We start from the raw sequence: 56296 nt of genomic DNA, 5'->3' as shown, positions 1-56296 counted from the left end.
CAGAATTCTGGCTTTCGAAGTTTGATGCGAACGTGGCGCGGGATCGGGCAACTCAGTTGACTCTTCGAAACGAAGGTTGGCGCGTTGCAGTGGTGTGGGAGTGTGCGTTGAAGGTGGATGCTGCAGGAGCTGCGGCGACGTTGATAGACTGGCTCACCGCCGAACCAGCACTTGACCGTATCGAGATTGAGGGTCTAGGGGATAGTCGTCGCTGACTTGGAAAATTGCTCACGCTTCAGCGGTATCGTGAACCCCGCGAACGAAACCGTCGGCGACCCGCGCTACCCCTTCGACCTACTGTGCCGCGTGATCACCGTAAGCCTGGAGACGATGAAGATCGTCCGAGGGTTGCCGCCGCTGGAGATATAAGATGTCTATCTTTGACGACGCACTTAGGGCGCCAACGGCGGAAAGTCTCATGGCGCGCTCCCAAGCAGTTCAGGCGGTCCATTTGGGAGAAGTGGTCGAAACATCCTTCTCGCCAAGTCAAATTCGCGAAGGTGTGTGCGAGGCCGGTATCAAAACTTGGCTGTCCGAGAAGATCTGGCCCTATCAGAAGAAGCAGCCCGCACTATACGATATCACGGCAAATGATGATCATACAGCCTCGCTGATTGTGGGCGCATTCCCAAGCAACTCAGATCGCGGTTTCGATGGCCCGAAGGTCAACAAAGGCACCGAGGGCTCGACCACGCTCTATGTGGGCAGTTCTGAGGATATTCAGAAGCGGCTACGAGAGCACCTTTGGACTACGCGGTCTGGGTGCACCTATGCGATGCACCTTTCTCGATGGTGTCCTTCAGGCGAAGGATCGGTCCGAGTTCGAGTGCAGGCGATATTGCACAACGAATCTCGTGACCTAAGGCAGGATCTTGAGGACGCTGTTTGGCGTCAGTTCAAGCCCAGGCTAGGCAAACCTGGTGGGCGCTGATCGCAAGGACCGAGGTTTTTTTTGGCAGCCTCAACCAGCAAGATGGTCCAGCTTCAGCTCCGGATATGAACTCGCGTTCACCAGCTCGACTCGTTGCTGAAGCATTGCCTGTGGCATGATCCCGTAGCGACTGGTCATCGAACTCTTGGCATGTCCGAGAATGAATCCGAACTGATCGTCGAGATTTCCCGCGCGGCGCAGTGCGTCAGCAGCACCGTGACGGAAAGAGTATAGGGACAGGCCGCGGCCCACCTTGATTCCGATCCGCGTAAGATACTTCCCGAACTCGCGCGAGAAATCCGACATCATCTGCCCACGCTCATTCCGTTCCGCACCCGGAAAGAGCCGCTTGCCTCCAGCTTGCACGCGATCGGCGTGGTATTTCAGAAAGCCCAACCGCAGAAGTTCTGGATGAACCGGGACTACACGCATGGAGCCCGCAGTCTTGACCGACTTCCCTTCGCCGTGAGTTTCTCCTTCGGTCGTAATGTGCATTGTCCAGTGGCCATGTTCCTGTCGCACATCACTGACAGCGAGCTGCCCGATTTCTCCCGGACGAGCTCCAGAGAAGAGCATGATCAGCGGCACCCAGAAACGGTGATCACGGATCAGCATGTTGCCAGGCCGAGAGATGTATCTCCACTCCGTGTCACTTTGCGTGCCGGCAAATAGAGGTGACTTGAAGAGCGTGTTCATTTGCTCTTCCGTGAAGGGCAACGTCTTGGTTCGCCGCTCCTTCGCCAAGGACATTCCAGAGCAGGGGTTGTCGTTGATGAAGCCGTTGGATACCGCCCAAGAGAAGAAGGCCGACAGACTGGATAGATATCGATTCACGGTTCGGTCAGACAGAACAGACTTTTTGTGAACGGCATTTGCCTCAACGATCTGGCTGATGTTCATGCCACGAAACTTGACGATCTCGGTCGCGCGCACTGGATACTTCATGAGCAAAGCTTTCCAGTCGCGGACCTGCTTCTTGTTCACCTTGGAAATCGGAAAGCCTGGACCGATGGTCTCGATGAAGATGCCGATAGCGCGACAGGATTCGTTCATGCGGCTGGCCGAGACGTTGCGTGGGTTTTCCCGTTTGAACACCTCCATCGTCTCGAAGATGCTTTCTCCCGGAATCTCCGCTTCGGTGTGATGGCGTCGGTCTAGCTTTGGTGCTTTGACGATCGGGTCTCTCGGCTGGCCGGAGAAGTCACCGCGATCGCGTTCATCAGCGCGCTGCATGGCCTCGATCTCAGCTCTCATCATGAGGCGCGCCACAGATATCCAGTCGACTGTCGAGCGATCGATGTGCAAACCCTTCTCGCGCAGGTATTCATCAACGGCAGCCGCGACCAGTGCAGTCTCACCTTTCGCCAAGTGCGCTCGCATATGCTCGAGCTTCACCTTACGTGAGCGGGCGAAGAAGCCGCTGGCATCCTGCGCTACCTGCAACTCCAAAGTTGCATCCAGTAGAGCCAGCGGGTCGATGCCGGTAATCTCGCCTAGCTCGACGCGCAGATAGACCTCGGCCTTTGCGACCTCGATCTCGGCCTCGCCCGGTATTTGGGACCGCTGTGCATCATCCCGCTCTAGCGATGCCGTGTAGTGATCCCAGACTACATGCTCCCGATCAGACGCAATGAGGTTGCGTCGTCCGCGCAGGTCATCGAACTCTTTTTGCCATGCGGCGATGACCGGCCAGAGGCGGCGCTTCGCTTCAGCTTCGTCCTTCGTCTTCAACGAGCGCTTACGCGTCTGGGTCTTCAAGATTTGCACCAAGTCGGTCGGCACATCCATCCGCGCGTAGTATACCGAAGCACGCTTGGACAGGTGAGAAATATGGCTCACGTAGGTCTCCAGAAAATACCTCCGGAGCACCTGGCCGGAACAGTCAGGTCACATAAACATGTGTAGTGTCAATCATCTAAGTCGCATCAAAGGCTTGACCAAAACCGGGTTATGTTCCTCTCGCTCCGACCAAATTCAGGCAATCCCGATCCCTGAAATCATCCTTTGATCTGACGACAGATGGCGACCGGGGCGCAAAGCGCCTCAGGTCCGGTCGGCCCATGCCTTGGCGATATAGGTCGCGGTCATCAGGTCCAGATGTGCGCCGCCGCCGTTCTTGGCGATGGTGATGTCATCCGCGGAACGGCGGGTGAAAAGGGCGGGATCGTCGTAGAAATCCGCCAGAACATCAGCCTCGGTGATGGCGCCCGACGCGAGGGGGGCCATCAAGTCGCCGATGTGGTGGATCGTGGTCGCGCGTGCATCGACAAAGACGCGGGCGCGGGACATCGCGGTGTCGTCCACCTCACGCATCGCAGGGGTGTAGGCACCGATCAGGTCAAGATGCTGGCCGGGTTGCAGCCAGTCCCCCTTGATGATCGGGTCTGCGGCCATGGTGGCCGTGCAGATCACGTCGGCTGCTTTCACCGCGGCCTCCAGATCCTCGGCCACGGGCAGGCCCATGGCTTCGGCGGTGGCGCGGGACCGGCTCCAGACCGTGAAACGCGCGTCGGGCCAGATGGAACGATAGGCCTCGACCATGGACCGCGCGACTGTGCCCGCGCCGACCAGCAGGAACTGGCGGCTGTCCTTGCGGGCAAGGCGGCTGGCGGACAGCAGGCTGTCACCGGCGGTTTTCCATTTGGTCACAAGGTGAAAGTCGACCAAGGCCGTCAACTCTCCGGTCGTGTCGTCAAACAGGTTGACGATCCCGTTCACCGTCGGTTTGCCCCGCGCCGCATTGCCCGGTACGATGGTACCGACCTTGACCAGCGATCCCAGACCATCAATCCATGCGGCCCGGTCCAGCAGCGTGTCCGTGCCGCGATACAGCAACAGGTCCGCGATTTCGGCCCGGGGCAATCTGTGTCCCGCCTCCAGCGCGGCCAACAGGCCTGCCCAGGTCAGCAGGCCCTCAGCCTCCTTGCCGATGGTGTCCACGTTCATATCCCTGCCTCCGCCTTGCCAAGAAGCCCCGCTGCCACCAGCCGCTTGGCCCAGCCTTCCCATGTTTCGAAGTGATGCACCTGCCAGCCGCGTTCCGCCGCCGCTGCCACATTCTTCGCGCTGTCATCGGCAAACAGCAGGGCGCCGGGCGTGATCCCGCAATCCGCCTCGACCGCCGCATAGATGCGCGGGTCGGGCTTCATCAGCCCCAACCGGCCCGAGACATATTCGCGGTCGAACTCGTTCAGAAACTCCAGCGGGCCCCGCGCCAGTTCAAACGTGTCGCGACCGAAGTTCGTCAGCGCAAAGACCGGCACACCCGCCCGGCGCAGCGCGCGCAACAGGGCGACAGACCCCTCGATTCGGGGAAACAGCATTTCGATCCAGCGATCGTGCCACAGGCGGATTTCCTTGGCCCAGTCGGGGTGCCGGTCGGCGCAGGCGTAGACCGAGGTCCGCAACGAAGCGCCGGCATCCACCGCCTTGTTCATTTCCGCCAGGTCCACCTCGGCGAACAGGCGCTTTCGCCGGTCCACGCCGATCACGCTGTCGTAGAACGCCTCGGGCTGCCAGCCGACCAGAACATTGCCGATGTCGAACACCACGGCTTCAACCTGCATGCTCACGCCTTATGATCGTTTCGCGCCAAAGCGTATAAAGGCCCGATCCGCAGATCAGCGCAATCCCCACCCAGGCGACAGCATCCGGGAATGTGCCAAACACGATGACGCCCCACAGGATCGCCATCGGCATCCCGACATATTCGAACGGCGCGATCAGGCCTGCCTCGGCCGTCCGGTAGGCTTGGGTGACCATCAGCCCACCGATCCCCACCGACAGCCCGGTGGCCAGGAAAATCGGCCAGTCGGCCAGTGGCGGCCAGATCCATGGCCGGAACAGGAAGCCCCACAGCGGATCATCCGTCGCCAGATGCCCGTCACCCGCCCACAACCCCATGGCCAGGCTGATGACGATGAAACCCGATTGCACATAGAACGACAGCGTCATCGCGCTTTCCGTGCCGCCCATCTTACGCGCCAGAAGGTTGCCGGATGCGTAAAGCACGGCCGAGATCAGCACGAGAATCGCCGCCGGTTGAATGACCCCCGCGCCGGGCCGCAGCATGACGATCACGCCGACCATCCCCAGCGTCACCGCCGCCCACCGCCGCGGCCCGACCTTTTCCCCCAGCACGACGATGGACAACAGCGTCACGACCAGCGGGCTGACGTAAGCCACTGCCACCGCATCGGCCAAGGGCATGGCGGCGAGGCCGACAAAGAAGGTGACGTTTGACACCATGACGATCAGCACCCGCAACAGATGCGTGCCGGGGCGGCTTGTCGCCACCTGCGACCAGCCGCGTTCGGACAGGTGGATGACTGCAAGGATGAAGGCCATCGCCACAAAGGCGCGAATCAGGATCACCTGATGCAGCGCATAGCCCGCCGACAGGAACTTGATCGCCACATCGTTGACCGAAAAGATCAGTGTGCCGCCGGTGGCGAAAAGGATGCCCGTCAGGGCCTGTGACCGTGCCATGCCGGCAGATGATCCGGGCTGGGCCGGACCGTCTGTCCTGCCTGCGACATCGGTACGGCGCGGGCGGGCCTCCCCTACGTCGTTCTGCACAATTTTACATCATCTGGCAGAGGGACCGTCCGCTCTCTGGCTATCGCGCCAAACGATGACTCAGCGCAGCACCCGGTCCAGCACGTCCAGAAACCGGCTGCGGTCAGCCTTGGAGAACATCTTGCCGCCGCCCTGACGGAACGGGTCTGCCGACCGCAGGTCTGCCATCAGATCCCGTGTCGCCAGCGCCATGCCGACGTTGGCCGCCGTCAATTCCTCGCCGTTGTGCTTGACGACCCGGGCCCCCGCCGCCACGCATTTCGCGGCCAGCGGGATGTCCCCGGTCACCACCACGTCGCCGGGACCGCAGGCGTCTGCGATCCACTTGTCGGCTTCATCGGGGCCAGCGGCGACAAACACGCTTTCGACAAGCGGGTTCTGCGACGGCCGGATCCCGCCATTGGACACCAGCACCATCTTCACGCCATGCCGGGTCGCGACCCTTTCCGCCTCGGCCTTTACAGGGCAGGCGTCGGCATCGATGAAGATTCGCCGCGTCATGGAGAGGCGAAAACCTGCACCCAATAGTAGTAGAACGGCTTGCTGTTGCCCATGATCGGCTTGTCATTGGCCTGATAAGCCACCGCCACCCCGGTTTCCTTGAGCTTGCAGTTCAGGATATTGCGGCGGTGCCCAGCGCTGCTCAGCCACGCATTGGCGGCCTGTCTGGCGCTGGCTTGCCCGGCCGCGATATTCTCGGCGACCATGCGGTACTTGTAGCCCTGCCGCTTGACACGCTTGGAAAACTTGCTGCCGTCGCGGTTCGCATGGCCGAAGAAATCCTTCTGCGCCATGTTGGTCGCATGCGTCTTCGCCGCGGCCATCAGCTTGTTGTTGATCTTGAGCGGCCCGCACCCTGCCTTTGACCGCGCCGCGTTCAGGATTCCAAGGACTTCCTTGGCCGTAGCCATGGACGACGCGCTCGCCACGGATGACGAGCTTGCATCGATTACCACATCGGTGGAGTTGGCCATGGCGGGGGCCGCCGGAAACTGGCCGATCGTCAGCGCCAGCGTGACCGCAAGCGCGTTAAGCCATGAAGGCTTCGGCATGGAATGACACATGGTCTTCCATGAAGGTCGAGACAAAGAAATAGCTGTGATCATAGCCCTTCTGCATCCTGAATGTGCCCCCCTGACGCGCGGCAGCCATCGCCTCGGCCAGAGCCTCGGGTCGCAGCTTGTCCAGAAACTGGTCCGCCGTCCCTTGGTCCACCAGCATTGGCCCGTCAAAGCCGCGTTTCTTTGTCAGAAGTGTGGCATCATGTGCAACCCATGTCGTTTCATCATTTCCCAGATAGGCGGAGAATTGCAAGCGGCCCCAGTCACTCGCCACAGGGTTGCAGATCGGAGCGAAGGCCGAGACCGACCGGAACCGTCCCGGAAAGCTCATCGCGATGGTCAGCGCGCCATGGCCGCCCATGGAATGGCCGGTGATTCCCTGCACGTCTTCGGCCAGGGGAAAGGCGTTGAACAGAAGGCGCGGCAGCTCGTCAGTCACATAGTCCCACATCCGGAAATGCGGGCTCCACGGCGCTTGCGTGGCGTTAACATAGAAGCCGGCACCCTGACCAAGGGCAAAGTCGGGGTCATTCGCCACCCCCTCGCCTCGGGGTGAGGTGTCTGGAAAGACCAAGGCAATCCCCGCCTCGGCGGCCCAGCGTTGTGCGCCGGCCTTTACCATCGCGTTTTCATGGGTGCAGGTCAGGCCCGACAGGAACCACAGCAGTGGCACCGGCCCGTCCTCGGCCTGCGCGGGCAGGAAGAGGCCAAAGGTCATGTCGCAGGCGCAGGCCGACGACCGATGGGAATAGACCCCCTGCACGCCACCGAAGGCCCGATTCTCTGACAAGGTTTTCATGGATCACCCCCCCTGACTGACCAGTGCGATCACACCCGTCACGGTCAGCACCGAAGCTGCCGTCGACAAAAGGATCGCTGTGGAAACACGTTGCGGCGCAACGCGGTAGTGCTGCGCCAGAATGAAGACATTGCCCGCCACAGGCAGGGCGGATGCGGCGATCATGACGCCAGCGGCATAGCCCGTGACGCCAAACAACCAGCAGGCGGCCGCGACCGCAAGCGGGTGCATCACCAGCTTCGAGAACGACAGCCATGCCGCCACCTGAAGCCGCTCGGCGCTGCGTCCGGCCAAGGATGCCCCGATGGCAAACAGCGCGCAGGGCGTCGCGGCAGCGCCCAGCAGGGTCAGAAACTCATTCACTGGGGCGGGCAAGCTGAACCCGGTGGACCCCCAGAGGATGCCAAGCACCACCGAAACGATCATCGGGTTCCTCGCCAACCCCATCCCCAGAACGCCAAAGGTGGCCAGACTGACCCGCCCGGCGCGCAGGCCGGTGATCACCATGGTCAGGATTGACGAGAAGACGATCAGGTCCACCGCCAGAACCAGCAGGACCGGCCCTACCGCCGCTGGCCCCAAAAGCAGGGCCAGCATCGGGATGCCAAGGAAGCCGACATTGCCGATCACGCCAGTATGGGCCTCGAACACCGCCTCTTCCTTGCCGGTGCCGCGATACAGCGCGACCGCCGCCACCAAGAGCCAGATCGTCGTGGTCCCCAGCAGATAGGCAAAGACGAAGGGCCAGCTGAAGATTTCAGCCACGTCAAGGTTGGCGGCAAAGCCGAACAGCATCGCGGACAGGGCAAAGTAGAAGACGAAGCGGGTCAGGTAGGCTGTGGCTTCTTCCGTGAAAAATCGCGCCCGCCCGGACAGGTAGCCCAGTCCGATGACGGCAAAGAACGGCAAGGTCTTGAGGAAGATCTCCAGCATCGTGCCGTGGTGTCATGCGGGTGGCAAAAGGGCAAGGCCGCGGGCCGGAAATGTGGCCAGAACGCCTGTCACGGGGCCCTGTCTCGGGGCATTGCGGAACGCCCTGGGCAAGGGCGCTGGCGGTGGGCCGTGACCCTGTTCTGCGGTCGGAGAATCGGTTGACGCCAAGGCCTTGCGACGTCTGAAGCCACCTCGGCGGGCCCATCGGGATGTGGCAAAAGCTTGGCAGGGTTCCGTTCCAAGGATTGTTGCCAAAGCCGCCGCAAATGCCCGGTTTTGCAGCTTTGGCCCCCTCAACGACAGAAATGCTGTTTTTTGCAGGTGTTAAGCCCAAACCTTCATGTGCGAGCTCCGGGCGGAAATGTGGCGAAAATGGAACGAAGCGACATCACGATTTGGCCCAACTCAAAAGGTATAACGAAGACAAGCCGCATTCCTTGGGGGCAAGGTGGAGATGCGGAGATGGGAACAATGATGGCATCCGCTGCGCTGAAAATGGATGATGTCGGCATCGAAACTTTCGCCGACGAGCTGAAGGTCGGAACAAAGCTGCTTTACGGGCAGTTCGAGATCGAATCCTTCCTGAATGCGGGCGGTTTCGGCATCACTTACATCGCCCGGGATTCGCTGCAGCGGCGCGTTGTGGTCAAGGAATGCTTCCCCAGTGCCTTCTGCCGCCGGACCGATACCGTCGTGGCCGCAAGATCGCGGCAGCGCCAGGATGAGTTTCGGTCGATCGTCGCACTTTTCCTGCAAGAAGCGCTGAACCTGTCGAAGCTGGATCACCCGAATATCGTCAAGGTGCACCAGGTCTTTCAGGACAACGAAACCGCCTACATGGCGATGGACCTTGTCGAAGGGCCTGACCTTCTGGAAACCGTCGAAGGCACGGCGCCAAGACTGACGCCCGACCAGATCATCCTGTGCCTGAACAAGATGCTGGATGCTTTGGGCTATGTGCATGCGCAGGGCTTCCTGCACCGCGACATCTCGCCCGACAACATCCTGCTGTGCCGCGCCACGGGCGAACCCGTGCTGATCGACTTTGGTGCCGCCCGCAAGGATGTCACCCGGAAAAGCCGCGCGCTGTCGGGGCTGCGGGTCGTGAAAGACGGCTATTCGCCGCAGGAATTCTACATCAGCGGCAGCAAGCAGGCACCCTGCAGCGATCTTTACGCCCTGGCCGCCAGCTTCTGCCACCTGATCTCGGGTGAGGCGCCAAGGACCTCGCAAGAACGTCTGTCGGCCATCGCGAACCGCGAGGCTGATCCCCAGCGGCCATTGGTCGGGCGGGTGAAGGGCTATCCGCAGGCCTTTCTGGCCGCCATCGACAAGGCGATGTCGATCTTTCCAAAGGACCGGCTGCAATCGGTGGCGGAATGGCAGGCCATGGCACGCGGGGCTGCGCCGGTCGCGTCGGTCGACGGGGCAGCTGTCGCCAAGCCTGCGGCCGCCTCGGCAACCTCGCCTGCGCCGCGTTTGATCCAGGGGCGGGTCCAATCGCAGCCTGCCGCAGCCGTGGTGATGCGTCCGCGGGGGGCCTTGCTGCGGGCCGCGTTGGTGCCGGCGCTTGCCGGGGCACTGCTGCTTGCCGGCGTGATGTCGGTGCCTGCCGACCTCTGGCAGCGTCTTGGCGTCACGCACAGTGCCACCGCAATGGCCGTGGCCGGCGCAACCGCACCAGCACCCGAACCTTTCGCGCAGCAGCGCGTTGTCCGGCTGCCCTACCACCCCGATCCTGCCGATCCGGCGCGGGTTGATGCACGCCTGCCATGGTCGCCCGACTGGGTTCAGCCCGGCCAGCGCATTGTCGAGGTGAACGGCAAACCGGTTCAGGATGGGGCATCCATTCCCGGTCTGATGGCCGAAGGGTTGGATTTGGCCACCCTGACAGATGCAAAAGTGATCTTCGGCTACGAAGACGGCCCCGGTGGCGACATCGTCCGCAAGATGGCCGACCTTGCGGTGGTCGACCAGTTGAAGCTTGGCAACGGCCTGATCTTCGAGATGGAAGAAACGCCGACGGGGACCCGCACTGTCGTGGCAGGCCTGCCAGCAACCGCCAAGTCCGCCTTGCGGCTGGGTGATGTTCTGCTGGCCTATGCCGCCACGGGTGAAACACTGGGCACCAGTACCGCACTTCAGGAAATACTGCTGCGGGAGGCGGCAAACAACGTTGCAACTTACGGTTTTGCCGTTCAACGTATAGACGGTATCGCCGTTGGATCATTCACGCTTCCCGGCACAGACTGACAGCCGGTGAAGCAGACACAACAGGATCTGGAGAGAAAGACGTGAAGTTTCTTCGCTCAATCTTTGGCAGGGACGCCGAGGAACCGGCAAAGCCTGCTGCCCCGGTCGAAGTCGGCCCAGACCCCGTAATGGCCGCTCTGGCCGAACTTGAGGTCAAGCGCCTGCGTGAAGCATTGGCTGCCGCCGCACCGCCGCCGCCTGCTGCGACACCCGAACCCGAATCAGACCTGCCCGCCGCCCGGCCCAGCCGGGTGGTCAAGTCCAAGGTGCCGTTGCCAGATGGCGCCAAGGGCCCTGCCGTCAACATCTGGGATCTGGACGAAGGCGCCGCCGCCCCCGCCCGCACGGTGTCGGCCGCACCCGAAGCTCCATCGGCTGAGCCTGAGCGTCGCCGTCCGACGCGCACCCGGACGCGCATCCTGGGCTTTGAACTGCAGCCCGCGTCGGTCGTGCCGCTGTTCGAAGACCCGGAAAAACCCGCAATCACCGGCGTCCCCGCCGCCCCCGGCATGGGGCATGTGATGTTCCCGGCCGGTTGGCTGATCGTCAAGGGCGGCCCGGGCAAGGGTGCCGCCTTCTCGCTGGCGCAAGGCGTGTCGCAGATTGGCCGCGGGACGGACCAGACGGTTGCGCTGGATTTTGGCGACATGGCGATTTCGCGGCAGAACCACGCGGCGATTGCCTATGACGCGGCCACGCATCAGTTTCATGTCGGCCATGGCGGCAAGTCGAACCTTGTCCGGCTGAACGGCAAGCCCCTCTTGTCGACCGAACCCCTGGTCGACGGTGACGAGATCCAGATTGGCGAGACGACGCTTTTGCTGAAGGTGCTCTGCACGCCCGCGTTCAACTGGTCGGCGGCCGAGGCCGGGGGAGACGGGCATGATATGGCGATCGCGTGAGCCGCGCTATGACGTGGCTTCCGGCATAAGCCAGGGCGCGCGCGACTATCAGGAAGACGCGATCACTGCCGATTTCCCGGTTGGCTCGGAGGCGGGCTTTGTGGTGCTGGCCGATGGCATGGGTGGCCATGCGGCGGGCGACGTGGCCTCGAAGATCGTGCTGACCGAGGTTTATTCGGAACTGAAGTTCCACTTCGCCGATGTTCAGGCGTTCGAATCCCGCGCGCCGGAAATCCTGCGCGGGGTGGCAGAACTGGCCAATGACACGCTGCGCCAGCACACGCGCACCCACCCGGAGACGGACGGGATGGGGGCCACGCTGGTGGTGCCCGCGCTGGTGGAGAACCGGCTGTGGTGGATATCGGTCGGCGATTCGCCACTGTTTCTGTTCCGCAATGGCAAGCTGAGCCAGCTGAACGAGGACCATTCGATGGCGCCGCAGATCGACTTCATGGTGAAGTCGGGCCTGATGGATGCCGAGGTTGCGGCGAACCACCCGGACCGCAACTGCCTGATCTCGGTCCTGATGGGCACGCGGATCCCGAAGGTGGACTGCCCGGTCAAGCCGGTGGAGCTGCAGGCGGGCGACATCGTGATCTGCGCCTCGGACGGGCTGCAGTTCCTGACCAACGCCCAGATCGAAAAGCTGGTGGGCAAATACAGCAAGAAACGCTCGACCGAGATTGCCGAGCGTCTCTTGGAAGAACTCACCCGGCTGGACGATCCTGACCAGGACAACATCAGCTTCACCATCATCAAGGTCAACGACGCCAGCGTCCGCCCCCGCGAAATGCGCCCCGCCCGACCCGCAATGACCGTCACCAGACCCAAACGCTTGACGACCGTCGTCGCCGAGCCGTTTTCGCTGGTCAGCGTGCCGCCGAAAGAAGCCAACGACGACGCCGCGTATGAAGCTGAGGAAGACGCCAGCGATCAGGCCATCGTCGTGCCCCGGCGTCTGGCCGCCCTGCGCTGACCTGCATCCGCGCGGGGGTCAGCCGCTAAAGACGGTGAGGATTTCCTGCAGCGGCTTCTTGCGCTTGGCAATCGCGGGGACGGTTGCAGTGTCGGCCGGATAGCCCACCGGCAGGATCATCACCGGCTTTTCATGATCGGGCCTGCCGCACAGGGGGCCAAGGAATTTCATCGGGTTCGGGGTGTGTTCCAGGCAGACCAGCCCGGCGTGGTGGATGGCGGCAATCAGCAACCCTGTCGCAATGCCCACGCTTTCCGGCACATAGTAATTCTTGTACCGCGTGCCGTCCTGGGTCACCCCGTAACGTTGGGCGAAGACCACGATAAGCCAGGGTGCATCGGTCAGGTGGGGCTTCGACACGCCGGTCCCGATCGGCTCCAGCGCCGCCAGCCATTCATCGCCCGCCCCGCCAGAATAGAAGGCGCGCTCTTCCTCCTCGGCTCCGTCACGGATACGCGCCTTCATCGCCGGATCGGCTATGGCCACGAAATGCCACGGTTGGTGGTTCGCCCCCGATGGCGCGGTGCCAGCCGCCGCAATGCAGGCCGCGATCACCGCTTGCGGCACCGGACGCGGGGCGTAGTCGCGCACCGAATGGCGCTTTTTCATATAGGCAAGAAACCCCTCGGCGGCGGCAAGCGAGGCCGTTTCGTCCAGTTGCACACGGTCTGGCAGGGGCAAAGCCTGATACGTCACCTCACCCTTGCGATACATCATCCGCCCCCGATCAACGCCCCTGCGGCAAAGACCAAAGCACCCCCGACCACCACCTGCAAGGCCGCCCTCAGGAACGGCGTCTCCATATAGCGGTTCTGGATCCAGGCGATGGCCCAAAGCTCAACGAAGACCACCACCATGGCAATCGTCGTGGCCGTCCAGAAGTCGGGGATCAGGTAGGGCAGGGCATGCCCCATGCCGCCCAATGTCGTCATCACCCCTGACGCCAGCCCCCGCTTCCACGGACTGCCGCGCCCGGACAGTACGCCATCGTCATGTGCGGCTTCGGTGAACCCCATGGAGATGCCCGCCCCGACCGAGGCCGCCGACCCCACAAGGAACGTCGTCCAGGTGTCCTGCGTGGCGAAGGCGGTGGCGAAAATCGGGGCCAGGGTCGACACAGAGCCATCCATCAACCCGGCCAACCCGGGCTGGACCCAGGTCAGGATGAACTGGCGTTTGGCGGTCTGGTCTTCCGTGTCTCGCGCATCGGCAGACAGATGCTGGTCGGCCAACCCCTCGGCGTGGCGTTCATGCCCGGCTTCGGCTGCGGCCAGATCGCCCAGAAGGCGGCGCGTGGCCGCGTCCTGGGTGCGCGCCGCCGCGCGGGTGTAGAAATCCTGTGCGGCATGTTCCATGGCCTGCGCTTCGCCCCGGATCGTTTCCAGCGACAGCGTTTTTGCCAGCCAGACCGGACGGCGCGCGTAAAAGCCCGCCACATGTTCGCGCCGGATCAGGGGGATCACCTCGCCAAACCGGCTGCGATGCAGATCAATCAGGCGCTGGCGGTGCTGGTCCTCTTCCTTCGCCATGCCGTCGAAAACCGCAGCGGATGCCGGGAAATCCCCCCGCAAGCGTTCGGCATAACTGCGGTAGATCTGTGCGTCGTCTTCTTCGGACGAGATGGCAAGGGCCAGAATCTCTTGTTCGGAAAGATCGGCAAAGCGGCGGCGCGAAGCAAAGGAAGGCAACATGGGGAAGTCCGAGTTATTTGGAATCATTCTAATGTAGCGCTGTGCCACGGCGGCGCAATGGCATAATTTGAACTCACCAGTTCATTTTCTTCTTGCGAATCTGAACTGATCGGTTCATTTCATGTGAACTCAACAGTTCAAAAAGGACTTGGCCATGATCCGCACCGTACTCGCCGCCGCCCTTGCCGCCGCCCTTTCCATTGCCGTTGCTGCGCCGGTCGCTGCGCAAAGCCTGACCGTGCTGCTGCCCTCGCTCAGCTTTCCCGAACCTGTCGCCGCGCCCTCGACCAAGTCCTGCGTTGCCGACAGCACCGTGCAGGACTGCGCCCTTTCGAAGTAACTGCGTCGCATCGCTTGCCGCGCCAAGGCCGGATGCCCTATGGTTGCCCGATGGGGACCGCATGACCATCATTGACGATCACGGCGTCCGGCGTGGCCGGAAGTTCGACCAGGTACTTGATGGCGCGCGCAAGGTATTCCTGCGCGACGGGTTCGAACGCGCATCGGTTGACGACATCGCGCGCGAAGCCGGGGTATCGAAGGCCACGATCTACGCCTACTTCCCCGACAAGCAACTCATGTTCCTTGAGGTCGCCCGCTGCGAATGTCATCGCCAGACCGAGGAAGCGGAAGCCTCGATTGACGGGGACGTGCCCGTTCGGGCGGCCCTGACCATCGCCGCGGAACGGATCGTGGAGTTTCTGCTGTCCGAATTCGGCCAACGCATGTTCCGCATCGTCGTGGGTGAGGGCGAACGTTTCCCCGGCCTGGGGCGCGAGTTCTATGAATATGGCCCCGGCCTGATCCATGCGCGGCTGGTGCATCATCTGGGCTGCTATGTCGAAGGCGGGGCCCTGCGGATTGATGATCTGGAGCTTGCCGCCGACCAGTTTGCCCAATTGTGCAAAGCGACGATCCACGAAAAGCTGATCTTCGGGATGGCCGAAACCATCACCCCCGATATGGCTGACCGAATCGTCCACGGCGCGGTGGACATGTTCATGGCGCGGTATGCGGTGGGGGGTTAGCGCGCAGCGTTGCGAAGCCGAACCTTGGAATCTTGCCCTTTCGGCTCGCACTCGAAAAGCTGTTCATGACTTTTCAGGAAATTGCGCCACGTCTTTTCCGGCAGCGTACTGATCTTGGTTTGATGCAAGGCATGCATTCGCCCGCTCAGCTTGACGATACTGAAACCGTCGTTCCCGCCCTCGTCCCGAATAAGTGCGATGACCTTGTCCAGAACGCTTTTGGCCGCGCTGTCCGGCTTTGGTGGCGTTGGACTGGCGACCTTCGCCACGTCTGAAACTGCAAGTTCCCGAAACCGGGTGAAGGACTTGCGTAGTCTCTCACTGGCCTTCGACTCCCCCAATCCGACGACCCGAAAGCCCGCCTCACGCAGGTATGTTGCAAGATGCGTGTAGTCCCCGTCCGACGCGGCAATACACAGTACATCCGCTTGACGGCCGAGCATCAGCGCCATCGCCTCGACGGTCAGCAGCAGGTCTGTTGCGTTCTTTCCCGACCCGGAATGCATCATCTTGAATCCGGGGGCAGCGTTCCATTTCGGCAGGCGACCTGCATCACCGTAGACGCGGCGAATGACAACTTCGCCTTCTGCAAGTGCGGCTTGGATGATCTTGCCTGCAAGATCCTGTGTCAGGTTCTCTCCGTCCACCAAAAGTGCCACGCGGGGCTTCGACGGGGCCGATGCAGGACCGCATGTGGCAGGAGATTGTATGGCCATCTTACCCTCGACATTGGCAGCACGGGATCAGATTTCCTTGCAATTACGGCAGCTAAATGGCCTTCACCCATTCTCCCGCAGCACCGTCCCTGCCAGATACAGCGACCCGCAGATCAGCACCCTTGCCGTGGGCGAGGTCGCGGCGATCCCTGCCAAGGCATCAGCCACTGACGGAGCGGTGAGCGAGTCTATCCCGGCGTCAATGGCGGCGTCGCGGGTGACCTCGGCCGGAAGCGTGTTCTTTTCGCCCGGGATCGACACCGCATGCAGCCGAGCGACATGGGATGCCAGCGGCACCATGTATCCCGTCACGTCCTTGGTGTTCAGCATCCCGCAGATCAGATGCGTCTCGCGCTTGGGCATCCGGGCAAGCGTGGCGGCCACCGCTTCGCCGCCCGCCGGGTTGTGCCCGCCGTCCAGCCAAAGCTCGACCTCGGGTGCCGCCTCGACCAGCGGTCCCTGACGCAGGCGCTGCATCCGGGCGGGCCATAAAGCGCGGGTGACGGCAGCTTCGCACGCCGCCTCATCCCGGCCCAAGTGGCGCAAGGCGGCAATCGCCGCCCCGGCGTTCTGCACCTGATGCGGGCCGGGCAGATTGGGCAAGGGCAGGTCCAGAAGACCGCTTTCATCCTGAAACACCAGCCGACCCCGATCCTCGGTCACATGCCAGTGCTGTCCGTAGGCCAGAACCGGGGCACCCATCCGCGCCGCCTTCGCCTCGATCACCGCCAGCCCTTCGTCGGTCTGCGGTCCCACGATTACCGGCACACCGCGCTTGATGATCCCGGCCTTTTCGCCCGCAATCGCGGCCACCGTGTCACCCAGAAACGCCTGATGGTCCAGACTGACCGGGGTGATGATCGTCAGCCGGGGGCTGTCGACCACATTCGTCGCATCCAGCCGCCCGCCAAGCCCCACCTCCAGCAAGGTCCAGTCCGCCGGGACCCGCGCAAAGGCCAGAAAGGCGGCGCAGGTGGTGATCTCGAAGAAGGTGATCTCGTCCGGGCCGTTCGCGGTCACGCATTCGTCCAGCAGGGCCGTCAACGCCGGTTCGGAAATCAACTCTCCCGCCAGCCGGATCCGCTCATGAAACCGGGCCAGATGCGGCGAGGTATAGGCGTGGACCCGGTCGCCCCCGGCCTCAAGCCCGGCGCGGATCATGGCTTGTGTGCTGCCCTTGCCATTGGTCCCGGCAAGGTGAACCACAGGGGGCAGAGCCCTTTCGGGGTTCCCGAGTGCGGACAACAGCCGTTCGACGCGCGCCAAGGTCAGGTCAATGACCTTCGGGTGCAGCGTCATCATCCGTTCAAGGACGACGTCAGACCCAAGTGTCACGCTTTGACTTCCACCGGTTCCGGGGCCTTGTCGGTCGGCGCAGGCAGGTCACCCTTGATCGCAGGGGGCAGGCCCATCAGCATGCGGATCAGCGTGACCAATTCATCCTTCATCGCCTTCCGGTGCACCACACGGTCCAGCATCCCGTGGTCCAGAAGATATTCCGCCCGCTGAAAGCCTTCGGGCAGCTTTTCGCGGATCGTCTGTTCGATCACCCGCGCGCCGGCAAAGCCGATCTGGGCATTGGGTTCTGCAATCTGCACGTCGCCCAGCATGGCATAGCTGGCCGTCACCCCGCCGGTGGTAGGATGCGTCAGCACTACGATGTAAGGCAGCCCCGCCTCTTTCAGCATCTGCACCGCCACGGTCGTGCGCGGCATCTGCATCAGCGACAGCATCCCCTCCTGCATCCGCGCCCCGCCCGAGGCGGAGAACAGCACCAGCGGACGCTTCAGCTTTACCGCCCGTTCGGCGGCGGCGATGATCGCATTGCCGACATACATGCCCATCGACCCGGCCATGAAGGCAAAGTCCTGCGCGGCCATCACAACCGGGGTGCGGTTGATGTCACCTTCGGCCACCAGCATCGCATCACGTTCGCCCGATGCCTTTTGCGCGGCCTTCACCCGGTCGGGATATTTCTTCTGGTCACGGAAATGCAGCGGGTCGGCCACGGGTTCGGGAACCTTGACCTCGGTGAAGATCCCACCGTCAAACAGCGCCTCGAACCGTTCGCGCGGGCTGATCGCCATGTGGTGATCGCAGTTCGAACAGACGTTCTGGTTTCCCGAAAGCTCTCGGTGAAACAGCATGGTCCCGCATTCCGGGCACTTCGTCCAAAGGTTCTCCGGCACCTCGCGGCGCGAAAACAGCGAGTTGATCTTGGGGCGGACGTAGTTGGTGATCCAGTTCATGCGGGCGCCTGTTGCCTCTCACGGTCAGAGACCCGAGATAAGCCGAAGGGGGCGGAATTGCAATCAGCGCGGATCGCTCCAGCCTCAGGAAGTTTCCGCATCGGCGGCGCAATGCCTTGATGGCAGGCAAAGGCAGAATGCACTGCCCCGGTGTTTTCCCTTCCGAAAATATCCCACGGGGGTGCGGGGGTGTGAAACCCCCGCTTCTTCAGTACGGGTGCGGGGGCGTGAAACCCCCGCCGCATCGGTCAAAGCTTGCGCCGCGCCCGCAAGGCAGCGCCAATGGTGCCGTCGTCCAGATAGTCAAGCTCGCCGCCGATCGGCACGCCTTGCGCAAGTGTGGTGATCTGCACGGCGGTCGGCGCAAGGGCGTCGGCAATGTAATGCGCGGTGGTCTGGCCATCGACCGTGGCGTTCAGCGCAAGGATGACCTCTTGCACGCCTTCATCGGCGACACGCGCCACAAGCCGGGGAATCCCAAGCTCATCCGGCCCTACGGCATCCAGCGCTGACAAGGTTCCGCCCAGCACATGATAGCGCCCCTTGAACACCTGCCCGCGTTCCATCGCCCAAAGATCGGCGACATCCTCGACCACGCAGATCTCGCCAGTGGCGCGCGAGGGTTCGGTACAGATCGGACAGATGTCCGTGGTGCTGATATTGCCGCAGACATGGCAGTCCTTCGCCGACAGCGCCACTTCGGCCAGCGCCTGCGCCAGCGGGGCCATCAGCTGACCGCGTTTCTTGAGAAGGACCAGCACCGCGCGCCGCGCCGACCGGGGCCCAAGGCCCGGAAGCCGGGCCATCAGGTCGATCAGGGCGTCGATGCCGGTGGGGTCAGCCATTGCGGGTGGCCATATCAGAACGGCAGCTTCATGCCGGGCGGCACGCCCATCTTTTCGGCAAGGCGGGCCATCCTTCGTTCGCTTTTCATGCGGGCCTTTGCTTGGGCATCATGGATCGCGGCAAGGATCAGGTCCTCAACCACCTCCTTCTCGCCGGCCACAAGAATGGACGGGTCAATGTCCAGCCCTGTCACTTCGCCCTTCGCCGTGGCCAGCGCTTTCACCAGACCCCCGCCGGATTCGCCCGTGACCACGATCTTTGACAGCTCTTCCTGCAGCTCGGTGATCTTGGACTGCATTTCAGTGGCGGCCTTCATCATCTTGGCCATATCGCCAAGCCCGGCCAGTCCGCCCAATCCCTTGAACATGTCGTACTCCGTTCGTTTCCTTTGAGATACGGGCCCCAAGGGCGTGGCGCAAGGTCACAGGAGAAAGATCACGGGACCGCGCGAAACAGCATTCTGCGCGGAGAGAACCCCTCGGCGCGAAAAAAGGCATGGGCGCTGGTGTTCGCTTCCCAGGTGTCCAGCAGGATTTCGTCCACCGCCAGGTTGCGCGCCAGGCCCCGCGCCGCGCGCAACAGGGCGCGGCCATGGCCCTGCCGCCGGGCCTCGGGTGCGACCGCGACATGGTCGATCAGCAGGCGGCGAATGGTGGGAGAAAAGACCGATGCCTCACGGGTCTGCAACACGCACAAGGCGTAGCCCACGGCCGGGTCGCCCGTCACGAAGGCCGTGCAGGCCGGGTCGGCAAGTCGGTCTGCGAAATAGGCGATCAGCCCATCCGGGTCGGGCTGGGCATGAAACACGTCCGGGTAATGCGCCGCGTGCCAGTCCTGCACATGGGCGTTCAGCCGGGCAAGCGTGGCTGCGTCCTCTGACGTGGCACGGCGCGGCTGGATCATTCCTCGAACGGGTTCCAGTCGTCGTCCAGCTCTGGCTCGGCCAAGGGCAGGGCGGCCTCGGCAGCTTGGGCAACCAGCGCCTCGGGGTTGCGCACGTCGGTCACCTTGGCGCCCGGAAACGCCGTCAGAATCGCCTGAACCAAGGGGTTCTCCGCCGCTTCGGCCTTGGCCGCGATCTGTTCGGCATTGCGCGCTTCGGCAATCGTCGCCGCGCCCCCGGTGGATACGACCGACACCCCCCAGCGCGCCCCGGTCCAGCCTTGCAGGCGCTGGCCCAGCCGGGCGGCAAGATCGGGCTTGGCCCCGTTCGCCGGTTCAAACTCGATCCGGCCGGGCGCATAGCGGACAAGGCGCAGTGTCGTCTCGATCTCATGCAGCAGGACCATGTCGCGCTTCACGCGGATCAGGTCCACGATCGCATCAAAGCTGGCATAGACCTGCAGCGCATCTTCCGCCAGCGCCGGAGCTGTCGCCGTCATCATCGCCCCGCGCAGGGGCGCAGACGGGGCGCGCAGCGTGGAATGCACCGTCACCCCTCCCGCTGGCGCCCCACCTGCCATCGCTCCACCTGCCATCCCCCCGCCCGAGGGCGGGCGCGGCGCGTCCGACAGCTTCTTCACCAGCGTTTCCGGGTCTGGCAAGTCGGCCACATGGGTCAGCCGGATCACCGCCATCTCGGCCGCCATCATCGCGTTCGGGGCCAGCGCCACCTCTTCCACGGCTTTCAGCAGCATCTGCCACATCCGCGTCAGCGCGCGCATCGGCAGGCGGGCGGCCATATCCACCCCACGCGACTGTTCGTCCGGCGGGGTCGTCGGGTCCTCGGCCGAGGCGGGGTTGATCTTGATGACCGAAATCCAGTGCGTGATCTCGGCCAGATCGCGCAGGACGGCCATCGGGTCAGCCCCGTCGGCATATTGCCCGGACAGTTCCGCAAGTGCCGTCGCCGCATCGCCCCGCATGATCAGATCGAACAGGTCCAGCGTCCGCCCCCGGTCCGCCAGACCCAGCATCGCGCGCACCTGATCGGCGCTGGTTTCCCCCGCCCCATGCGCAATCGCCTGATCCATCAGGCTCATCGCGTCGCGGACCGACCCTTCGGCAGCGCGGGTGATCAGGGCAAGCGCATCAGGCGCAAGCGTGGCACCTTCCTTGGCGGCCACGCCGGCAAGGTGGGCCATCATCACTTCGGGTTCGATCCGCTTCAGGTCGAACCGCTGGCAGCGCGACAGCACCGTGACCGGAACCTTGCGAATCTCGGTGGTGGCAAAGATGAACTTCACATGCGCGGGCGGCTCCTCCAGCGTCTTCAACAGCGCGTTGAAGGCGGCGGTCGACAGCATGTGCACTTCGTCGATGATGTAGACCTTGAACCGCGCGCTTGCCGCCCGATAGTGCACCGAATCGATGATTTCGCGGATGTCGCCCACCCCGGTCCGGCTGGCGGCGTCCATCTCCAGCACATCGACATGGCGGCCTTCGGCAATGGCCCGGCACGGTTCGCACAGACCGCAGGGTTCCGTCGTCGGCCCCCCCGCGCCGTCTGGCCCGACGCAGTTCAGCCCCTTGGCAATGATCCGCGCCGTGGTGGTCTTGCCCACGCCGCGCACCCCGGTCATCACGAAAGCATGCGCGATCCGGTCCGCCGCAAAGGCGTTCTTCAGCGTGCGCACCATCGCCTCTTGCCCGATAAGATCGGCAAAGGTCTGCGGGCGGTATTTTCGGGCTAGAACCTGATAGGCGGGCTGTTCGGACATGGGGCTCCCCTGTTGGGGTGATCCTAGACCGCAGCGCCCATGGGAACAAGAGAAGGGGAACAAGGTGAGAGGCTGGACAACGACCCAAGTGGGGCTCGTTACGGCTGCTTCCTTCCGGACCTGACCGGGTTGGCGAGGCACCTGCCCGCGCCAACCTCTCGCCATCAGATATAGGCGAAAGCTTTGGGGGCTGCAAGGTCAGCCAGGCAGCAGCCGTGCGGGCAGCGACCGCAGCACCGCGGCATCGCGGCGGGCGCGGGCCAGGGTCCACGCGCCCTCAACCGCGATCAGCAAGGTCTCGGCCTGCGCCACCGCTTCATCCGGTGGCAGACCCAGACGCTGCGCATGGCCTGCCACCGCATCGATCAGGCGCTGAAAGACATGGTCGGCATGGCCGCGAAACGCATCGCTTTCCGGCCCGTCGAACAAAAGCGCCGAAATCGGGCAGGTGTTCGCCGCATCGGTCAGTTGGAACAGCTTTGCAAGTTTGTTGCAGTAATGCGCCATCCCCTCGCGGTAACCGGGGGCGGGTTGGAAAGCATCGTCGATGATACGAATCAGGAAAGCGGCGGTCCAGTCGGCGGCAGCCATCGCAAGACCGGCCTTGCCGTCAGGGAAGTGGTGGTAAAGCGATCCCTTGGGAACCCCCGCCTCGGCCAGAATCTCGGCCAGTCCGGTGGCGTGATAGCCCTGCCGCCGGAACAGCGTGGCGGCGGTGGTCACCAGCCGGTCGCGGGTAGGGGTGTCGTCCTGCATCGCGCCAGACTATCTGCTATTCCCCGTCACGGAAAGACTAGACCGACCGGTCTAATCCGTGCATGTTAGACCAATCGGTCTAGAGAAGGGGAGACCCGGCGATGGTGGCACTGCAGCGGATCGGCGCGGGTGAGGTTGCGCTACAAGCGCAAGGGGCAACCCTTGCCGGGCGGCTGGTGCTGCCCCGGGGAAAAGTGCGTGCGGCGGTGGTGCTGCACCCGGCAGCTGGCGCGCCAGCCGGCTTTTACCGCGCCTTCGCAGCCTGGCTGGCAGAAGAGCGTGACCTTGCCGTCCTTACCTACGACTACCGCGATTTCGGCGCTTCGGCGTCGGGACCGCTGCGGCAGTCGCGCGCCACGATGATCGACTGGGGCCTGCGCGATCAGGCGGCGGCGGTGGCGGCCCTTGGCGGCTTGGTCCCGGGCGTGCCACGCTGGGTGATCGGGCATTCGATGGGCGGCGTCTGGTTGGGTTTTCATCCGGCAATGGTCGGCGTCGACCGGGTGGTGACGGTCGGGTCGGGCCTGACCCATGTCAGCGATCACCCCTTCGGCTACCGGATGAAGGCGCGGGCATTCTGGCATGGTCCGCTGCCATGGATCAGCCCGGCTCTGGGCTATTTGCCGGGCGCGCGGGTCGGACTTGGCGCCGACCTGCCCTTGGGCGTTTACCAGGACTGGCGCCGCTGGTGCCTGTCGCCGGGGCTGCATCTGTCAGACATCGGCCGCCGCTTGCCGATGCCGGACCCGGCGCTGGTGACGGCCGAGATGCGGGTGGTCGCCATCGCGGATGACCCGATGGTTCCCCCCTCGGCTGTCTGGCGCGTGATGGGGCTTTACCCGCAGGCCACCAAACGGCAGCTTGTCCTGCGGCCGGAAGCGTTCAATCTCGACCGGATCGGCCATATGGGCCCGTTTCACGCGCGAAATGCCGTGGTCTGGCCAGCGCTCGTGGATTAGGCTTGCCCTGCAAGGGGGAACGCCATGACGCGACTCATCCGGATCGACTGGCCTGACAACGGCTCACCCGACTTGCCGCCGCCGCTGTCCTTGCCAGAATGTGAAGGCCGCCTGCGCGCCCTGCGCGCTTCGGCTGCGGCGCAGGGGTATGACGTGATCGTGGTCTATGGCGACCGTGAGCATGCCGCGAACCTGCAGTGGCTCACCGGGTTTGACCCCCGCTTTGAAGAGGCGGTTCTGGTTGTGACCCCCGGCGACGCGCTGCTGCTGGCTGGGAATGAATGTCTGGCCTACACCGCCATCTCGCCGCTGGTGCAGGCGGGGGTCGTGCGGGTCGGGCATTGCTCCAGCCTGTCGCTGCCAAGCCAGCCGCGTGGGGGCGGCGGCTGGTGGAATGGCTGGCCGACATGCTGGCGCTGGATGACAGGGTCGGGACGATCGGCTGGAAGTGGTTCGGGGCTGATGAGGTGGACGATCCGGCCACAGCGCTGGACATCCCGGTGTTCCTTGCTGACCCCCTGCGCAAGCTGGCGGCGCGGGTCGAGAACGCGACCGACCTGATGATGCACCCCGCCCACGGCTTGCGGTCCCGCGTCACCCCGGCGGACATTGCCCGGCTGGAGTTTGCCAACCACATGGCTGCGGCGGCCCTGAAGCGGATGGTGTTTTCCCTGCGCGAGGGGATGACGGATTTTCAGGCCTACGAACTTGCCCGGGTTGGCGGGCTGCCGCTTGGCTGCCACCCGACCTTTGCGATGGGCGATGCGCCGGGGCTTTGCGGGCCTTCTGGGCGGCACCTGACGCTGGGCCAGCCGGTCGCGTTCAACATCTGCCACTGGGGCGCGAACATCTGCCGGGCCGGGTGGCTGGGGCGGTCGGCGGAGGATTTGCCTCTGGCGGCGCGTGACTATGTCGAGGTCTTCGTCGAACCCTATGTGACCGCGATGTCTGAGTGGTGTTCGATGATGCGGCCGGGGGTGTCCGGCGGGTATGTCTGGCGGCACATGATGGCGGCGCTGCCGGCCGAGGTGTTCGGGGTCACGCTGAACCCGGGGCATCTGATCGGGCTGGATGAGTGGGTTTCCTCCCCCATCCGTGAGGGGTCGACCGACGCGCTGGCCAGCGGGATGGCGATGCAGATGGACGTGATCCCGGGGCACCCGGTCTATGGGTCCACCCGGATGGAGGACGGCTATGTGATCGTCGACGCGACCTTGCGGGCGGCGCTGGCGGCCGAGTTTCCGAACGTCGCCCGCCGCTGCGAGGCGCGGGGGCGGTTCATGCGGGACGTCATCGGGATGGAGGTCCCGGACAGCCTGCTGCCGCTGGCCGATACCTGCGGCATCGTCGCGCCGTTCCTGCTGGACCCGGCGCAGGTGGTGGTGTGCTGAAGGGGGTGTCCCGGGCGGGGACACTTCCCGACCAAAGCGAAATCAATGGCTTGGACCAACGCATTCACACATTGTTAGGAAATCTGCCCCTGCAAGCGGTCAGATGACCCCGGCCATCCGTGCCCCGGTCAGCAGGTCTGGCGCGAGGTGATGGGCCCAGCGGCCCTGGCTTGGGACCACGTCGGGGACCTGCACGACCGTGCATCCGGCGCGGTGTGCCGCTTCGGCCCCGGTTTCACTGTCTTCAAAGACCAGACAGCGCGCGGGGTCGACGCCAAACATCGACGCTGCCAGCAGATAGGGGTCCGGCGCAGGCTTTGGAGCCGTCACGTCATCCAAAGTCACGACATGGGTGAAAGCATCGGCAATGCCTGCGATGGCCAGCTTGCGATGCGCTCCGGTGCGCCCGGTCGAGGTGACGATGGCCAGCGGTTGGCGGACAGCGGCCAAAAGCTGGGTCACCCCGGGCTTGAGCGCAAGGCCGCTTTCGACCCCGGCGGAAAAGGCCGTGCGCCAGTGCAGGTTCACGGCGTCAAGGTCGACATGCGGCAGGGTCGCCCGGATCAGGCGGCCAGCGCTTGGTTCATCCTTGCCGACAAGCGCGTGCATGAAGGATACATCAACGTCGTGGCCATGCGCGGCAAAGGCGGCCATGCCAGTGGCGAGGGCAATGCTTTCCGTGTCGATCAGCGTTCCGTCAAGATCAAAGAGCAGCGCGTCGTACATCCCGGTCTCCACCTGATGGGCGGGCTATAGCCGATCAAAGGTGCAGGCGGTAGTGCAGGAAGCCTTCGGCATCGCGGCTGATCGGTTCCGGGCGCAAGGCGGCGATGTCGGACAGATGCGCCTCGGCCCCGATGCCGGTGGCGATGCGCACCGTGGTGCCAGGCATCGGCAGGAAATGCCAGTTGGGCGAAGGCGGGGCACCGACCACGCCCTGACGCCGGATATAGTTGGCCAGCACCGTCTGGCTGCGGGCGCCATCGGCAAGCACCACTTCGGGCCTGTGTTCGACCGGGGCGGTGGCGGCCCGGCTGGCGCGGTGGTTGTTGGTAACCAGCAGCAGGCGTTCCTTTGGATCAATCTGCCGCCCGCCAAGGCTGAGGCCGACGATCCGGTTGGCCTGAGGATTGATCAGCCGGCCTTCGGGATCAAACCGGGGCGGTTGGCTGAGGTCGATGGCATAGGACAGCCCGGGAATGACGTCGAAGGTGAAGGAGGGCACGGCGACATCGTGCAGCGCAGCGTCGGTTTCACCGGGCAGGATCTGGCGGAACAGCGCGGCAGAGTGTTCCAGCCAGATGGCAAGATCGGCCCCGGTCAGGGCCAGCGTGACCAATGTGTTGGGGAAGATGTACAGGTCTGACAGGTTGCGCATCCGGATCGGCCCGGCCGGAATGTCGGTAAAGTTCCCAGCCCCCCCGCGCCCGCCGGCCCGAAAGGGTGCCGCCGCCGCCAGCAGCGGCAGGTCAGCCCAACGGGTACCGGCAAGGGCTGCGCGCGCATAATCCGCCTTGGCTGCGGCGATCAGATCCATGGCAGCGTTCGGCGCAGTGGTGGCGAAATGCGTGGCAAGGCCGACACGGCCTTGCCCGACGATCCTGCGCGACCATGCCAGCGCGGCACGGTGGTCCTGGGCGATGGCCTGACGCAGGGGCGGCACTGTGGGCGGCGCGGCAAGTGCCACGGAAGTGGCGCGCAGGCCAAGCCGCGCCTCGCCAGCGGTGACAAGCCACCGGCGACTACCCTTTGTGGCGCGGGTCAGGTGCAGGTCGATGACCCCGACATGGCTGCCGGAATGGCCGGGCATGACGGCGGGCTTGCCCGCCAGCAACCCGCGAACCGGGTCAACCCCCGCCCGCACCTGAATGGCCGGGCCGGGGAAGGCAAGATGGCAATGGCCTGCAATGACGGCGTCCACCTCGGGCAGGGCGGCAAGGGCGGTGGCGGCGTTTTCCATCCCGTCTTCGGGGTCAAGCGGGCCGATCCCGGAATGGGCGAGGACCACGATCACATCGGCGCCGCGTGCCCGCAGCCGGGGCAGCCAGGCCCGGGCCGAGGCGATGATGTCGCGCATGTGGATCTTGCCTTCAAGGTGGTCGCGGTCCCAAACCTCGATCTGCGGCGGGGCGAAACCGATGACGCCGATGCGCAGCTTGTGACGCTTGCCGTCGTGGTCGCTGACGCTGCGCTTGAGGATGGCGAAAGGGGGCACAAAGGTCTGGTCGCGCGAGGGGCTTTTGCCAAGTTTGGTGGCGATGTTGGCTGACACGACCGGGAAGCGGGCATCGGCAAGCGTGCGCTGAAGGAAGCTGAGGCCGTAGTTGAATTCATGATTGCCCAGCGTCACCGCGTCATAGCCAAGCAGGTTGAACGCGGTGATGACCGGATGCGCCCGGCGGCGGCGGTTGGCGGCGGCGACATAGTCAGCCAGCGGATTGCCTTGCAGGAAATCACCGTTGTCGAACAGCAGGCTGTTCGGCATCTCGGCCCGGGCAATGGCGATCTGGCGCGAGATGTCGGACAGGCTGCGCCCGGCAACGGGGCGGTTGGTGCAATAGTCATAGGGCAGGATGCAGGCGTGCAGGTCGCTTGTCGCAATCAACCGCAGCGCAATCTGCGGGGCGGGGGCGGGCTTGCCAGAGAGGGTGTCCGGATCGAACGACAGGGTTTCGGGCAAGAATGACCCGGGGTCGGCAACACTCTTTACACGCACGTTTCTTCTTTGCCTTCCTGCAAGCGAAGCCGACGGTTTTGACAACCTGCGGTCAGGGGCGTCGAAACGTGCGACTGATATTGCAAACACTCACCTGACGAATTCGTACCGCAATAGTTGTGGTGAAGTTAAAGGAAAACTGTACGGTCGCGTGCAAAGGTTGATTTGAAACGGATTTTTGCCATCAATGGCGGGTTTTTGGCGCTATTGTTGCCAGTCCGTCGGCGATGAAGTCTGGGCACGGTCGGGGGCCAGGGCAGCGGGGACGGGCTGGCGTTTTCCGGGCTGAACTGGCATTTCGGGCCGTCTGGATGCGGTGGGGGGAATGGCCGATGCGGCTGGCTGAGACGGTGACTTTCGGCGGATCGGGGCTGGACCGGGCGGCGGGGCTGCGCAAGGACCCTGACGCCCTGGCTCAGGCGCTGGAGCGGGGGCTGGTGCTGCCGATCTGGCGGGGCAAGCCCTTGGTGGCGGGGGACCGGCTGGGCTGGCTGCCGGCGGGGCATCCGGTGCTGGCCTCCGGCGGGCCGCCGGTGTTTCTGGGGCTGGACGACGCGGGGCCGCGCTTTGCCGCCGACATCTCGGCCTGGTCGCCGGAAGCGGGGGCCGAGGCGGTGGAGGCGGGGTTCTTCGACCCGTCGGTGCAGCAGCACCCGGCGCTGGGGGATGAGCAGGGGTTCGTCGAACTGCGGGGGGTGATGACGCAGCTGTCTCCGCGTGAGGCGGAACTGGTGGCGACGGGCAAGGCGCTGCTGCAATGGCACCGGAGCCACGGGTTCTGCGCAGCCTGCGGGGCCGCGTCCGAGATGGCGCAGGGCGGCTGGCAGCGGGGGTGCGGCGCCTGCGGGGCGCAGCATTTCCCGCGCACGGACCCGGTGGTGATCATGCTGGTGACGCATGGCAATTCGGTGCTGCTGGGCCGCAGTCCGGGCTGGCCCGAGGGGATGTATTCGCTGCTGGCGGGGTTCGTGGAACCGGGCGAGACGATGGAAGCCGCCGTCCGCCGGGAGGTGTTTGAGGAAACCGGCGTGCGGTGCGGCCCGGTCGGCTATCTGGCCAGCCAGCCTTGGCCGTTCCCCGCGTCCTTGATGATCGGCGCGCGGGCCGAAGCGCTGGGCGACGCCATCACGATCGACCCGGAGGAGATCGAGGCGGCGCGCTGGGTTACCCGGGAAGAGCTGGTTTCAGCCTTTGCGGGGCGGCACCCCGAGATCAAACCCGCCCGAAACGGCGCGATTGCGCATTTCATCTTGCGCAACTGGCTTGCTGACCGGCTTGATTGACCTGATCCTGTCGCCAGATCGGACCCCACCCCTACACCTGCGGAGCTGCGATGAAACTGACGGCGAAGACGGACATCGAAGCGCCCGCCAGCTTTGTCTATGCCAGCCTGATCGATCATGCCGCCTGGGAGCGTGAGGTGATCCGCCGCGGTGCCGAGGTCGAGCGTCCGGCTGACATGCCGCTGACCGGCGTGGGTGCGGGCTGGCGGCTGAAGGTGCCGTTCCGGGGCAAGGTTCGCAAACTGCTGGTGCGGATCGACGCGTTGACACCGGATGCGCGGCTGGTCTTCGGGATCGAAGGGCAGGCGGTCGAAGGCAGTTCGGTGCTGGAACTGCTGCCGATGTCGCCACGCAGCACGCGGCTGCGTCTGGCGCTGGAGGTGAGGCCCAAGACCCTTGCGGCGCGGCTGTTCCTGAACACCTTGCGACTGGCCAAGGGCAAGGTGCAGGCACGGCTGGAAAAGCGGGTGGAACAGCTTGGCGCGCGGATCGAGGACCAACACGACCGCAGCCGCGGGCGGGACGGCAAGGTCTGACGCGTCAGTCTGGTTGGCTGCCCCGTTCGCGGTCTGCGGGGTAGACGCCAAGGATGCGCACCTCGGACGTGAAATAGCGCAACTCTTCCAGCGCGAGGGCCACGTTCGGATCCTCCGGGTGGCCTTCGATATCCGCATAGAATTCGGTTGCGGTGAAAGACCCGCCGACCATGTAGCTTTCCAGCTTGGTCATGTTAACGCTGTTGGTCGCAAAGCCGCCCATCGCCTTGTAAAGCGCCGCCGGGATGTTGCGGACGCGGAAGGTGAAGGTGGTGATCATCTTGCCCGCGCCACGGCGGCTGTGGTCGGGGGTGCGTGACATCACCAGAAAGCGTGTGGTGTTGTTGGCCTGATCTTCGATATGCCGGGCCAGCACATCAAGGCCGTAGATCGAGGCGGCCAGTTCGCTGGCAAGGGCCGCCTTGGTCTTGTCGCCAGCTTCGGCCACTTCGCGCGCGGCGCGGGCATTGTCCGAGCTGACCTTGCCCTTGATGCCATGGGCTTTCAGGAAGCCCGCGCATTGCGGCAGGATGACCACATGGCCATGCGCCTCGGTCACGTCGACCAGCAGGGCACCGGGGACGCCCAGCAGGTTGACATGGACGCGCACGAAGGCCTCATCCACAATGTGCAGGCCGGATTTCGGCAACAGGGAATGGACGTCGGCCACCCGACCGTAGGTGGAATTTTCCACGGCCAGCATGCCCAGATCAACCTCGCCCCGGGCGACCTTGTCGACCACATCCTCGAATGTGGTCGAGGGAACAGCCTCCATCTCCGGGCGCGATTGCTGGCAGGCCTGATGCGAATAGGCACCAAGTTCCCCCTGAAAAGCGATGCGTCCGGTCATTTCTGGCCTCTCTGTCCCGAAAACCCGCAAGAAGGGGCGTTTGGTCGCGCGTCTACACCTTGAAACCCCATGGGGGAAGCGGATACACACGCCGCGGAACCAGACGCTGGGATAGGTGCACCATGTTCGACACGATGACGCTGACCAAGGCAGTGGGCGCAGTTTGCGGCTCGCTACTGGTGTTTCTGCTGGCGAGCTGGGCGAGCACGTCGCTTTACTCGGTCGGCCATGGCGATGGTCATGGCGAGGAAGTCGCGCAAGCCTATTCCATCGACACCGGCGCAGAAGAAGCCCCGGCCGCGACCGATGAGCCTGCCGTCGATTTTGCCACGCTGCTGGCTTCGGCCGATGCAAGCGCAGGTGAGACGCAGTTCCGCAAGTGCAGCGCTTGTCACAAGCTGGACGGGACCGACGGTGTCGGCCCGCATCTGAACGGCGTCGTGGACCGGGCCAAGGCGTCCGTCGCGGGCTTCGCCTATTCCGAGGCGCTGACCGGCATGGCCGGAGACACCTGGACGCCGGAAAACATTGCAAGCTTCATCGAGAACCCCAAAGGCTATGCGCCGGGCACCAAGATGGCATTTGCCGGTCTGCCAAAGCCTGAGGACCGGGCGAATCTGGTGGCCTATCTGGCCAGCGTTCCCTGAACCCTGTCGCAGGATTGCCCAGCAAAGCCGCCCTTTCGGGCGGCTTTGTCATTTGCGGTGCAATCACACAAAAGCGTCAGGCAGTCGCAACTTTGTTGCCTCGACAAAGCGAGATTTAGCATAAATGAATGGAGTGGGTTGGCGGCCTTCGATGGCCGCAATGCAGGAGGTCATCTGATGCAGGCAGGACGGCGGGCAGGACAGCGGGCGGGTGCAAGGGTGGATGCGCGGGCGCAGTCGGGCATGCGCCCGTGGCTGGCGACCGGAACGCTGATCCTGGCGCTGGCGGCGCAGACCCTGTCGGCGCGGGCGCAGACGGAGACCGGGGAAAACGTGATCGTGTCGCACGGGATTTCCACCTTTGGCGACCTTGCGCTGCCCGCAGACTTTCCGCATCTGGCCTACGTGAACCCGACCGCCCCCAAGGGCGGCGAGATCAGCCAGTGGGCCCCCGGCAGCTTTGATTCGTTCAACCCCTATGCCATCGCGGGCAATGCGGCGGCGCTGTCGTCGATCTTCTACGAATCCATCCTGTCGGGCACGCTGGATGATGTAAGCGCGGCCTACTGCCTGCTGTGCGAGACGATGGAATACCCCGAGGACCGGTCCTGGGTGATCTTCAACCTGCGCAAGGATGTGACCTTCTCGGACGGCACACCCTTCACGGCGGAAGATGTGCTGTTCAGCCACAACCTGTTTCTGGAAAAGGGCATTCCCGAGTACCGGACGGTGGCGGGCGGCAAGTTCGAGTCGGTCGAGATTCTGGATCCCTACCGCATCAAGTTCACCTTCACGCCCGGTACTCCGTTCCGCGACATGCCCGCTCAGGCGGGTGGCACGACGATCTTTTCGAAAAAGCACTACGAGGAAAACAACCGCGATCTGGAGAAATCCAGTCTGGAGCCGTTCCTTGGCACCGGGCCATACGTTCTGGAAAGCTTCAAGCCGGGCCAGCAGGTGATTTATGCGCGCGACATGGATTACTGGGGCGAAAAGCACCCGCTGAACGTGGGCCAGAACAACTTTGATCGCATCCGGATTGAATACTTCGGCGACGACAACGCCGCGCTGGAGGGGTTCAAGGCGGGCGTCTACACCTTCCGCAACGAGAGCGAGCCGAAGCGTTGGGCGCTGGATTATCAGTTTCCCGCCGTTACTGCCGGCGATGTGAAGACCGAAGTCATCCCGTCCGGCAACATCGCAGGGGGGCAGTCGATCATCTTCAACCTGCGGCGCGCGCAGTTCCAGGACCCCAAGGTGCGGGAAGCGTTGGCGCTGATGTTCAACTTTGAATGGTCGAACAAGTCGCTGTTCTATGGCCTGTTCGCGCGGATCAATTCGATCTGGGAAAACTCGGATCTTGCGGCAACCGGTCTGCCCACACCCGAAGAAGCGGCGCTGCTCCAGCCCATGGTGGATGAGGGGCTTTTGCCCGCCAGCATCCTGACCGATGAGGCGGTGATGGCCGCGACGTCGTCCGAGGACACCGCGCTGGACCGGCGGAACCTGCGCCGCGCCTCCGCCCTTCTGGATGAGGCGGGCTGGACGGTCGGCGATGACGGCATCCGCCGCAACGCTGCGGGTGAGCCGTTGCGGATGGCGATGGTCCATGCCCGCACCGACCTTTTGCCAGTGATGAGCGCCTATGTCCAAAACCTGCGCGCCTTGGGCGTGGAGGCCAGCTTTGACATCATCGACGACCCGCAGCTGCAGCAACGCGCCAGCCCCCCCAACTTTGACTTTGACGCCCTGCCGACCACGGTCATCAATGGCGGGCCAGAGCCCGGCGGCGTGCTGAAGCAGGCCTGGGCAAGCGTTGCCAAAGACAACTCCAGCCGCAACCGCATGGGCTATGCCGATCCGGCGGTCGACCGGCTTTTGGACATGGTTGAGGCGGCTGCCAGCAAGGAAGAGCTGACGACGGTCATCAAGGCGCTGGACCGGGTGCTGCGGTCGCAGTTCATCATCGTGCCGCGGTATTTCAAGCGGGATTACTGGGTCGCCTACTACAACATGTACGAACGCCCCGAGACTTTGCCTCCCTACGCTCTGGGCGAGCTGTCGATCTGGTGGTACAACGCCGAAAAGGCTGACGCGCTGAAAGCCAAGGGCGCGCTGTAAGAACAACGGACGGGCAGGGACTTTGGGCGCCTACATTCTTCGCCGCTTGCTGCTGGTGATCCCCACGCTGTTCGGGGTCATGCTGATCAACTTTGCGCTGACCCAGTTCGTTCCCGGCGGCCCGGTGGAGCAGGTGCTGGCGCGGCTGGAAGGCGAAGGCGACGCGATCCAGAACCTTGCCGGCACCGAAGGCGGCGGCATTCAGGAAGAACAGGCGGGTGCGGGCTATGTCGGCGCGCGGGGCCTGCCGCCCGAGTTTCTGGCCAAGCTGGAAATCCAGTTCGGCTTTTCCCGCATCGTCTGCGCCGAAGGGTTCACCGGCACCCCGTCGCTTGATGCGCCGGAATGCGTGAAAGAGGCGATTCCGGCGACGGAACGCTTCCTCATCATGATGGGCAACTATCTGACCTTTGATTTCGGGGAAAGCTACTTCCGGTCAATCTCGGTCGTTGATCTGGTGCTGGAAAAGATGCCGGTGTCGATCACACTGGGCCTGTGGTCCACGCTGATCGCCTATCTGATTTCCATCCCGCTGGGCATCCGCAAGGCAGTGCATGACGGGTCAAGCTTTGACACATGGACCAGCGGCATCATCATCGCGGCCTATGCGATTCCCGGGTTCCTGTTCGCCATCCTGTTGATGGTGGTCTTTGCTGGTGGCAGCTATTTCCAGTGGTTCCCCCTGCGCGGCCTGACCTCTGACGGGTGGGAGACTTTCCCCTGGTATCAGAAGATCACCGATTACCTGTGGCACATCGTGCTACCAGTGACGGCGCAGCTGATTTCGGCCTTTGCCACGCTGACGCTGCTGACCAAGAACAGCTTTCTGGATGAGATCAAGAAGCAATACGTCATGACCGCCCGCGCCAAGGGGCTGAGCGAGGCGCGGGTGCTTTACGGCCATGTCTTCCGCAACGCGATGCTGATCGTGATTGCCGGGTTCCCGGGTCTGTTCCTTGGCGTGTTCTTCGGGTCTTCCCTCATCATCGAATTCATCTTCTCGCTCGATGGTCTGGGCCAGCTTGGCTATCGCGCGGCGGTAGAGCGGGACTATCCGGTGATCTTCGGCACGCTGTTCGCGTTCGGCCTGATCGGGCTGATCGTCGGCATCATTTCCGACATGATGTATGTGCTGGTTGACCCGCGCATCGATTTCGAAAGGCGCGGATGATGGCGCTTTCGGCCCTGAACCAGCGGCGCTGGCGGAATTTCAAGGCGAACCGGCGGGCCTATTGGTCCTTGTGGATCTTCCTTGTGCTGTACGGCATCTCGCTTTGTGCGGAGCTGATCGCCAATGACCGTCCGATCCTGGTGCGCCACAATGGCGAATTTTACACCCCTGTCGTCAGTTTCTACCCTGAAATAGCCTTTGGCGGCGACCTGCGGACCGAGGCGAATTACGCCACGGTGGAAGTGCAGTGCCTGATCGTGGCGGCGGGGTCTTTGGACTGCTGGGATGATCCCGAAGGCATCATGGCCGAGGCGCAGACCAGCGGCACGGCGGCGGGTGTGCCGGTTGACGCCGGGTGGCTGTTGTGGCCGCCGATCCGGTACAGCTACAACTCCATCGTCGACACGGGCGGGGTGGCACCGGGGCCGCCAAGCGCGCAGAACTTGCTGGGCACGGATGACACCAGCCGCGATGTGGCGGCGCGGGTGATCTACGGGTTCCGCCTGTCGGTGACCTTTGCGCTGATCGTGACGGCCTTGACCTCGATCATCGGGATCGTGGCGGGGGCGGTGCAGGGCTATTTCGGCGGGCTGACCGACCTGATCTTCCAGCGGGTCATTGAACTGTGGTCCTCGGTCCCGACGCTTTATGTCATCATCATCCTGACGGCAGTCTGGTCGAAAAGTTTCTGGCTGATGGTCGGGTTGATGGTGCTGTTCGGCTGGACCGGGCTTGTCGGTGTGGTCAGGGCCGAATTCCTGCGGGCGCGGAATTTTGAGTACGTCCGCGCGGCAAAGGCCTTGGGCGTGTCGGATTGGCAGATCATCTTCCGCCATGTGCTGCCGAACGCGATGGTGGCGACGCTGACCTTCCTGCCGTTCATCATCACCGGGACGATCGGGTCACTCGCGACGCTGGACTATCTGGGCTTTGGGTTGCCGACCTCGGCCCCATCACTGGGGCAATTGTCGCGGCAGGCGCAGGCGAACCTGCAGTCGCCGCATCTGGCCTTCACCGCCTTCTTCACCTTCGCCATCATGCTGAGCCTGCTGGTCTTCGTCTTCGAAGGCGTGCGCGATGCCTTTGACCCCAGAAAGACCTTTCGATGAGCGTCCTTGAGGTCAAGAACCTGCGCGTCAGCTTCCGCCAGGACGGGCGGCTGATCGAGGCGGTCAGGGGCGTCAGCTTTACCGTCGCCAAGGGCGAGACGGTGGCGCTGGTCGGGGAAAGCGGGTCGGGCAAATCGGTCACCGCGCTGTCGACGGTCGGGCTTCTGGGCGACACGGCCGAGGTTTCGGGGTCGGTCACCTATGCCGGCAAGCAGATGATCGGCGTCAGCGAACGTGAGTTGCGCCGGGTGCGCGGCAACGACATCAGCTTCATCTTCCAAGAGCCGATGACCAGCCTGAACCCTTTGCACACTATCGAAAAGCAGATGGCGGAAAGCCTTAGCTTGCATCAGGCGCTGACCGGGGCTGCAGCGCGGGCGCGGGTGCTGGAGTTGCTCAACAAGGTCGGCATCCGCGAGGCGGAAAGCCGGTTGGGCGCCTATCCGCACCAGCTTTCAGGCGGGCAGCGGCAGCGGGTGATGATCGCCATGGCCCTTGCCAACGGGCCGGAGCTTCTGGTGGCGGATGAACCGACCACCGCGCTGGACGTGACCATTCAGGCGCAGATCCTGGACCTGCTGGCGGATCTGAAACGGTCCGAAGGCCTTAGTCTTTTGTTCATCACGCATGACCTTGGCATCGTGCGCCGGATTGCCGACCGGGTCTGCGTCATGCAGGGCGGCGAGATTGTGGAGCAAGGCAAGGCGACGGAAATCTTCGCCAACCCGCGCCACCCCTATACGCAAAAGCTGCTGGCGGCGGAACAGAAGGGCGGGCCGGATCCGGTGCCCCCCACTGCGGCAGAGGTGGTGCGGACCGAAAGCTTGCGCGTGTGGTTCCCGATCCAAAAGGGGTTTCTGCGCAAGACCGTGGGCCATGTGAAGGCAGTGAACGACGCCACCCTGTCCGTCCGCGCCGGGGAAACGCTGGGGATCGTCGGCGAAAGCGGATCGGGCAAAACGACGCTGGCGCTGGCGATCCTGCGGCTCATCACCTCGCAAGGAAAGATCAGCTTTCTGGGCCGCGACATCAGCCGACTTGATGAGACATGGGATGAGGCCGAGGCCCGCCGCGCCCAGGACCCCGAGGGTGGCATCGATCTGGTCGATGCGGCGGTCACTGCGTTCCTTGGGTCCAAAGGTCGGGCAGCCGTCCGGGCGATGCGGCGGCACATGCAGGTGGTGTTTCAAGACCCCTACGGCAGCCTGTCGCCCCGCCTGACGGTGGAGCAGATCATCGCCGAGGGTCTGGGCGTTCACGGGGTGGACCCTGGCAAGAACCGGACCGAGATGGTGGCGGCGATCATGCGCGAGGTGGGTCTTGATCCCGCGATGATGCACCGCTATCCGCACGAATTCTCTGGCGGCCAGCGCCAGCGGATCGCCATTGCCCGGGCGATGATCCTGCGGCCGAAGCTGGTGGTGCTGGATGAACCGACCAGTGCTCTGGACATGACGGTGCAGGTGCAGATCGTCGAACTTCTGCGCGCCCTGCAGCGCAAGTACGGGCTGGCCTACATCTTCATCAGCCACGATCTGCGGGTGATCCGCGCCATGGCGCATAAGGTGATGGTCATGCAGGCGGGCGATGTAGTGGAAAGCGGCGACTGCGGGGATGTGTTTACCAGACCGCAATCCGCCTATACCAAGGCTTTGATGGCAGCCGCCTTCGGACCCTGATGTGAAACTTCTGTTCGTCCACCAGAACTTTCCCGGCCAGTTCCTGCATCTGGCGCCGGAAATGCAGCGGTTGGGCCATGACGTGCGGGCCCTGACCGATGCGGTGAACACGACCGGATCGCCGGTTCCGACGCTGCGCTACAGTTTCAAGCCGGAGCCGGTGGACCCCAAGGCCACCCGTCTGGGGCGCAACTACACCACGATGAGCGACCGGGGTGTCGTTGTCGCCCGCTTTGCCCGGAAACTGCGTGATCAGGGCTATGTGCCGGACGTGATCTTCGGCCACTCCGGCTGGGGTGAGACGTTGTTCCTGAAGGAAGTCTGGCCCGAGGCAAAGCTGCTGGTCTATGCCGAGCTGTACTATCGCGGGCAGGGGGGGGACGTCGGCTTTGACAAGGAATATCAGGCTTTTGGCTTTGACCAGACCCTGATCGCGCAGGGCCGGGCCGCCCATATGGCGCAGGCCCTCGCCCATGCCGACAGGGGGCTGTCGCCGACCGAGTTTCAGGCCAGCACCCACCCGCCAGCCTTGCGCCGCCAGATTGAGGTGATCTTTGACGGGGTCGATTGCGACCGGCTGGCCCCCAACCCTGCCGCGCGCTTTACCCTGCCTGATGGCACTGTTCTGGCGCCGGGGGATGAGGTTCTGACCTTCGTGAACCGCAATCTGGAACCCTATCGCGGCTATCACATCTTCATGCGCGCGCTGCCCGAAGTGCTGAAGGCGCGGCCAAACGCGCAGGTGGTGATCGTCGGCGGGAATGACATCAGCTATGGCCGCCCCCCGCCACAGGGCGGCGGCTGGAAGGACGTGATTCTGGATGAGGTACGGGACCGGATTGACCACAGCCGCGTGCATTTTCTGGGACGAATCCCCTATGACGATCTGGTCAACCTGATCCACGTTGCCCGGGTGCATGCCTATCTGACCTATCCCTTCGTCCTGAGCTGGTCGATGGTCGAGGCGATGGCGGCGGGTACTTTGGTCGTGGGGTCACGCACCGCGCCGGTGCAAGAGATGATCGAGGATGGCGTCACCGGGCGGCTGGTCGATTTCTTCGATGTGCCGGGCTGGTCGGCGGCGCTGGTCGATGCGCTGGCCCGGCCGGAGGCCTATCAGCCGATGCGCGATGCCGCCCGGGCAAGGGTGCGGGCGCGCTATGACCTCCGGTCGGTCTGCTTGCCCCGTCAGGTTGACCTTCTGACCCGCCTGCAGCGCGGGTAGCGTTGTCTTCGAAGACATCGCACCGGAATTTTCGAAAATTCCGGGCTGCTATACCGCCGAGGAGTGCCGGGCCTGCGCCGTATCATAGGCGTCGAAGGCGCGGGCGATCATCCGGGTCAGGGGGCGGCCGCGTTCGGGGATCGACAAACCCTCGGGGCCAAGGTGCAGCATGCTGCCAAACTCGGCCATCGCGTGCTGGAACAGCGCCTCGATCCGCGCGGGTGAGGCGTCGAAGCTGGCCAGAAGCTCGGCCCGCGACACGAAGAAATCACACATCAGCGCCTCGATGATGCGGGCGCGCAGGGTGTCTTCGCCGCTGAAGCGGTGGCCGCGGTGGGTGGCGAACTGCCCGGCGCGGATGGCTTTGGCATGGTCCGCCGTGCCGGACACGTTCTGCGCAAAGCCCTGCGGAAAGCGCGAGATCGACGAAGCCCCAAGCCCGATCAGCACCGGGGCCGGGTCGTCCGTATACCCTTGGAAATTGCGGTGGAGCGTGCCAGCCCGTTGCGCGCGGGCCATGCCATCCTCGGGCTTGGCGAAATGGTCGATGCCGACTTCCTGATAACCGTCCCACAGGAACAGCTGGCGCGCGGTCTCGAACAGGCCAAGCCGCTCTTCCGGGGTCGGCATCGCGTCTGAGGGGATCATCTGTTGCCGCCGGCTCATCCACGGGACATGCGCATAGCCGTAAAGCGCCACGCGGTCGGGCGACAGGGTCAGCAGTTTCTGCACCGAATCCGCGATGCGGGGGCCGGTCTGGTGCGGCAGGCCATAGAGGATATCGGCGTTCAGGCTGGCCACGCCCCGGGCGCGGATGCGTTCGGCGACATCGCGGGTCAGCGCATAGCTTTGCTCGCGTCCGATCGCCTTCTGGATCAGCGGGTCAAAGTCCTGCACCCCGATTGAGGCGCGGTTCATGCCCGCCGCAGCCAGAGCGTCCAGCCGGGCATCGTCAATTTCGTTCGGGTCAATCTCGACCGAGAATTCGCCATCCGCAGCCATGGGGGCCACGTCAAAGACGGCTTCGGCCAGGGATTGCATCAGATAGGGCGACAGCAGCGTCGGTGTACCGCCACCCCAGTGCAGACGGCTGAGGCGGATCCCGGTCGGCAGATGATCCTTCAGGATCTGCAGTTCCCGTTTCAGGGTCTCCACATAGGCTATGACCGGCGCATCCGACGTGGTACCCTGCGTCCGGCAGGCGCAGAACCAGCACAAGCGCCGACAGAATGGCACATGCAGGTAAAGTGAAATCTCACTGCCTGCAGGAATGGCCGTGATCCACTGTTCGAACTCATGCACTCCGACGCCCGTGCCAAAGTGTGGCGCGGTCGGATATGAGGTGTAGCGCGGCACGCGCGCGTCAAAAAGTCCAAGGCGGGCGAGTTGCGGGTCATGTGTCATGTGGTTAGATTGTGTAAACTGAACTTTACGCGCCTTGACGCAGATCAAATGACAGGATCGTCTGATGCAAGACCACGTTCACATTCAGTGCTCGGATTGCCCGATCCGTCACCGTGCGGTCTGCGCGCGCTGCGAAACCGATGAACTGTCTCAGCTGGAGCAGATCAAGTACTACCGCAGCTTTCAGGCCGGTCAGACCGTGATCTGGTCTGGGGACCGGATGGAGTTTGTGGGGTCGGTCGTGACCGGCATCGCCACGCTGACCCAGACGATGGAGGACGGGCGGCGGCAGATGGTGGGGCTTTTGCTGCCGTCGGATTTTGTCGGGCGGCCGGGGCGGGCGACGGCGGCGTTCGATGTGACGGCGACGACCGATCTGGTGATGTGCTGTTTCCGCAAGAAGCCGTTTGAAGACCTGATGGCCACGACCCCGCATATCGCCCAGCGCCTGCTGGAGATGACGCTGGACGAACTGGACGCCGCGCGGGAATGGATGCTGCTGCTGGGCCGCAAGACCGCGCGGGAGAAGATCGCGTCGCTCATCTCGATCATCGCGCGGCGCGAGGCGTCGCTCCAGCCGCGGCAGCCGAAGGGGATGCTGACGGTTGATCTGCCCCTGACCCGGGAAGAGATGGCGGATTATCTGGGCCTGACGCTGGAGACGGTCAGCCGCCAGATCAGCGCCTTGAAGAAGGATGGCGTGATCAGCCTTGAAGGCAACCGCCATGTGAGCATTCCCAGCATTGACCGGCTGCTGGAAGAGGCGGGGGATGACAGTGACGGCGGGATGCTGGTCTAGGGGTGTCCCTGCCCGGGACATGCCTGTAACGCATTGAAAACAAACAACATGCCGACGGCCTTAACCCTTTGTCAACCTATGCCAACGGTGCCCGGATGCTGACCTTCCACACTTGCGACGTCTTTACCGACAGTGCCTTTCACGGCAACCCCTTGGCCATCGTGCTGGGGGCTGATGACCTGACCCCGGCGCAGATGCAGACCATCGCGCGGGAGTTCAACCTGTCTGAGACGATCTTTGTCCAGCGGCCCGCCAACCCGGCCCATACCGCGCGGGTGCGCATCTTCTTTCCCACCGCCGAGATACCCTTTGCCGGGCATCCGACCATCGGCTGCGCGATCCACCTCGCCAGCGCCATGGGCGAGGGGGATTTTGACCGCGATCTGGTGCTGGAGGAGGAAGCCGGGCTGGTTCCCGTCCGCGTCTCTCGCCGCGATGGCCGGACGACCGCGGAATTCGTGGCACCCGTCGTGCCGCACGGGGTGACGGATGCGCCGGACATGGGGGCGGCCCTTGACCCCGCGCGGCTGGCGGCGGCGCTTGGCCTTGCGGCTGCTGACATCGGCTTTGGCGCGCATCGGCCCGGCCTTTGGCAGGGTGGGCCAAGGTTCCTGTATGTGCCGGTGGCAGGTCTTGCCGCTGGCCCGCGCCCGCCCGATGGAGCCGGGATGGTCCGGCCAGATGCAGGCGGCCGGCGTGGACAGCATGTATCTCTATACGGCGGGACAGGACTGCGACTATCGCGCGCGGATGTTTTCGCCAACGGCGGGCATCCCGGAGGACCCGGCCACGGGATCGGCAAGCGCGATCCTTGCAGCACAATTGCTGGCTGCGGGCGCGGTGGGGGATGGGGAAACCCGCCTGATCTTGCATCAGGGCGTGGAAATGGGACGGCCCAGTCAGATTGGACTGACGGTCGAATGTGCGAACGGTGCGCTGCGCCGGGTGAAGATCAGCGGCAGCGCGGTGCCGATTTCCGAGGGCCGCCTGCGCCTGCCGGTGTAGGCGGCCCTTGCAAGATCAATGCGCCAGAAGGACTGGCACTTCGGCCTTTTCCAGCATGTCGCGGGTGGCGCCGCCAAGGATCGCCTCGCGGAAGCGGGAATGGCCGTAGGCACCCATCACCAGAAGGTCGGCGTTGGTGTCGCGCAGATGTCGGGCCAAAACATCCGACACGCGCGGCAAGGTACGGGCCAGAACGGTTACTTCGGCACGGACGCCGTGGCGCACCAGCATCTGGCACAGAAGGCCGCCGGGATCAGACCGTTCCGGGCCATGGGTCGGCGGGTCGATCACGACGATGGACACGGCTTCGGCCCGGCGCAGGAAGGGCATGGCGCGGCGGGTGGCGACCAGAGCCTCACGGCTTTGGTTCCAGGCCACGACCACGCGGCGCGGATCTGCGGTCGGCATGCCCTTGGGCGGCACGATCAGGACCGGGGCCATGCCTTCGAAAAGGGCGGCTTCGATCACCGCCTCATCCTCAACCCCCCGATTTTCGCCATAGGGCAGGGGCAGCACGACAAGATCGGCATAGCGCGCCCGGGCGGCGACGACATCCGTCAGGGCACCAAGCTGGGTGACGGCAGAATCGGTAGCGGACCGCAGATCCGGCGACTGGGCACCGAGGGCGGCGCTTAGCGCCTTGGCGGTGGCCCGCGCCTCTTCTTCGGCGCGTTCCATTGCGGCGGCGATCATCACCGCGCCTGAACCGACGTAGGAATAGCCGATTTGGGTCCGGTCCACGCCAAGCGACAGCGAATCCAGATGCGCGTCGTTGGCGATGGCGATCTGAGCAGCCGCAGAAACGACCGGCAAAAGGCCGTGGATCGAGGTGGCGACGGTCAAGAGGGACTTATAGGCCATGACGTTCTCCAATTTCTGTAATCTGTGCAATATAGAAGATACTCGACCTGCGGCGCTTTGACCAAGGTCAAGCCGGTGCGTCTGGGGTATTGACGCAGATCAAGGCACCAACGGCTGCCGCACTGCAGAAGTCGAACAGTCGAAGTGCCCGGCACTGCCCTGACTCGTTTTGGGTAAAGCCGGCCAGACAGGACGAAGGGACGCTACATGTGGGATTACCTTAAACTGATAGGGCTTGGTCTGCTGGCGGTTCTGGCCGCCATTGCGGCCAATTACGCCCGTGACCTGGCCTATCAGGTCAACGCGATCACAGTGATGCTGGCCGCCGGCATCGCTTTTCTCTGGGTGCTGCGGACGGCGGGGGATCCCCGGCCTAACCTGCAGCACGAATATTTCGACGGGGTGGTCAGGGCCGGGGCGATTGCCACGGCCTTTTGGGGCGTCGTCGGGTTTCTGGTTGGTGTGGTGATCGCCACGCAGCTGGCCTTTCCGCAGCTGAACTTCGAGTTTCTGCAGGGCTACGGCAACTTCGGCCGGTTGCGCCCCTTGCACACCAGCGCGGTGATCTTCGCCTTTGGTGGCAACGCGCTGATCATGAGTTCCTTCTACATCGTCCAGCGCACCAGTGCGGCGCGCCTGTTCGGCGGGTCCTTGGGCTGGTTCGTGTTCTGGGGCTGGCAGCTGGTGATCGTGCTGGCGGCAACGGGTTACGTTCTGGGCGCAAGCCAGGGCAAGGAATATGCGGAACCTGTCTGGTACGTCGACATCCTGATCACGGTGGTCTGGGTCGCCTTCCTGATTGCGTTCATGGGGACCCTCTTCAAGCGGAAAGAGCCCCATATCTATGTGGCGAACTGGTTCCTGCTGTCGATGATCCTGACCGTGGCGATGCTGCATCTGGTGAACAATGCGGCGATCCCGGTGTCGATCTTTGGCAGCGCGCAGGTCCAGCTTTATGCGGGCGTGCAGGATGCCATGGTGCAGTGGTGGTACGGCCACAACGCGGTGGGCTTCTTCCTGACGGCGGGCTTCCTGGGGATGATGTACTACTTTGTGCCGAAGCAGGCGGAACGGCCGGTCTTCAGCTACAAGCTGTCGATCATCCACTTCTGGGCCTTGATCTTCCTCTATATCTGGGCTGGTCCGCACCACCTGCACTACACCGCGCTGCCGGACTGGGCTTCGACGCTTGGGATGGTCTTCTCGGTCATCCTGTGGATGCCAAGCTGGGGTGGCATGATCAATGGCCTGATGACGCTGTCGGGCGCTTGGGACAAGCTGCGGACCGATCCGATCATCCGGATGATGGTGGTTTCGATCGGGTTCTACGGGATGAGCACCTTTGAAGGCCCGATGATGAGCATCAAGGCCGTCAACTCGCTGAGCCACTACACCGACTGGACCATCGGTCACGTCCATTCCGGCGCCTTGGGCTGGAACGGGATGATCACTTTCGGGGTGCTGTACTACCTTGTGCCACGCCTGTGGAACCGGGGGGCGCTGTACAGCCTGAAGCTGGTCAGCTGGCACTTCTGGTTGGCCACCATCGGGATCGTGCTTTACGCGTCCTCGATGTGGGTCACGGGCATCATGGAAGGCCTGATGTGGCGTGAAGTGGATGCGAACGGGTTCCTGGTGAACGCCTTCGCCGACACGGTGGCCGCGAAGTTCCCGATGTATGTGGTGCGGGCGCTGGGCGGGGGGCTGTTCCTGACGGGCGCGTTGATCATGTGCTACAACTTGTGGATGACGGTGCGCGCGCAGCCCCAGCGGGTTACGCAGCACTCGGCCGTCCCGGCGGAATGAGGAGACGGGACAATGGCTTTTCTTGACAAACACAAGGTCATCGAGACCAACGCGACGCTGCTGATGATCCTGTCCTTGCTGGTGGTCACCATCGGCGGGATCGTGCAGATCGTGCCGCTGTTCTATCTGGAGAACACGATTGAAAAGGTGGAAGGGGTTCGCCCCTACACCCCGCTGGAGCTGGCGGGCCGGTCGATCTATGTCCGCGAGGGCTGCTATGGCTGCCACAGCCAGATGATCCGCCCGATGCGCGACGAGGTGGAGCGGTATGGCCATTACTCGCTGGCCGCCGAGTCGATGTATGACCGGCCGTTCCAGTGGGGGTCCAAGCGCACCGGGCCGGATCTGGCGCGGGTGGGTGGCCGCTATTCCGACGAATGGCATCAGGACCACTTTACCAACGCCAAATCGGTCGTGCCGGAATCGGTGATGCCGCCCTATGGCTTCCTTGCCAACAACGAGATCGACGGGCGCTATATCCAGGACGTGGTGGCCACGAACCGGATGGCGGGCGTGCCCTACACCGACGAGATGGTGGAAAACGCGCTGGCCGACTTCAAGGCGCAGGTCGATCCTTTGGGCGACTATGAGGGGCTGGAAGCGCGCTATGGCGAGGCGGTCTTCGGCACGCCGATCAACGTGCGCAACTTCGACGGCAATCCCGAGCTGACCGAGATGGACGCGCTGATCGCCTATATGCAGGTCCTTGGCACGATGGTCGACTTTTCGACCTTCACGCCTGTGGCAAACCGGTAAGGAGGAAACGATGGAAACCTATTCTTTCCTGCGCCACATGGCGGACAGCTGGTTCCTGCTGGCGATGACGCTGGGCTTTCTGGGCCTATGTGTCTGGGCCTTTCGCCCCGGCAGCCGGGCGATGCATCAGGATGTCGCAAATTCGATCTTCCGCAACGACGACCGTCCTGCGGACGCCAACTCTGCCCCATCCAAACCTGCCAAGAAGGAGGGCTAAGCCATGTGCGCCAAGCCAGTAAAGAAAGAACCCCGGCAGGTTGAAACGACCGGCCACGTCTGGGACGGGATCGAAGAGCTGAACAACCCGATGCCGCGCTGGTGGGTCTGGACGTTCTACGCGACGATCGTCTGGGGCATCGGCTATTCGGTGGCCTACCCGGCCTGGCCGCTGATCAATGGGGCGACCCCCGGGCTTCTGGGGGCCAGCACCCGCGCGGATGTGGCGGTGGAAATCGCCCGCGTCGATGCGGCAAATGCCGAGATCAAGGCAAGTCTGGTCGCCGCCGACCTGAATGCCATTGGTGCCGATCCCGCGCTTGCGGCCTATGCCGAGCGTGCGGGGGCGGCCGTGTTCCGCACCAACTGCACGACCTGCCACGGGTCGGGCGCTGCGGGGTTCGAGGGCAAGGGGTATCCGAACCTGCTGGACGATGACTGGCTGTGGGGGGGCACGATGGAGGATATCCATCTGACCATCACCCACGGCATCCGCAACACCACCGACCCCGACGCCCGCTATTCCGAGATGCCGAAGTTCGGCGTGGACGGAATTCTGGAAGAACCGCAGATCGCCGAAGTTGCGGAACATGTGCTTGCCATTTCGGGGCAGGAGCATGACGCGACGCTGGCGGCGGCGGGGGCGGTGGTCTGGGAAGATGCCGGCTGTTCGGGCTGCCATATGGAAGACGGGACGGGCGACCGGACCCAAGGCGCGCCCAACCTGACCGATGCCATCTGGCTTTATGGCGGCACGCGTGAGGCGGTTACGGAAAGCATCTACTATGCCCGCTTTGGCGTGATGCCGAACTGGAACACGCGGCTGAGTGAAGACGAGATCCGCGCCGTGGCCTTCTATGTCCACGGGCGTGGCGGCGGCGAATAAGCGCAATCCAACGGGCCGGGCGGCAATTTTGTCGCCCGGCACAGCCTGAATACCCGGAGTCCGGACCGTGAGCCAAGAAGACGCCAACCCCCCAAGCCTTTATGTGGCGCGCGAGCCGGTGTTCCCGCGCCGGGTGAAGGGCACCTTCCGGACGCTGAAGTGGTGGCTTCTGGCGGTGATGCTGGGCATCTACTACATCACCCCATGGCTGCGCTGGGACCGGGGACCGAACCTGCCGGATCAGGCCGTGCTGATCGACATGTCGGGGCGGCGGTTCTTTTTCTTCATGATCGAGATCTGGCCGCATGAGTTTTACTTCATCGCGGGCCTTCTGATCATGGCGGGGCTTGGCCTTTTCCTGTTCACCAGCGCTGCGGGGCGGGTCTGGTGCGGCTATGCCTGCCCGCAAACCGTGTGGACCGACCTGTTCATTCTGGTCGAGCGCTGGGTCGAGGGGGACCGCAACGCGCGCATCCGGCTGCACCGCCAGCCGTGGAACTGGGAAAAGCTGCTCAAGAACGGCATCAAGTGGTGGATCTGGCTGTTGATCGGGCTGGCGACGGGCGGGGCCTGGGTGTTCTATTTCACCGACGCGCCCACCCTGCTGCGCGATCTGGTGACGTTTCAGGCGCATCCTGCGGCCTATATCACCATGCTGATCCTGACCTTCACCACCTTCTTCTTCGGTGGATTCGCGCGGGAACAGATCTGCATTTACGCCTGCCCCTGGCCGCGCATCCAAGCCGCGATGATGGACGAGGATACGCTGACCATCGGCTACCGCGACTGGCGCGGGGAACCTCGCGGCAAGCAGACCGTGGAAGGCAACGGCGATTGCATTGACTGCATGGCCTGCGTCAACGTCTGCCCGATGGGGATCGACATCCGCGATGGCCAGCAGCTGGCCTGCATCACCTGCGGCCTGTGCATCGACGCCTGCAACGACGTGATGGACAGGATCGGCAAGCCGCGCGACCTGATCGGCTATCTGGCCTTGACCGATGAGACTCGGGAACGTGCGGGCCAGCCGGCGAAATCGGTCTGGGCGCATGTGTTCCGGGTGCGGACCATCCTGTACACAGTCCTTTGGGGCGGGGTTGGCGTCGGGCTGATCGTGGCGCTGTTCCTGCGGTCACCCATCGATGTCAGCGTGACGCCGGTCCGGAACCCGACCTATGTGACCCTGTCGGATGGCAGCATCAGGAACGCCTATGACCTGCGGTTGCGCAACATGCAGGGCGCGGATGCGCAGTTCACTCTGGCAGTCACGTCGGAAGCGTTCGTGACGATGGCGCTGGAAGGGCAGGAGGGGCTGACGGTTACCGTTCCCGCGAACGAGACGATGCAGCAGCGGGTCTACCTGACCGCCCAGCCCGACAGCGAGGCCGCGACGGAAGACCGCAGCGACGTTCGGATCTGGGTGGAAGAACTTGGGACGACGAACCGGATCCACCACGATACGGTTTTCAATGGGAAGGAAGACTGACATGGCCGAATTGACGGGCAAGCATGTGTTCGCGATCACTGTCGGGGCCTTTGCGGTCATCATCGGGGTCAATCTGCTGTTGGCGTTCAAGGCGGTCAGCACCTTCCCGGGGCTGGAGGTCCAGAACTCCTACGTCGCAAGTCAGGGCTTCAACACCCGCAAGGCCGCGCAAGAGGCGTTGGGGTGGCATATGGCACCCAGCTATGCGGCGGGCCGGGTGGATCTGGCCTTCACCGACCGCGACGGCGTTCCGGTTCAGGTGACCGAGCTTGAGGTGCTGATCGGGCGCACCACGTCGACGATGGATGACGCCCGCCCGGTCTTTGTGGCGATGGGTGATGTCTATACCACCGAACTGCCGCTGGCGCGTGGCAAGTGGATGGTCAAGGTCACCGCCAAGTCACTGGATGGCACGCTGTTCGAGCAGCGGTCCGAACTGTTCGTGCAGGGCTGACGCGATGACCGTGGTCGAGGATTTCGGGCGCGCGCCGGTCTCTGCCTGTCCGGCCTGTGCGGCGGCGCCTTCGGCCGAACGGATCGCCGCGCTGCGGGCGGAGCGTGACGCGCGGATCATGCTGTCCTTGCCCTTGGCGCATTGCGCGGCCTGCATCTCGACTGTCGAAGGGGCCTTGTCGGCGGTGCCGGGGGTGCGGTCGGCGCGGGTGAACCTGACGCTGAAGCGCGTCAGCGTGGAGGCGGCGCCGGAGGTGACACCCGCCCAGCTGATCGCCGTGCTGGTGGCCGAAGGGCAGGAAGCGCATGAGCTGGACCCCGGGTTGCTGTCATCGACCGAGACGGACCGGCAGGGGCGTGACCTGTTGATGCGGCTGGGCGTGGCGTTCTTTTCCATGATGAACGTCATGCTGCTTTCGGTTGCCGTCTGGTCGGGGGCCGAGGATGCGACAAGGGACCTTTTCCACTGGATTTCCGCCGCGATCGCCTTGCCGACGGTGATTTTCGTCGGGCAGCCGTTCTTCAAGTCGGCCTGGGCCAGCCTGCGGGTCGGGCGGTTGGGGATGGATGTGCCGATCTCGCTGGCGTTGATCCTCGCCTCCTCGATTTCCGTCTATGAAACCTGGATGTCGGGGCATCATGCGTATTTTGATGCCGCCGTGATGCTGGCCTTCTTCCTGCTGCTGGGCCGCTATCTGGACCACCGGACCCGCGCGATTGCCCGGTCAGCCGCCGAGGAACTGGCCGCGCTGGAAGTGCCGCGCGCCATCGTGATCGAGGACGGGGTCGAGGTCGAGCGCGCCATTTCGCTGATTGCGGCGGGGGATACCGTGCTGGTCCGGCCCGGCGCGCGGATGCCGGTGGACGGCGTGGTGATCAAGGGCGCGTCCGAGGTGGACCGCAGCCTGCTGACCGGGGAAAGCCTGCCGGTAAGGGCGCAGGAAGGCACGCAGGTCAGCGCGGGCGAGGTCAATCTGACCGGTCCGCTGACCCTGCGCGTGACGGCGGCGGGCAAGGATTCCAGCCTGCACCGGATGGCCGATCTGGTCGCTGTCGCAGAGGGTGCGAAGACGCGCTACACCAGCCTTGCTGACCGAGCTGCGGGGCTTTATTCGCCGCTGGTGCATATCCTTTCGTTCGGGGCCTTTGGCTACTGGATGTGGGCGACGGGCGGGGATGTCCGCTATGCGATCAATATTTCTGCTGCCGTGCTGATCATCACCTGCCCCTGCGCGCTGGGGCTTGCGGTGCCTGCGGTGATTACCTCTGCCAGTGGCAAGCTGTTCCGCAAGGGCCTTTTGATCAAGCACGGCACGGCGCTGGAGCGGTTGGCCGAGGTTGACACGGTGGTCTTTGACAAGACCGGAACGCTGACCATGGGGGTGCCAGAGCCGGTGGCCTTGGCCGATCATCCGGTTGAGGTTCTTTCGGTGGCGGCGGCATTGGCGGCGGGGTCTTCGCACCCCTTGGCACGGGCGCTGGCCGATGGGGCTTTGGCGCTGGGGGTGCCGCCTGCCGAGGTTGCTGACATCCATGAAGTGCCGGGCCACGGGATCGAAGGCCTGTGGCAGGGTGCGCGCGTGCGGCTTGGCCGGGCCGACTGGTGCGGGGCGACCGCGCTGGCGCAGACGGCGACCTATCTGGCGCTGGAGGGGCAGACCCATGCCTTTGCCTTCACCGACCGGCCCCGCCAAGGTGCTGCCGAAGCGGTGGCGGCGCTGAAAGCCGCCGGGATGCGGGTGGAGCTTCTGTCGGGCGACACTGAGGCCCCGGTGCGCGATCTGGCGGAACGGCTGGGAATAGCGGATTGGCGGGCCGGTGTGCTGCCTGCGGAAAAGGCGGCCCGGGTGGCCGAGTTGTCGGCGCAGGGCCGCAAGGTCCTGATGGTGGGCGACGGGCTGAACGACACGGCGGCACTTGCGGCGGCGCATGTGTCGATTTCCCCGGCAACGGCGCTGGACGCGGCGCGGGTGGCGTCGGACATCGTGCTGTTGGGTCAGGACATGGCGCCCATCGCCGATGCGATGCGGATCGGGCGGCAATCGGCGCGGCGGATGGTGGAGAACTTTGTGATTTCGGGCGGGTACAACGTCATCGCGGTGCCGCTGGCGCTGGTCGGACTGGCCACGCCGCTGGCGGCTGCCTTGGCGATGTCACTGTCGTCGATTACCGTGTCACTGAACGCGATGCGACTGAAATGATCGGGCGGCAGAGGTAGATGGAGATTCTGGCAATCCTGATTCCGGTATCGCTTTTTCTGGGCGGGATCGGGCTTGTGGCGTTCTTCTGGGCGATGAAAACCAAGCAGTTCGACGACCCGCAGGGCGACGCGCAGCGAATCCTGACCAAGGAATGGGACGACCACCCTAAGCCGTAGGCACAGCGGGCGGAGACGGGGATGCGGAATTTTTGAAAATTCCGCAGCGGAGCCTTTGAAGGCTCCGGTCCGATTTCTTTGAAGAAATCGGGGGCGGGCGGTCAGTCGATGGTGACGGTGGCCGATTGGAGACCGTCAATCTCGACCTTGCAGGTATCGCCGCGGGTCAAGGGGCCGACGCCCGCCGGGGTGCCGGTAAAGATCAGATCGCCCGGCGAGAGGCTGACAAGCTGCGACAGGGCCGCGATGATGGCGGCTGGCGACCAGATCATGTCGGACAGCCGCGCCTCTTGCCGCAAGGTACCGTTCACCATGCAGCGCAGGGTGGCATCGGGCATCGCACCCGGACGAATTGCCCCCACCACGGCGGATTTGTCGAAGGCCTTGGCCATGTCCCACGGGCGGCGGTTGGCCTTCGCTTCGGCCTGGAGGTCGCGGCGGGTGAGGTCATTGCCGGTGGCATGGCCCCAGATCAAGGCCGGGGCGTCCGCTTCGGCCACCATTGCACCGCCTTTGCCGATGGCCAGCACAAGCTCCGCCTCATGGTGGAGATTGGTGGTGGCGGGCGGATAGGGGATGCGCGCGCCGCTTTCCACCACGGCATCGGCCGGTTTGGTGAAGAAGAACGGGGGTTCCTTGTCGATGCCACCCATCTCGCGCGCGTGGTCGGCGTAGTTGCGACCGACGCAGAAGATGCGGCGGACGGGGAAGCGTTCGGCGCGGCCGGTGACCGGAAGCGTGACGGTCGGCAGCGCCGGAAAGACCAGAGCCACCATCGTCAGCCCCCCACGGTTTCGCAGGGCACAGCGCGGGCGCGCAGGCGGCGGCAGGCCAGTTCGGCCTGTTCTTCGGTCAGGCCAAGGAAGCTGGCACGCCAGCTGCCGTTCGACTGGGCGGTCTTGCGCAGGCCTTCGTTCAGCGTTGCACTTTCGGCAAGGGCCGTCTTCAGCAGCGCCCGTTCGGCCTCATACCGCGAGGGGTATTCGCCGACGTTCACCCCAAAGTGCCGCCCGCCCGAGGTCGACATGACGACGACGACTTCCTGCGTTGGCTCGGGTTCGGCGGCGGCGACCTCGACGCTGTCGAAGATCGGGGCCTGACGGTCTGGCAGGGTGGCAGCAGCGGCAAGCTGGGTGTCGGGCGGGGTGGAGGCGGTGGCGCCGGCGACGGTTTCGACATCGGTGATCTCGGCCAGAAGGCCGGTGGTCAGGGTGGTGTCTTCCGGTGCGGGGTCGGCTGCCGGGTCGGTCCCGGGATCGGTCACGACAAGCTCTGGCGCGGCGGCCACTTGCAGCTCTTCGACGGGCAGGACTGCTTCAGCGGTCGCTTCGGCATCGGCGGCAACGGCGGCCTCGACGGTTTCGGCGGCAGCTTCAGGGCGCGGCATGGGCTTCACGTCAGCAAGGCCCGGGTCTGCGGCGGCGATGACCACGGTTTCTTCAGCCAGATCGGCTACCGGAGCCGTGTTTGCGGCAAGGGCTGCCGCCTGTGCTTCAAGCGAGCCAGCGGGGAGCGGGGCGGTTTCCGCAGCCGGGGCGGCTGCGGCGATCTGGGTTTCGGCTACCGCTTCGGGAAGCGGGGCTTCGGCGGCCACGGGGCTTTCGCCGGAAGCGATGGCTGCGGCCTGAAACTCAAGCGTGCCTTCCGGCGGCGGTTCGGCGGTGGCCTCGGCCAAGGCGTCGGCGATGCCATCGGCCATGGCGATTGCCACGGCGTCGGGCACGGTTGGCGCGACAGGGCGGGCCTTTGGCCGGGGCGACGAGGTCACGGCACCGGACACGCGGACGGTCTTGGCAGCGCCACCTTCGGCATCCAGATCGTCGATCGCATGGGTGGTCGAGGCAATCAGCGCCTCTTCAGCAGGGGCCGAGGGGGCCTGCGGCGGCTGTTCCTTGACCCGATTCTTCGCCGCGCCAAAGCCGATGTCCATCAGCTCTTTCATCTTGGCGTTGCGGTTTGCGGTCGATGTGCCGCCGAACACGGTTGCGATGATCCGCTTGTTGCCGCGCACGGCCGAGGCGGTCAGGTTGAAGCCGGCGGCCGAGGTGTAGCCAGTCTTGATCCCGTCCGCGCCTTCGTAGGCGTCAAGGAAACGCGAGTTGGTGTTGGTCACCGTCGCCACGCCCGCATCGGCGGTGCGGCGCGAGAAGATGTTGTAATACTGCGGGAAGTCATAAAACAGGTGGCGGCCCAGCGTGTTCATGTCGCGCGCCGTGGAGAGATGGCCATCCGCGGTCAGGCCGTTGGCGTTGCGGAACGTGGTGCTGGCCATGCCCAGTTGCTTGGCCGTACGGGTCATGCGCTTGGCAAAGGCCACATGGTCACCGCTGATATGGTCACCAATCGCGGACGCGGCATCATTGGCGGATTTCACCGCTGCGGCGCGGATCAGGTAGCGCAGCGCAATCTTTTGGCCCGGCTTCAGCCCAAGGCGTGACGGGGGCTGCGAGGCGGCGTATTTCGTGACGGTCACCTTGGTATCCAGCGACAGCCGACCAGCCTCGATTTCCTGAAAGGCGATGTACAACGTCATCATCTTGGTCAGCGATGCAGGATGCAGTCTTGCGTCTGCGTTGTCTTCCAGCAGGACCTCGCCCGTGCGGGCGTCCACGACGATGGCGGCAAATGGTGCCGCCTGCAGCGGAGCGGTCACCAGAACGGTGACGGCTACGAATGCAATCAATAATGTGCGAAGAATCCGCCCGAGAAGCGATGCCACGTCGCCTGTCCCCTTGCCTGTGCGGCCCGAATTTCCGGTGCCGAGTTCTGCCTCAGCCGGAAAGCTAGCACAGCGGAACCAATCCGAAAACCCAAAAAATCCAATGGCTTTGCGGGTATAGTTCATGCAGTTGCGCAGATGCAGCACCGCATTCGACGCTGTGGCCATATCTAGCGCAGGTCGGGCCCTTTGCCTCTAGCTGTTGCGCCCCACCTGCAGGCTGGCCACGAGGTCCGGCAGGTCACCAAGGGAGGTGATCGCGTGAAAGCGGTGGTGATCGGTCGGTGGATCGGCGGCCTCAAGCGCCCAGGTCAGACCATGGGGCACATGCACGCCCCATGCGCCGGCCTGAAGCGCGGGGATCACGTCTGATTTCAGCGAGTTGCCGACCATCATGGCCTGATCGGCACCGGTGCCGTGACGCGCAAAGATCGCGCGATAGGCGGCTTCGGTCTTGTGGCTGACGATTTCCACCCCGTCGAACAGATCCCCCAGCCCCGACTGCGCCAGCTTGCGTTCCTGATCCAGAAGGTCGCCCTTGGTGATCAGCAGCACCCGATAGTCAGCGGCCAGCGTCGTGACCGTGGCCCGGGCCTGCGGCAGAAGGTCGATGGGATGTTCCAGCATGTCGCGCCCGGCGGCGATCAGTTCGGCGATCACGCTGGCGGGGACACGGCCTTCCGTCACCTCGATGGCGGTTTCGATCATCGACAGGGTGAAGCCCTTCACGCCAAAGCCGTAATGGCCGATGTTGCGCCGCTCTGCCGCTTCCAGCCGTTCGGCAAGATGGTCGGCCTTGGCATGGTCGGCCAGAAGCCGGGTGAAGCGGTCCTGTGTCAGGCGAAAGAACGACTCGTTCTGCCACAGGGTGTCGTCGGCATCGAAGCCTATCGTCGTCAGCATGTCGTGTCCTTTTGCGCGGTGCGAACGCCGCCCCTTTTCGCCAGCCCAGAAAAGGCTATATTTCCCCTATCCGGTGCAACCCCCGAATCCAGATGGAGCTTACGTCCCGTGTCGTCACGCCCGCTGACCATGTCTGACAAGACCGATGGCCCGGGTCAGGACACGTCGATCCTGACCAAGCCCAAGGCCAAGACGGAACGGCCCCCGCTTTACAAGGTCATGCTCTTGAATGACGACTATACCCCGATGGAATTCGTGGTGCATGTGCTTGAGCGGTTCTTCGGTCTGAACCATGCCCAGGCGTTCGACATCATGCTGACGGTTCACAAGAAGGGGCTTGCCGTCGTGGGCGTGTTCTCGTTCGAGGTGGCCGAGACGAAAGTGGCGCAGGTCATGGATTTCGCGCGCCGTCATCAGCACCCGCTGCAGTGCACGATGGAAAAAGAGTGACCGTCCATCGCCCATCGGAAAGGGTCTAGGGGGCTGCGGCCCCCGCCCATGCGATCCGCTCGCTTGACATTGGCGCTGGACACCGGCGCGCTGACCCTTCCCGCCGAAGGGCGCATCGCCGTGTATCGTCCACGCGTAGGGGATGATCTGGGGGCGTTGCCGCAGGATCGGGTGACGGTGGTCACCGGGTTCAAGCCGGACCATGACCATTTCGCCAAGGGCTATTCCGTCACTGCCGCCGCACCCTATGCGGCTGCGCTGGTCTGCCTGCCCCGGGCGCGCGAAGCCGCGCGGGCGCTGATCGCGCAGGCGGCGGCCGAGGTTGTGCCGGGTGGGTTGGTCGTGGTGGACGGGCAGAAGACCGACGGGATCGACACCGCGCTGAAAGACCTGCGCAGCCGGGTGGAGCTTTCGGAAAGCCTGTCGAAGGCGCATGGCAAGCTGGCAAGCTTTGCCGCCGGGCCGGACCTTTCGGACTGGGCAGCAGTCCCCCGCCAGATCGAGGGCGGGTTTCAGACGCTGCCCGGCGTCTTTTCGGCGGATGGGCCGGACCGGGGGTCGGTTCTGCTGGCAGCGGCGCTGCCGGCCAAGTTTGGCGGCAAGGTTGCCGATCTTGGGGCGGGATGGGGTTATCTGGCGCAGGCGATCTTGGCGCATCCGGGGGTCAAGCGGCTGGACCTGGTGGAGGCCGAGGCGGATGCGCTGGCTTGTGCGCGGGTGAACGTCATCGATGACCGCGCGCGGTTTCACTGGGCCGATGCTACGACGTTCCGGCCGGAAACCCTGCTGGACGCGGTGGTGATGAACCCGCCGTTCCACCATGGGCGGGATGCCGACCCGGCCCTTGGCGCCGCGTTCATTCAGGCCGCCCGGCGGATGCTGGCCCCGAACGGGGGGCTTTGGCTGGTTGCCAACCGCCATCTGCCCTACGATGCCGCCCTTGCTGCCGCCTTTCTGGAGCATCGCGAAGTTGCCGGCGACGGTGCCTTTCGGGTGATCCACGCGACCAAGCCCATTCGGGCAAAACCCTGACAGACGACGGAGCGCGCCCATGTCCTTTTCCGTTTCCGGCAAGACTGCCATCGTCACTGGCGCTGCGGCTGGCATCGGCCTCGCCATTGCGCGGCATCTGTTGGACAAGGGTGCCAATGTGATGTTCGCCGACATCGACGAAGACCGGCTTGAGGCCGAGGTGGGCGAAGAGGCCCGCGCCGAAGGCCCGATCCGCATGTTCGCGGGCGATCTGACGGAGAAGCTGACGATTGCCAACCTGCTGTCCGCCACGATCGACGCGTTTGACCGGGTGGATATTCTGGTGAACGCCAACCGCAAGATGGTGGTGTCTGACATCCTGTCGCCCGAGGCGGACGGGGTGGAGGACCTGTGGCGGCAGAATGTGCTGACGGCGCTGCGCATGTCGCAGATGACGGCCAAGCGGATGATCCAGCATGCCGCACGGACCGAGGCTGAGGTGGGCAGCATGGTCGGGACCATCGTCAACATATCCTCGATCACCGCGCAGACGACGCGGCCGGAACTGCTGGCCTATTCGATGGCGGCAGCGGCGATGGACCAGATGACCCGGTCCCTGGCCGTGGCGCTGGCACCCAAGGGCATCAGGGTCAACGCCGTGGCCTTTGGGTCTGTGATGAGCGCCAGCCTGCAGGCCGCGTTGAAGGACAACCCCGGTTACCGCGACGAGATTGCCGAGGCGACGCCGCTGAAGCGCATCGCCGCCCCGGTGGAACTGGCCGAGACGGTGCAGTTCCTGGCCTCGGACGCGTCCAGCTTTATCACCGGGCAGGTGATTGCGGTGGACGGCGGGCGCAGCATCCTTGATGCGGTGCCCGCGCCGGCCCATTGATCATTCAGGGTATTTCGCCTTGCATTGGGCGATGACAGCCTCGGCCTTGCGGGCGAGTTCGCGGCGCTTGATCTTCAGGCTGTCCAGCTTGCGCGCCTCATCGGCAAGGTCGATGGCCTTGGGGCGTTGCACGGTATATTCGCGGTCCTTCAGGCAGGGCCGCAGCGCTGGTCGTTCCCCCTCAACCCGGCGCGGTTCGGGGCAATAGCTCCAGTATTCCTCGTAGCGGGTCACGCTTTCATAGG

57 protein-coding genes, 1 other RNA gene and 1 pseudogene (2 of these 59 cut by a window edge) are annotated in these 56296 nt (G+C 64.2%); 31 read left to right on the top strand and 28 right to left on the bottom strand.

The genetic code is table 11. The annotated features are described in order from the left end of the window. Positions 1-215 carry the 3' portion of a very short patch repair endonuclease gene (locus EI545_RS08885; RefSeq protein WP_125325144.1) on the top strand. 250 nt of this gene lie to the left of the window's left edge, so 215 of the gene's 465 nt are visible here — the last part of the coding sequence; its start codon lies beyond the left edge, outside the window; the stop codon is at positions 213-215. A gap of 155 nt (positions 216-370) precedes the next feature. Next, complete coding sequence (locus tag EI545_RS08880; RefSeq protein WP_125325143.1) at positions 371-931, top strand: GIY-YIG nuclease family protein; 561 nt, start codon at positions 371-373, stop codon at positions 929-931. Positions 932-961: 30 nt separating this feature from the next. Here EI545_RS08880 and EI545_RS08875 read toward each other — a convergent pair whose 3' ends face one another. The 8 genes from EI545_RS08875 to EI545_RS08840 form a co-directional block, all read right to left on the bottom strand. Further along, a complete protein-coding gene (locus EI545_RS08875; RefSeq protein WP_125325142.1) occupies positions 962-2770 on the bottom strand; it encodes a site-specific integrase in 1809 nt (602 codons plus the stop codon). 204 nt (positions 2771-2974) lie between these two features. Continuing rightward, on the bottom strand, positions 2975-3877 hold the full coding sequence (locus EI545_RS08870) for an ornithine cyclodeaminase family protein (RefSeq protein WP_125325141.1): 903 nt from the start codon (positions 3875-3877) through the stop codon (positions 2975-2977). Beyond that, complete coding sequence (locus tag EI545_RS08865) at positions 3874-4497, bottom strand: HAD-IA family hydrolase (RefSeq protein WP_125325140.1); 624 nt, start codon at positions 4495-4497, stop codon at positions 3874-3876. Before EI545_RS08865 ends, EI545_RS08870 begins: the two co-directional genes overlap by 4 nt. After that, positions 4487-5419: a DMT family transporter gene (locus EI545_RS08860; protein WP_125325139.1), complete on the bottom strand. Its 933-nt coding sequence runs from the start codon at positions 5417-5419 to the stop codon at positions 4487-4489. Before EI545_RS08860 ends, EI545_RS08865 begins: the two co-directional genes overlap by 11 nt. Before the next feature lie 150 nt (positions 5420-5569). Next, complete coding sequence (locus EI545_RS08855) at positions 5570-6010, bottom strand: YaiI/YqxD family protein (RefSeq protein WP_125325138.1); 441 nt, start codon at positions 6008-6010, stop codon at positions 5570-5572. Beyond that, the gene (locus EI545_RS08850; protein WP_164517250.1) at positions 6007-6561 is read right to left on the bottom strand and encodes a CAP domain-containing protein; all 555 of its coding nucleotides are present in this window, start codon (positions 6559-6561) and stop codon (positions 6007-6009) included. The genes EI545_RS08855 and EI545_RS08850 overlap by 4 nt, the downstream gene beginning before the upstream one ends. Next, positions 6539-7369, bottom strand: a complete 831-nt coding sequence (fghA, locus tag EI545_RS08845; RefSeq protein ID WP_125325136.1) for an S-formylglutathione hydrolase — start codon at positions 7367-7369, stop codon at positions 6539-6541. Before fghA ends, EI545_RS08850 begins: the two co-directional genes overlap by 23 nt. A 3-nt stretch (positions 7370-7372) precedes the next feature. Further along, positions 7373-8302 (bottom strand): AEC family transporter, encoded by a 930-nt coding sequence (locus tag EI545_RS08840; protein ID WP_125325135.1) that lies wholly within the window; start codon positions 8300-8302, stop codon positions 7373-7375. 471 nt (positions 8303-8773) lie between these two features. On the opposite strand from EI545_RS08840, the gene EI545_RS08835 reads away from it, so the two are divergent. The 3 genes from EI545_RS08835 to EI545_RS08825 are packed head-to-tail and all read left to right on the top strand — an operon-like array spanning position 8774 to position 12433. Continuing rightward, positions 8774-10555: a serine/threonine protein kinase gene (locus tag EI545_RS08835; protein WP_164517249.1), complete on the top strand. Its 1782-nt coding sequence runs from the start codon at positions 8774-8776 to the stop codon at positions 10553-10555. Positions 10556-10596: 41 nt separating this feature from the next. Then, the gene (locus EI545_RS08830; protein WP_125325133.1) at positions 10597-11457 is read left to right on the top strand and encodes an FHA domain-containing protein; all 861 of its coding nucleotides are present in this window, start codon (positions 10597-10599) and stop codon (positions 11455-11457) included. Next, positions 11438-12433 carry a PP2C family protein-serine/threonine phosphatase gene (locus EI545_RS08825; protein ID WP_245990344.1) on the top strand — a complete coding sequence of 332 codons (996 nt, stop codon included), beginning with the start codon at positions 11438-11440 and terminating at the stop codon, positions 12431-12433. Before EI545_RS08830 ends, EI545_RS08825 begins: the two co-directional genes overlap by 20 nt. Before the next feature lie 18 nt (positions 12434-12451). Here EI545_RS08825 and EI545_RS08820 read toward each other — a convergent pair whose 3' ends face one another. Together EI545_RS08820 and mbfA are read right to left on the bottom strand one after the other, a co-directional pair. Beyond that, positions 12452-13147, bottom strand: a complete 696-nt coding sequence (locus EI545_RS08820) for a nitroreductase family protein (RefSeq protein WP_125327318.1) — start codon at positions 13145-13147, stop codon at positions 12452-12454. Further along, positions 13147-14124 carry an iron exporter MbfA gene (gene mbfA, locus EI545_RS08815; protein ID WP_125325132.1) on the bottom strand — a complete coding sequence of 326 codons (978 nt, stop codon included), beginning with the start codon at positions 14122-14124 and terminating at the stop codon, positions 13147-13149. Before mbfA ends, EI545_RS08820 begins: the two co-directional genes overlap by 1 nt. A gap of 154 nt (positions 14125-14278) precedes the next feature. Here mbfA and EI545_RS08810 point away from each other — a divergent pair, with 154 nt between their 5' ends. Both EI545_RS08810 and EI545_RS08805 read left to right on the top strand, forming a co-directional pair. Then, positions 14279-14464, top strand: coding sequence for a hypothetical protein (locus EI545_RS08810; RefSeq protein ID WP_125325131.1), 186 nt, complete (start codon positions 14279-14281; stop codon positions 14462-14464). 61 nt (positions 14465-14525) lie between these two features. Next, positions 14526-15152 (top strand): TetR/AcrR family transcriptional regulator, encoded by a 627-nt coding sequence (locus EI545_RS08805; protein ID WP_125325130.1) that lies wholly within the window; start codon positions 14526-14528, stop codon positions 15150-15152. On the opposite strand, the gene EI545_RS08800 is transcribed toward EI545_RS08805, so the two are convergent. The 9 genes from EI545_RS08800 to EI545_RS08760 all read right to left on the bottom strand — a co-directional run bounded on the left by EI545_RS08800 (position 15149) and on the right by EI545_RS08760 (position 22379). Continuing rightward, positions 15149-15811, bottom strand: coding sequence for an NYN domain-containing protein (locus EI545_RS08800; RefSeq protein ID WP_164517248.1), 663 nt, complete (start codon positions 15809-15811; stop codon positions 15149-15151). The genes EI545_RS08805 and EI545_RS08800 overlap by 4 nt on opposite strands. Positions 15812-15931: 120 nt before the next feature. Continuing rightward, on the bottom strand, positions 15932-17170 hold the full coding sequence (locus EI545_RS08795) for a bifunctional folylpolyglutamate synthase/dihydrofolate synthase (RefSeq protein WP_425471645.1): 1239 nt from the start codon (positions 17168-17170) through the stop codon (positions 15932-15934). Between the two features lie 29 nt (positions 17171-17199). After that, positions 17200-18117, bottom strand: coding sequence for an acetyl-CoA carboxylase, carboxyltransferase subunit beta (gene accD / locus EI545_RS08790; protein WP_125325127.1), 918 nt, complete (start codon positions 18115-18117; stop codon positions 17200-17202). A gap of 248 nt (positions 18118-18365) precedes the next feature. Beyond that, positions 18366-18962: a recombination mediator RecR gene (gene recR / locus EI545_RS08785; RefSeq protein ID WP_125325126.1), complete on the bottom strand. Its 597-nt coding sequence runs from the start codon at positions 18960-18962 to the stop codon at positions 18366-18368. Positions 18963-18976: 14 nt separating this feature from the next. Beyond that, complete coding sequence (locus EI545_RS08780) at positions 18977-19330, bottom strand: YbaB/EbfC family nucleoid-associated protein (protein ID WP_125325125.1); 354 nt, start codon at positions 19328-19330, stop codon at positions 18977-18979. A gap of 68 nt (positions 19331-19398) precedes the next feature. Then, positions 19399-19866, bottom strand: a complete 468-nt coding sequence (locus tag EI545_RS08775) for a GNAT family N-acetyltransferase (protein ID WP_125325124.1) — start codon at positions 19864-19866, stop codon at positions 19399-19401. Further along, positions 19863-21623 (bottom strand): DNA polymerase III subunit gamma/tau, encoded by a 1761-nt coding sequence (locus tag EI545_RS08770; protein ID WP_125325123.1) that lies wholly within the window; start codon positions 21621-21623, stop codon positions 19863-19865. The genes EI545_RS08775 and EI545_RS08770 overlap by 4 nt, the downstream gene beginning before the upstream one ends. A 63-nt stretch (positions 21624-21686) precedes the next feature. Next, positions 21687-21783: signal recognition particle sRNA small type (gene ffs / locus EI545_RS08765), an RNA gene on the bottom strand. 38 nt (positions 21784-21821) lie between these two features. Further along, positions 21822-22379: a TetR/AcrR family transcriptional regulator gene (locus tag EI545_RS08760; RefSeq protein WP_125325122.1), complete on the bottom strand. Its 558-nt coding sequence runs from the start codon at positions 22377-22379 to the stop codon at positions 21822-21824. 101 nt (positions 22380-22480) lie between these two features. Here EI545_RS08760 and EI545_RS08755 point away from each other — a divergent pair, with 101 nt between their 5' ends. Together EI545_RS08755 and EI545_RS08750 are read left to right on the top strand one after the other, a co-directional pair. Next, on the top strand, positions 22481-23338 hold the full coding sequence (locus tag EI545_RS08755; protein WP_125325121.1) for an alpha/beta hydrolase family protein: 858 nt from the start codon (positions 22481-22483) through the stop codon (positions 23336-23338). Positions 23339-23362: 24 nt separating this feature from the next. Then, on the top strand, positions 23363-23899 hold the full coding sequence (locus EI545_RS08750; RefSeq protein ID WP_125325120.1) for an aminopeptidase P family N-terminal domain-containing protein: 537 nt from the start codon (positions 23363-23365) through the stop codon (positions 23897-23899). A gap of 929 nt (positions 23900-24828) precedes the next feature. Here EI545_RS08750 and EI545_RS08740 read toward each other — a convergent pair. After that, a complete protein-coding gene (locus EI545_RS08740) occupies positions 24829-25455 on the bottom strand; it encodes an HAD family hydrolase (protein ID WP_125325118.1) in 627 nt (208 codons plus the stop codon). Positions 25456-25489: 34 nt separating this feature from the next. Then, a complete protein-coding gene (locus tag EI545_RS08735) occupies positions 25490-27445 on the bottom strand; it encodes a bifunctional 2',3'-cyclic-nucleotide 2'-phosphodiesterase/3'-nucleotidase (RefSeq protein ID WP_164517247.1) in 1956 nt (651 codons plus the stop codon). A 332-nt stretch (positions 27446-27777) separates the two neighbouring features. Between EI545_RS08735 and nudC the strand changes: the two genes are divergently transcribed. Together nudC and EI545_RS08725 are read left to right on the top strand one after the other, a co-directional pair. Beyond that, entirely contained in the window at positions 27778-28728 is a 951-nt protein-coding gene (gene nudC, locus EI545_RS08730; protein ID WP_125325116.1) for an NAD(+) diphosphatase, read from the top strand. Positions 28729-28778: 50 nt separating this feature from the next. After that, positions 28779-29264: an SRPBCC family protein gene (locus EI545_RS08725; protein ID WP_125325115.1), complete on the top strand. Its 486-nt coding sequence runs from the start codon at positions 28779-28781 to the stop codon at positions 29262-29264. A 4-nt stretch (positions 29265-29268) separates the two neighbouring features. Here the strand turns inward: EI545_RS08725 and EI545_RS08720 are convergent, their stop codons facing one another. Next, entirely contained in the window at positions 29269-30114 is an 846-nt protein-coding gene (locus tag EI545_RS08720) for a prephenate dehydratase (RefSeq protein WP_125325114.1), read from the bottom strand. A gap of 122 nt (positions 30115-30236) precedes the next feature. Here EI545_RS08720 and EI545_RS08715 point away from each other — a divergent pair, with 122 nt between their 5' ends. From EI545_RS08715 to EI545_RS08690, 6 genes are all read left to right on the top strand, one after another. After that, positions 30237-30761, top strand: coding sequence for a c-type cytochrome (locus EI545_RS08715; protein ID WP_125325113.1), 525 nt, complete (start codon positions 30237-30239; stop codon positions 30759-30761). Between the two features lie 177 nt (positions 30762-30938). Continuing rightward, positions 30939-32882 carry an extracellular solute-binding protein gene (locus tag EI545_RS08710; RefSeq protein ID WP_245990343.1) on the top strand — a complete coding sequence of 648 codons (1944 nt, stop codon included), beginning with the start codon at positions 30939-30941 and terminating at the stop codon, positions 32880-32882. A 22-nt stretch (positions 32883-32904) separates the two neighbouring features. After that, positions 32905-34053: a microcin C ABC transporter permease YejB gene (locus EI545_RS08705; RefSeq protein WP_125325112.1), complete on the top strand. Its 1149-nt coding sequence runs from the start codon at positions 32905-32907 to the stop codon at positions 34051-34053. After that, entirely contained in the window at positions 34053-35162 is a 1110-nt protein-coding gene (locus EI545_RS08700) for an ABC transporter permease (protein WP_125327313.1), read from the top strand. The genes EI545_RS08705 and EI545_RS08700 overlap by 1 nt, the downstream gene beginning before the upstream one ends. Continuing rightward, positions 35159-36841, top strand: coding sequence for an ABC transporter ATP-binding protein (locus tag EI545_RS08695; RefSeq protein ID WP_125325111.1), 1683 nt, complete (start codon positions 35159-35161; stop codon positions 36839-36841). The genes EI545_RS08700 and EI545_RS08695 overlap by 4 nt, the downstream gene beginning before the upstream one ends. A 1-nt stretch (position 36842) precedes the next feature. Continuing rightward, positions 36843-38066: a glycosyltransferase gene (locus tag EI545_RS08690; RefSeq protein WP_125325110.1), complete on the top strand. Its 1224-nt coding sequence runs from the start codon at positions 36843-36845 to the stop codon at positions 38064-38066. Positions 38067-38114: 48 nt separating this feature from the next. Here EI545_RS08690 and hemN read toward each other — a convergent pair whose 3' ends face one another. Next, a complete protein-coding gene (gene hemN / locus EI545_RS08685; RefSeq protein WP_125325109.1) occupies positions 38115-39470 on the bottom strand; it encodes an oxygen-independent coproporphyrinogen III oxidase in 1356 nt (451 codons plus the stop codon). 64 nt (positions 39471-39534) lie between these two features. Here hemN and fnrL point away from each other — a divergent pair, with 64 nt between their 5' ends. From fnrL to EI545_RS21645, 3 genes and pseudogenes are all read left to right on the top strand, one after another. Beyond that, the gene (gene fnrL / locus EI545_RS08680) at positions 39535-40269 is read left to right on the top strand and encodes a transcriptional regulator FnrL (protein WP_125325108.1); all 735 of its coding nucleotides are present in this window, start codon (positions 39535-39537) and stop codon (positions 40267-40269) included. A gap of 95 nt (positions 40270-40364) precedes the next feature. Next, positions 40365-40838: pseudogene (locus EI545_RS21650) on the top strand (PhzF family phenazine biosynthesis protein); the annotation flags it as partial. Positions 40839-40884: 46 nt separating this feature from the next. Then, the gene (locus EI545_RS21645; RefSeq protein WP_245990342.1) at positions 40885-41274 is read left to right on the top strand and encodes a PhzF family phenazine biosynthesis protein; all 390 of its coding nucleotides are present in this window, start codon (positions 40885-40887) and stop codon (positions 41272-41274) included. Between the two features lie 15 nt (positions 41275-41289). Here the strand turns inward: EI545_RS21645 and EI545_RS08670 are convergent, their stop codons facing one another. Continuing rightward, positions 41290-42135, bottom strand: coding sequence for a universal stress protein (locus tag EI545_RS08670; RefSeq protein ID WP_125325107.1), 846 nt, complete (start codon positions 42133-42135; stop codon positions 41290-41292). 207 nt (positions 42136-42342) lie between these two features. Here EI545_RS08670 and ccoN point away from each other — a divergent pair, with 207 nt between their 5' ends. From ccoN to ccoS, 8 genes are all read left to right on the top strand, one after another. Beyond that, positions 42343-43941, top strand: coding sequence for a cytochrome-c oxidase, cbb3-type subunit I (gene ccoN / locus EI545_RS08665; protein ID WP_125325106.1), 1599 nt, complete (start codon positions 42343-42345; stop codon positions 43939-43941). A 12-nt stretch (positions 43942-43953) separates the two neighbouring features. Beyond that, on the top strand, positions 43954-44697 hold the full coding sequence (gene ccoO / locus EI545_RS08660) for a cytochrome-c oxidase, cbb3-type subunit II (protein ID WP_125325105.1): 744 nt from the start codon (positions 43954-43956) through the stop codon (positions 44695-44697). A gap of 10 nt (positions 44698-44707) precedes the next feature. Continuing rightward, positions 44708-44914 carry a cbb3-type cytochrome c oxidase subunit 3 gene (locus tag EI545_RS08655; protein WP_125325104.1) on the top strand — a complete coding sequence of 69 codons (207 nt, stop codon included), beginning with the start codon at positions 44708-44710 and terminating at the stop codon, positions 44912-44914. A 3-nt stretch (positions 44915-44917) separates the two neighbouring features. Beyond that, positions 44918-45799, top strand: a complete 882-nt coding sequence (gene ccoP, locus EI545_RS08650; protein WP_125325103.1) for a cytochrome-c oxidase, cbb3-type subunit III — start codon at positions 44918-44920, stop codon at positions 45797-45799. Positions 45800-45866: 67 nt separating this feature from the next. Further along, a complete protein-coding gene (gene ccoG, locus EI545_RS08645) occupies positions 45867-47285 on the top strand; it encodes a cytochrome c oxidase accessory protein CcoG (RefSeq protein ID WP_125325102.1) in 1419 nt (472 codons plus the stop codon). A 1-nt stretch (position 47286) separates the two neighbouring features. Then, on the top strand, positions 47287-47739 hold the full coding sequence (locus EI545_RS08640; protein ID WP_125325101.1) for a FixH family protein: 453 nt from the start codon (positions 47287-47289) through the stop codon (positions 47737-47739). 4 nt (positions 47740-47743) lie between these two features. Beyond that, entirely contained in the window at positions 47744-49939 is a 2196-nt protein-coding gene (locus tag EI545_RS08635; RefSeq protein WP_125325100.1) for a heavy metal translocating P-type ATPase, read from the top strand. A 17-nt stretch (positions 49940-49956) separates the two neighbouring features. Beyond that, positions 49957-50115, top strand: coding sequence for a cbb3-type cytochrome oxidase assembly protein CcoS (gene ccoS / locus EI545_RS08630; RefSeq protein ID WP_125325099.1), 159 nt, complete (start codon positions 49957-49959; stop codon positions 50113-50115). Positions 50116-50216: 101 nt separating this feature from the next. On the opposite strand, the gene EI545_RS08625 is transcribed toward ccoS, so the two are convergent. From EI545_RS08625 to EI545_RS08615, 3 genes are all read right to left on the bottom strand, one after another. Beyond that, complete coding sequence (locus EI545_RS08625; RefSeq protein ID WP_425471644.1) at positions 50217-50888, bottom strand: fumarylacetoacetate hydrolase family protein; 672 nt, start codon at positions 50886-50888, stop codon at positions 50217-50219. A gap of 5 nt (positions 50889-50893) precedes the next feature. Then, positions 50894-52834, bottom strand: a complete 1941-nt coding sequence (locus tag EI545_RS21640; protein WP_245990341.1) for a D-alanyl-D-alanine carboxypeptidase family protein — start codon at positions 52832-52834, stop codon at positions 50894-50896. Positions 52835-53029: 195 nt separating this feature from the next. Next, positions 53030-53737 (bottom strand): HAD family hydrolase, encoded by a 708-nt coding sequence (locus EI545_RS08615; RefSeq protein WP_125325097.1) that lies wholly within the window; start codon positions 53735-53737, stop codon positions 53030-53032. A gap of 129 nt (positions 53738-53866) precedes the next feature. On the opposite strand from EI545_RS08615, the gene clpS reads away from it, so the two are divergent. Genes clpS through EI545_RS08600 form a run of 3 tightly spaced genes read left to right on the top strand, consistent with a single transcriptional unit; the run spans position 53867 to position 56051 of the window. Continuing rightward, on the top strand, positions 53867-54187 hold the full coding sequence (gene clpS / locus EI545_RS08610) for an ATP-dependent Clp protease adapter ClpS (RefSeq protein ID WP_164517246.1): 321 nt from the start codon (positions 53867-53869) through the stop codon (positions 54185-54187). A gap of 48 nt (positions 54188-54235) precedes the next feature. Further along, on the top strand, positions 54236-55219 hold the full coding sequence (locus tag EI545_RS08605; RefSeq protein WP_125325095.1) for a class I SAM-dependent methyltransferase: 984 nt from the start codon (positions 54236-54238) through the stop codon (positions 55217-55219). A gap of 19 nt (positions 55220-55238) precedes the next feature. Beyond that, positions 55239-56051, top strand: a complete 813-nt coding sequence (locus EI545_RS08600; protein WP_125325094.1) for an SDR family NAD(P)-dependent oxidoreductase — start codon at positions 55239-55241, stop codon at positions 56049-56051. On the opposite strand, the gene EI545_RS08595 is transcribed toward EI545_RS08600, so the two are convergent. Beyond that, positions 56052-56296, bottom strand: the 3' portion of a protein-coding gene (locus EI545_RS08595) for a hypothetical protein (protein WP_125325093.1). It continues 145 nt past the right edge of the window; the window shows 245 of its 390 coding nt (coding positions 146-390); its start codon lies beyond the right edge, outside the window — the gene reads right to left on this strand; it ends in the stop codon at positions 56052-56054.

It is taken from the genome of Tabrizicola piscis, from assembly GCF_003940805.1.
GTDB classification, from domain to species: Bacteria; Pseudomonadota; Alphaproteobacteria; order Rhodobacterales; family Rhodobacteraceae; genus Tabrizicola; species Tabrizicola piscis.
Note: the sequence above shows the minus strand (reverse complement) of the source record. Positions and strands in the feature narration are given on the sequence as shown.

Coding starts and splice junctions, on each gene's coding strand:
- EI545_RS08880 (WP_125325143.1), top strand. CDS start 371: ATGTCTATCTTTGACGACGCACTTAGGGCGCCAACGGCGGAAAGTCTC.
- EI545_RS08870 (WP_125325141.1), bottom strand. CDS start 3,877: ATGAACGTGGACACCATCGGCAAGGAGGCTGAGGGCCTGCTGACCTGG.
- EI545_RS08865 (WP_125325140.1), bottom strand. CDS start 4,497: ATGCAGGTTGAAGCCGTGGTGTTCGACATCGGCAATGTTCTGGTCGGC.
- EI545_RS08860 (WP_125325139.1), bottom strand. CDS start 5,419: ATGGCACGGTCACAGGCCCTGACGGGCATCCTTTTCGCCACCGGCGGC.
- EI545_RS08855 (WP_125325138.1), bottom strand. CDS start 6,010: ATGACGCGGCGAATCTTCATCGATGCCGACGCCTGCCCTGTAAAGGCC.
- EI545_RS08850 (WP_164517250.1), bottom strand. CDS start 6,561: ATGCCGAAGCCTTCATGGCTTAACGCGCTTGCGGTCACGCTGGCGCTG.
- fghA (WP_125325136.1), bottom strand. CDS start 7,369: ATGAAAACCTTGTCAGAGAATCGGGCCTTCGGTGGCGTGCAGGGGGTC.
- EI545_RS08840 (WP_125325135.1), bottom strand. CDS start 8,302: ATGCTGGAGATCTTCCTCAAGACCTTGCCGTTCTTTGCCGTCATCGGA.
- EI545_RS08835 (WP_164517249.1), top strand. CDS start 8,774: ATGATGGCATCCGCTGCGCTGAAAATGGATGATGTCGGCATCGAAACT.
- EI545_RS08825 (WP_245990344.1), top strand. CDS start 11,438: ATGATATGGCGATCGCGTGAGCCGCGCTATGACGTGGCTTCCGGCATA.
- EI545_RS08820 (WP_125327318.1), bottom strand. CDS start 13,147: ATGTATCGCAAGGGTGAGGTGACGTATCAGGCTTTGCCCCTGCCAGAC.
- mbfA (WP_125325132.1), bottom strand. CDS start 14,124: ATGTTGCCTTCCTTTGCTTCGCGCCGCCGCTTTGCCGATCTTTCCGAA.
- EI545_RS08810 (WP_125325131.1), top strand. CDS start 14,279: ATGATCCGCACCGTACTCGCCGCCGCCCTTGCCGCCGCCCTTTCCATT.
- EI545_RS08805 (WP_125325130.1), top strand. CDS start 14,526: ATGACCATCATTGACGATCACGGCGTCCGGCGTGGCCGGAAGTTCGAC.
- EI545_RS08795 (WP_425471645.1), bottom strand. CDS start 17,170: ATGATGACGCTGCACCCGAAGGTCATTGACCTGACCTTGGCGCGCGTC.
- accD (WP_125325127.1), bottom strand. CDS start 18,117: ATGAACTGGATCACCAACTACGTCCGCCCCAAGATCAACTCGCTGTTT.
- recR (WP_125325126.1), bottom strand. CDS start 18,962: ATGGCTGACCCCACCGGCATCGACGCCCTGATCGACCTGATGGCCCGG.
- EI545_RS08780 (WP_125325125.1), bottom strand. CDS start 19,330: ATGTTCAAGGGATTGGGCGGACTGGCCGGGCTTGGCGATATGGCCAAG.
- EI545_RS08775 (WP_125325124.1), bottom strand. CDS start 19,866: ATGATCCAGCCGCGCCGTGCCACGTCAGAGGACGCAGCCACGCTTGCC.
- EI545_RS08770 (WP_125325123.1), bottom strand. CDS start 21,623: ATGTCCGAACAGCCCGCCTATCAGGTTCTAGCCCGAAAATACCGCCCG.
- EI545_RS08760 (WP_125325122.1), bottom strand. CDS start 22,379: ATGCAGGACGACACCCCTACCCGCGACCGGCTGGTGACCACCGCCGCC.
- EI545_RS08755 (WP_125325121.1), top strand. CDS start 22,481: ATGGTGGCACTGCAGCGGATCGGCGCGGGTGAGGTTGCGCTACAAGCG.
- EI545_RS08750 (WP_125325120.1), top strand. CDS start 23,363: ATGACGCGACTCATCCGGATCGACTGGCCTGACAACGGCTCACCCGAC.
- EI545_RS08740 (WP_125325118.1), bottom strand. CDS start 25,455: ATGTACGACGCGCTGCTCTTTGATCTTGACGGAACGCTGATCGACACG.
- nudC (WP_125325116.1), top strand. CDS start 27,778: ATGCGGCTGGCTGAGACGGTGACTTTCGGCGGATCGGGGCTGGACCGG.
- EI545_RS08725 (WP_125325115.1), top strand. CDS start 28,779: ATGAAACTGACGGCGAAGACGGACATCGAAGCGCCCGCCAGCTTTGTC.
- EI545_RS08720 (WP_125325114.1), bottom strand. CDS start 30,114: ATGACCGGACGCATCGCTTTTCAGGGGGAACTTGGTGCCTATTCGCAT.
- EI545_RS08715 (WP_125325113.1), top strand. CDS start 30,237: ATGTTCGACACGATGACGCTGACCAAGGCAGTGGGCGCAGTTTGCGGC.
- EI545_RS08710 (WP_245990343.1), top strand. CDS start 30,939: ATGCAGGCAGGACGGCGGGCAGGACAGCGGGCGGGTGCAAGGGTGGAT.
- EI545_RS08700 (WP_125327313.1), top strand. CDS start 34,053: ATGGCGCTTTCGGCCCTGAACCAGCGGCGCTGGCGGAATTTCAAGGCG.
- EI545_RS08695 (WP_125325111.1), top strand. CDS start 35,159: ATGAGCGTCCTTGAGGTCAAGAACCTGCGCGTCAGCTTCCGCCAGGAC.
- hemN (WP_125325109.1), bottom strand. CDS start 39,470: ATGACACATGACCCGCAACTCGCCCGCCTTGGACTTTTTGACGCGCGC.
- fnrL (WP_125325108.1), top strand. CDS start 39,535: ATGCAAGACCACGTTCACATTCAGTGCTCGGATTGCCCGATCCGTCAC.
- EI545_RS21645 (WP_245990342.1), top strand. CDS start 40,885: ATGTGCCGGTGGCAGGTCTTGCCGCTGGCCCGCGCCCGCCCGATGGAG.
- EI545_RS08670 (WP_125325107.1), bottom strand. CDS start 42,135: ATGGCCTATAAGTCCCTCTTGACCGTCGCCACCTCGATCCACGGCCTT.
- ccoN (WP_125325106.1), top strand. CDS start 42,343: ATGTGGGATTACCTTAAACTGATAGGGCTTGGTCTGCTGGCGGTTCTG.
- ccoO (WP_125325105.1), top strand. CDS start 43,954: ATGGCTTTTCTTGACAAACACAAGGTCATCGAGACCAACGCGACGCTG.
- EI545_RS08655 (WP_125325104.1), top strand. CDS start 44,708: ATGGAAACCTATTCTTTCCTGCGCCACATGGCGGACAGCTGGTTCCTG.
- ccoP (WP_125325103.1), top strand. CDS start 44,918: ATGTGCGCCAAGCCAGTAAAGAAAGAACCCCGGCAGGTTGAAACGACC.
- EI545_RS08640 (WP_125325101.1), top strand. CDS start 47,287: ATGGCCGAATTGACGGGCAAGCATGTGTTCGCGATCACTGTCGGGGCC.
- EI545_RS08635 (WP_125325100.1), top strand. CDS start 47,744: ATGACCGTGGTCGAGGATTTCGGGCGCGCGCCGGTCTCTGCCTGTCCG.
- ccoS (WP_125325099.1), top strand. CDS start 49,957: ATGGAGATTCTGGCAATCCTGATTCCGGTATCGCTTTTTCTGGGCGGG.
- EI545_RS08615 (WP_125325097.1), bottom strand. CDS start 53,737: ATGCTGACGACGATAGGCTTCGATGCCGACGACACCCTGTGGCAGAAC.
- clpS (WP_164517246.1), top strand. CDS start 53,867: ATGTCTGACAAGACCGATGGCCCGGGTCAGGACACGTCGATCCTGACC.
- EI545_RS08605 (WP_125325095.1), top strand. CDS start 54,236: ATGCGATCCGCTCGCTTGACATTGGCGCTGGACACCGGCGCGCTGACC.
- EI545_RS08600 (WP_125325094.1), top strand. CDS start 55,239: ATGTCCTTTTCCGTTTCCGGCAAGACTGCCATCGTCACTGGCGCTGCG.